This window comes from Deinococcus grandis (assembly GCF_001485435.1).
In the GTDB taxonomy this organism is placed as follows: domain Bacteria; phylum Deinococcota; class Deinococci; order Deinococcales; family Deinococcaceae; genus Deinococcus; species Deinococcus grandis.
Genome location: NZ_BCMS01000001.1, coordinates 257,501 through 315,171, shown reverse-complemented (window position 1 = coordinate 315,171; position 57,671 = coordinate 257,501). Strand labels below are relative to the sequence as shown.

General features: G+C 64.8%; 50 protein-coding genes, 1 tRNA gene and 1 pseudogene (2 of these 52 running past the window's edge). 25 read left to right on the top strand and 27 right to left on the bottom strand.

The genetic code is table 11. From position 1 onward, the window contains the following. The 4 genes from nth to DEIGR_RS01555 form a co-directional block, all read left to right on the top strand. Nucleotides 1–176, top strand: the end of a protein-coding gene (gene nth / locus DEIGR_RS01570; RefSeq protein WP_058974684.1) for an endonuclease III. 505 nt of this gene lie to the left of the window's left edge; the window shows 176 of its 681 coding nt (coding positions 506–681); the start codon falls outside the window, past its left edge; it ends in the stop codon at nt 174–176. After that, complete coding sequence (locus DEIGR_RS01565) at nt 173–1,426, top strand: MFS transporter (protein WP_058974682.1); 1,254 nt, start codon at nt 173–175, stop codon at nt 1,424–1,426. Before nth ends, DEIGR_RS01565 begins: the two co-directional genes overlap by 4 nt. A gap of 71 nt (nt 1,427–1,497) precedes the next feature. Beyond that, nucleotides 1,498–2,220, top strand: coding sequence for a zinc ribbon domain-containing protein (locus tag DEIGR_RS01560; RefSeq protein WP_058974680.1), 723 nt, complete (start codon nt 1,498–1,500; stop codon nt 2,218–2,220). 75 nt (nt 2,221–2,295) lie between these two features. Then, nucleotides 2,296–2,541, top strand: a complete 246-nt coding sequence (locus tag DEIGR_RS01555; RefSeq protein WP_058974678.1) for a hypothetical protein — start codon at nt 2,296–2,298, stop codon at nt 2,539–2,541. Here the strand turns inward: DEIGR_RS01555 and DEIGR_RS01550 are convergent. The 3 genes from DEIGR_RS01550 to hemC form a co-directional block, all read right to left on the bottom strand. Further along, nucleotides 2,538–3,524, bottom strand: coding sequence for an asparaginase (locus tag DEIGR_RS01550; protein WP_058974676.1), 987 nt, complete (start codon nt 3,522–3,524; stop codon nt 2,538–2,540). The genes DEIGR_RS01555 and DEIGR_RS01550 overlap by 4 nt on opposite strands. A 206-nt stretch (nt 3,525–3,730) precedes the next feature. Further along, nucleotides 3,731–3,913, bottom strand: a complete 183-nt coding sequence (locus tag DEIGR_RS01545; RefSeq protein WP_058974674.1) for a hypothetical protein — start codon at nt 3,911–3,913, stop codon at nt 3,731–3,733. A 2-nt stretch (nt 3,914–3,915) separates the two neighbouring features. Continuing rightward, entirely contained in the window at nt 3,916–4,845 is a 930-nt protein-coding gene (gene hemC / locus DEIGR_RS01540; RefSeq protein WP_058974672.1) for a hydroxymethylbilane synthase, read from the bottom strand. 75 nt (nt 4,846–4,920) lie between these two features. Here hemC and DEIGR_RS01535 point away from each other — a divergent pair, with 75 nt between their 5' ends. From DEIGR_RS01535 to DEIGR_RS01520, 5 genes and pseudogenes are all read left to right on the top strand, one after another. Beyond that, complete coding sequence (locus DEIGR_RS01535) at nt 4,921–6,240, top strand: GH1 family beta-glucosidase (RefSeq protein ID WP_058974671.1); 1,320 nt, start codon at nt 4,921–4,923, stop codon at nt 6,238–6,240. A gap of 53 nt (nt 6,241–6,293) precedes the next feature. Continuing rightward, nucleotides 6,294–6,500 (top strand): annotated as a pseudogene (locus tag DEIGR_RS21600) (hypothetical protein); the annotation flags it as partial. Between the two features lie 67 nt (nt 6,501–6,567). Next, nucleotides 6,568–7,398 carry an MFS transporter gene (locus DEIGR_RS01530; RefSeq protein ID WP_236704774.1) on the top strand — a complete coding sequence of 277 codons (831 nt, stop codon included), beginning with the start codon at nt 6,568–6,570 and terminating at the stop codon, nt 7,396–7,398. 211 nt (nt 7,399–7,609) lie between these two features. After that, nucleotides 7,610–9,412, top strand: coding sequence for an ABC transporter ATP-binding protein (locus DEIGR_RS01525; protein WP_058974667.1), 1,803 nt, complete (start codon nt 7,610–7,612; stop codon nt 9,410–9,412). A gap of 100 nt (nt 9,413–9,512) precedes the next feature. Continuing rightward, the gene (locus tag DEIGR_RS01520; RefSeq protein WP_058974666.1) at nt 9,513–11,324 is read left to right on the top strand and encodes an ATP-binding cassette domain-containing protein; all 1,812 of its coding nucleotides are present in this window, start codon (nt 9,513–9,515) and stop codon (nt 11,322–11,324) included. A 58-nt stretch (nt 11,325–11,382) separates the two neighbouring features. Here DEIGR_RS01520 and DEIGR_RS01515 read toward each other — a convergent pair whose 3' ends face one another. From DEIGR_RS01515 to DEIGR_RS01505, 3 genes are all read right to left on the bottom strand, one after another. Next, the gene (locus DEIGR_RS01515; protein ID WP_236704626.1) at nt 11,383–12,477 is read right to left on the bottom strand and encodes a ComEC/Rec2 family competence protein; all 1,095 of its coding nucleotides are present in this window, start codon (nt 12,475–12,477) and stop codon (nt 11,383–11,385) included. Then, nucleotides 12,474–12,797, bottom strand: coding sequence for a DUF3006 domain-containing protein (locus DEIGR_RS21165; protein ID WP_058974664.1), 324 nt, complete (start codon nt 12,795–12,797; stop codon nt 12,474–12,476). The genes DEIGR_RS01515 and DEIGR_RS21165 overlap by 4 nt, the downstream gene beginning before the upstream one ends. A 143-nt stretch (nt 12,798–12,940) precedes the next feature. Continuing rightward, on the bottom strand, nt 12,941–13,951 hold the full coding sequence (locus tag DEIGR_RS01505; RefSeq protein WP_058974662.1) for a GGDEF domain-containing protein: 1,011 nt from the start codon (nt 13,949–13,951) through the stop codon (nt 12,941–12,943). A 136-nt stretch (nt 13,952–14,087) separates the two neighbouring features. Between DEIGR_RS01505 and mqnE the strand changes: the two genes are divergently transcribed. The 5 genes from mqnE (at nt 14,088) to DEIGR_RS01480 (ending at nt 19,121) form a co-directional block, all read left to right on the top strand. Further along, a complete protein-coding gene (gene mqnE / locus DEIGR_RS01500; protein WP_058974661.1) occupies nt 14,088–15,230 on the top strand; it encodes an aminofutalosine synthase MqnE in 1,143 nt (380 codons plus the stop codon). A 1-nt stretch (nt 15,231) separates the two neighbouring features. Beyond that, nucleotides 15,232–15,567 (top strand): nuclear transport factor 2 family protein, encoded by a 336-nt coding sequence (locus DEIGR_RS01495; protein WP_058974659.1) that lies wholly within the window; start codon nt 15,232–15,234, stop codon nt 15,565–15,567. Between the two features lie 29 nt (nt 15,568–15,596). After that, nucleotides 15,597–16,529, top strand: a complete 933-nt coding sequence (locus DEIGR_RS01490; protein WP_083524095.1) for a menaquinone biosynthetic enzyme MqnA/MqnD family protein — start codon at nt 15,597–15,599, stop codon at nt 16,527–16,529. A gap of 449 nt (nt 16,530–16,978) precedes the next feature. Beyond that, the gene (locus tag DEIGR_RS01485; RefSeq protein WP_058974657.1) at nt 16,979–18,109 is read left to right on the top strand and encodes a PfkB family carbohydrate kinase; all 1,131 of its coding nucleotides are present in this window, start codon (nt 16,979–16,981) and stop codon (nt 18,107–18,109) included. Nucleotides 18,110–18,182: 73 nt separating this feature from the next. Next, nucleotides 18,183–19,121, top strand: a complete 939-nt coding sequence (locus DEIGR_RS01480; protein WP_058974654.1) for a pseudouridine-5'-phosphate glycosidase — start codon at nt 18,183–18,185, stop codon at nt 19,119–19,121. 66 nt (nt 19,122–19,187) lie between these two features. On the opposite strand, the gene DEIGR_RS01475 is transcribed toward DEIGR_RS01480, so the two are convergent. Then, nucleotides 19,188–20,516 carry a dicarboxylate/amino acid:cation symporter gene (locus DEIGR_RS01475; RefSeq protein WP_058974652.1) on the bottom strand — a complete coding sequence of 443 codons (1,329 nt, stop codon included), beginning with the start codon at nt 20,514–20,516 and terminating at the stop codon, nt 19,188–19,190. Between the two features lie 306 nt (nt 20,517–20,822). Between DEIGR_RS01475 and DEIGR_RS01470 the strand changes: the two genes are divergently transcribed. The 4 genes from DEIGR_RS01470 to DEIGR_RS01455 all read left to right on the top strand — a co-directional run bounded on the left by DEIGR_RS01470 (nt 20,823) and on the right by DEIGR_RS01455 (nt 24,936). Further along, on the top strand, nt 20,823–22,442 hold the full coding sequence (locus DEIGR_RS01470; protein WP_236704625.1) for an ATP-binding protein: 1,620 nt from the start codon (nt 20,823–20,825) through the stop codon (nt 22,440–22,442). A gap of 5 nt (nt 22,443–22,447) precedes the next feature. Next, a complete protein-coding gene (locus DEIGR_RS01465) occupies nt 22,448–23,113 on the top strand; it encodes a response regulator (protein WP_236704624.1) in 666 nt (221 codons plus the stop codon). A gap of 157 nt (nt 23,114–23,270) precedes the next feature. Continuing rightward, nucleotides 23,271–24,677, top strand: a complete 1,407-nt coding sequence (gene lpdA, locus DEIGR_RS01460; protein ID WP_058974649.1) for a dihydrolipoyl dehydrogenase — start codon at nt 23,271–23,273, stop codon at nt 24,675–24,677. 184 nt (nt 24,678–24,861) lie between these two features. After that, nucleotides 24,862–24,936, top strand: a tRNA-Glu gene (locus tag DEIGR_RS01455). 118 nt (nt 24,937–25,054) lie between these two features. Here the strand turns inward: DEIGR_RS01455 and DEIGR_RS01450 are convergent. After that, complete coding sequence (locus tag DEIGR_RS01450) at nt 25,055–26,479, bottom strand: phosphoglucomutase/phosphomannomutase family protein (protein WP_083523892.1); 1,425 nt, start codon at nt 26,477–26,479, stop codon at nt 25,055–25,057. A 52-nt stretch (nt 26,480–26,531) separates the two neighbouring features. Here DEIGR_RS01450 and DEIGR_RS01445 point away from each other — a divergent pair, with 52 nt between their 5' ends. Further along, a complete protein-coding gene (locus tag DEIGR_RS01445) occupies nt 26,532–27,707 on the top strand; it encodes an O-antigen ligase family protein (RefSeq protein ID WP_083523891.1) in 1,176 nt (391 codons plus the stop codon). On the opposite strand, the gene DEIGR_RS20185 is transcribed toward DEIGR_RS01445, so the two are convergent. From DEIGR_RS20185 to DEIGR_RS01400, 14 genes are all read right to left on the bottom strand, one after another. Then, complete coding sequence (locus tag DEIGR_RS20185) at nt 27,643–28,560, bottom strand: hypothetical protein (RefSeq protein WP_153013586.1); 918 nt, start codon at nt 28,558–28,560, stop codon at nt 27,643–27,645. The two genes, DEIGR_RS01445 and DEIGR_RS20185, sit on opposite strands and share 65 nt — an antisense overlap. Further along, entirely contained in the window at nt 28,547–29,278 is a 732-nt protein-coding gene (locus DEIGR_RS01440; protein WP_058974644.1) for an SDR family oxidoreductase, read from the bottom strand. The genes DEIGR_RS20185 and DEIGR_RS01440 overlap by 14 nt, the downstream gene beginning before the upstream one ends. Beyond that, the gene (locus tag DEIGR_RS01435) at nt 29,275–29,823 is read right to left on the bottom strand and encodes a dTDP-4-dehydrorhamnose 3,5-epimerase family protein (protein ID WP_058974642.1); all 549 of its coding nucleotides are present in this window, start codon (nt 29,821–29,823) and stop codon (nt 29,275–29,277) included. The genes DEIGR_RS01440 and DEIGR_RS01435 overlap by 4 nt, the downstream gene beginning before the upstream one ends. After that, on the bottom strand, nt 29,816–30,715 hold the full coding sequence (gene rfbA, locus DEIGR_RS01430) for a glucose-1-phosphate thymidylyltransferase RfbA (RefSeq protein ID WP_058974640.1): 900 nt from the start codon (nt 30,713–30,715) through the stop codon (nt 29,816–29,818). The genes DEIGR_RS01435 and rfbA overlap by 8 nt, the downstream gene beginning before the upstream one ends. After that, complete coding sequence (gene rfbB, locus DEIGR_RS01425; RefSeq protein WP_058974638.1) at nt 30,712–31,740, bottom strand: dTDP-glucose 4,6-dehydratase; 1,029 nt, start codon at nt 31,738–31,740, stop codon at nt 30,712–30,714. Before rfbB ends, rfbA begins: the two co-directional genes overlap by 4 nt. Nucleotides 31,741–31,893: 153 nt before the next feature. Next, nucleotides 31,894–33,258, bottom strand: a complete 1,365-nt coding sequence (tnpC, locus tag DEIGR_RS01420; protein WP_058974636.1) for an IS66 family transposase — start codon at nt 33,256–33,258, stop codon at nt 31,894–31,896. A gap of 48 nt (nt 33,259–33,306) precedes the next feature. Next, entirely contained in the window at nt 33,307–34,335 is a 1,029-nt protein-coding gene (locus DEIGR_RS19550) for a glycosyltransferase (protein WP_083524094.1), read from the bottom strand. Further along, a complete protein-coding gene (locus tag DEIGR_RS20180) occupies nt 34,332–35,411 on the bottom strand; it encodes a hypothetical protein (protein ID WP_153013585.1) in 1,080 nt (359 codons plus the stop codon). Before DEIGR_RS20180 ends, DEIGR_RS19550 begins: the two co-directional genes overlap by 4 nt. A 176-nt stretch (nt 35,412–35,587) precedes the next feature. Beyond that, a complete protein-coding gene (locus DEIGR_RS19545; protein ID WP_160329901.1) occupies nt 35,588–36,466 on the bottom strand; it encodes a glycosyltransferase family 2 protein in 879 nt (292 codons plus the stop codon). Then, entirely contained in the window at nt 36,432–37,712 is a 1,281-nt protein-coding gene (locus DEIGR_RS20175; protein ID WP_153013584.1) for an O-antigen polymerase, read from the bottom strand. Before DEIGR_RS20175 ends, DEIGR_RS19545 begins: the two co-directional genes overlap by 35 nt. Nucleotides 37,713–37,734: 22 nt before the next feature. After that, a complete protein-coding gene (locus tag DEIGR_RS19540) occupies nt 37,735–38,949 on the bottom strand; it encodes an oligosaccharide flippase family protein (protein WP_153013583.1) in 1,215 nt (404 codons plus the stop codon). 38 nt (nt 38,950–38,987) lie between these two features. Then, nucleotides 38,988–40,421 carry an undecaprenyl-phosphate galactose phosphotransferase WbaP gene (wbaP, locus tag DEIGR_RS01410; RefSeq protein WP_058974631.1) on the bottom strand — a complete coding sequence of 478 codons (1,434 nt, stop codon included), beginning with the start codon at nt 40,419–40,421 and terminating at the stop codon, nt 38,988–38,990. 4 nt (nt 40,422–40,425) lie between these two features. Further along, complete coding sequence (locus DEIGR_RS01405) at nt 40,426–42,099, bottom strand: polysaccharide biosynthesis tyrosine autokinase (protein WP_083523887.1); 1,674 nt, start codon at nt 42,097–42,099, stop codon at nt 40,426–40,428. Continuing rightward, on the bottom strand, nt 42,096–43,196 hold the full coding sequence (locus tag DEIGR_RS01400) for a mannose-1-phosphate guanylyltransferase (RefSeq protein ID WP_058974630.1): 1,101 nt from the start codon (nt 43,194–43,196) through the stop codon (nt 42,096–42,098). The genes DEIGR_RS01405 and DEIGR_RS01400 overlap by 4 nt, the downstream gene beginning before the upstream one ends. 188 nt (nt 43,197–43,384) lie before the next feature. Here DEIGR_RS01400 and DEIGR_RS01395 point away from each other — a divergent pair, with 188 nt between their 5' ends. The 5 genes from DEIGR_RS01395 to tnpC (DEIGR_RS19535) all read left to right on the top strand — a co-directional run bounded on the left by DEIGR_RS01395 (nt 43,385) and on the right by tnpC (DEIGR_RS19535) (nt 49,109). After that, nucleotides 43,385–44,443, top strand: a complete 1,059-nt coding sequence (locus DEIGR_RS01395; protein ID WP_058974627.1) for a glucose-1-phosphate thymidylyltransferase — start codon at nt 43,385–43,387, stop codon at nt 44,441–44,443. A 74-nt stretch (nt 44,444–44,517) separates the two neighbouring features. Next, nucleotides 44,518–45,123: a YceD family protein gene (locus DEIGR_RS01390; RefSeq protein ID WP_058974625.1), complete on the top strand. Its 606-nt coding sequence runs from the start codon at nt 44,518–44,520 to the stop codon at nt 45,121–45,123. A 19-nt stretch (nt 45,124–45,142) separates the two neighbouring features. Next, complete coding sequence (moaC, locus tag DEIGR_RS01385) at nt 45,143–45,688, top strand: cyclic pyranopterin monophosphate synthase MoaC (protein ID WP_407638300.1); 546 nt, start codon at nt 45,143–45,145, stop codon at nt 45,686–45,688. 15 nt (nt 45,689–45,703) lie between these two features. Beyond that, nucleotides 45,704–47,383, top strand: coding sequence for a bactofilin family protein (locus DEIGR_RS21020; protein WP_058974623.1), 1,680 nt, complete (start codon nt 45,704–45,706; stop codon nt 47,381–47,383). Between the two features lie 331 nt (nt 47,384–47,714). Beyond that, on the top strand, nt 47,715–49,109 hold the full coding sequence (tnpC, locus tag DEIGR_RS19535; RefSeq protein ID WP_083523886.1) for an IS66 family transposase: 1,395 nt from the start codon (nt 47,715–47,717) through the stop codon (nt 49,107–49,109). 217 nt (nt 49,110–49,326) lie between these two features. Here tnpC (DEIGR_RS19535) and DEIGR_RS01370 read toward each other — a convergent pair whose 3' ends face one another. Next, complete coding sequence (locus DEIGR_RS01370) at nt 49,327–49,716, bottom strand: helix-turn-helix domain-containing protein (RefSeq protein ID WP_046843586.1); 390 nt, start codon at nt 49,714–49,716, stop codon at nt 49,327–49,329. Nucleotides 49,717–50,012: 296 nt separating this feature from the next. Here DEIGR_RS01370 and DEIGR_RS01365 point away from each other — a divergent pair, with 296 nt between their 5' ends. Next, nucleotides 50,013–50,264, top strand: coding sequence for a hypothetical protein (locus tag DEIGR_RS01365; RefSeq protein ID WP_046843587.1), 252 nt, complete (start codon nt 50,013–50,015; stop codon nt 50,262–50,264). A 60-nt stretch (nt 50,265–50,324) separates the two neighbouring features. On the opposite strand, the gene DEIGR_RS01360 is transcribed toward DEIGR_RS01365, so the two are convergent. The 4 genes from DEIGR_RS01360 to DEIGR_RS21425 all read right to left on the bottom strand — a co-directional run. Next, nucleotides 50,325–51,809, bottom strand: coding sequence for a carboxypeptidase M32 (locus tag DEIGR_RS01360; protein ID WP_058974619.1), 1,485 nt, complete (start codon nt 51,807–51,809; stop codon nt 50,325–50,327). A 183-nt stretch (nt 51,810–51,992) separates the two neighbouring features. Beyond that, entirely contained in the window at nt 51,993–53,264 is a 1,272-nt protein-coding gene (locus DEIGR_RS01355; protein ID WP_058974618.1) for a bifunctional folylpolyglutamate synthase/dihydrofolate synthase, read from the bottom strand. 75 nt (nt 53,265–53,339) lie between these two features. Next, entirely contained in the window at nt 53,340–54,284 is a 945-nt protein-coding gene (locus DEIGR_RS01350; protein ID WP_058974616.1) for a manganese-dependent inorganic pyrophosphatase, read from the bottom strand. Nucleotides 54,285–54,388: 104 nt separating this feature from the next. Next, nucleotides 54,389–57,671: the 3' portion of an S-layer homology domain-containing protein gene (locus tag DEIGR_RS21425; protein WP_058974614.1), read on the bottom strand. 11 nt of this gene lie beyond the right edge of the window; only the last 3,283 of its 3,294 coding nucleotides appear in the window; the start codon falls outside the window, past its right edge; its stop codon occupies nt 54,389–54,391.

The following is a 57,671-nucleotide window of genomic DNA, read 5'->3' as shown; positions in this document are numbered from 1 at the left end:
CCCAGACGAACCCTGACAGGGTCGAGGCGGACCTCCAGCGCCTGTTCCCGCGGGAACGGTGGGTGTTCCTGCACCACGCGCTGATCCTGCACGGCCGCCGGGTCTGCGCGGCCCGGAAGCCCGAGTGCGGCGCGTGCGTCATGGCGAGCTTCTGCCCGAAAGTGGGCGTGGCGTGACCGGTAACCCGGGGCCGCAGCGGGGGCAGACGTGGCGCTTCTCGCGGCAGGTGTGGCTGTTCCTGGCGTCGGTGTTCGCGTTCGGGCTGTCGCAGGCGTTCACGGCGCTGTTCCTGAACTTCTACCTGCGGGCGCTGGGCCTGGGCGCCGAGTGGCAGGGCGTCATGAACGCGCTGCCCGCCATCACCCTGGCGTGCCTGAGCCTCCCGGCGGTGGCGGTCGCGCGGCGCATCAGCAACGCGCACGCGCTGAAAGTCGGCGCGGCCCTGAACCTGCTGGGCCTGGGCCTGCTGGTCCTCGCGAACGGACCGGTGCTGGTCATCGTGGGCGCGGTCGTGCAGGGCGCGGGCGGCGCGCTGAGCATGGTCGCCGCGTCGCCGTTCATGGCGAACAACAGCGACGAACGCAGCCGCGTCACGCTGTTCAGCGTGCAGAACGCATTGATGACCGGCGCGGGCTTCCTGGGGAACCTGCTGGGCGGGCAGATTCCCACCCTGTACGCCCAGAGCACCGGCACCGCGCCGGACGCGCTGGGCGCGCTCCGGGCGGCGCTGCTGGTCGCCGCCGGACTGCAACTCCTGGGCGTGCTGCCCGTCCTGGGCCTGAAACCCACCGGGAAGACCAAACCCACCGGGCGCAGCTTCCACGTCCGGGACCGCGCCACCATGGCCCGGCTGGTCCTGCCGAACATCCTCGTGGGCCTGGGGGCGGGCGCGACCATCCCGTTCCTGAACGTGTTCATCGAGGGGAAATTCAACGTGTCCTACGCGGGCCTGGGCACCCTGTTCGCCTGGACCAGCCTGACGACCGCCGCCACGGCCCTGCTGCAACCCCTGCTGGTCCGCCGCATGGGGCAGCTGCAGGCAGTGCTGCTCGTGCAGGCGTGCAGCCTGCCGTTTCTGGCGGTGCTGGGCTTCGCGCCGCAGCTGTGGATGGTCACGGCGGCGCTGTTCACGCGCGGCGCGCTGATGAACGCCGCCGGGCCCGTGTACAGCGCCTACGCCATGACCGCCCTGCCCGAGGAGGACCGGCCCATGTACTCCGCCGTGAACCTCATCGCGTGGGACCTGGGCTGGGCGATCAGCAGCGTCCTGTCGGGCGTGGTGCGCGGCGCGCTGCCCTTCACCACCGCCTTCAACGCGCTGTTCGCGTGGACGCTGCTGATGTACGGCGCGAGCGTCCTGGCCATCTACCTGGGCCTGTACCGCCGCGCCGCACGCACCCAGACGCACGCCCCGGTCACGCCATGACCCGCGCGCCAGACCGGCAGATGAATACTCAGTTGACCTCCGAACTCATGAACGGGGGTAGACTGCCAGTGATGAGCGACACCTCCCCCCTTCGCCGCCTGCACCGCGTTCAGGAACTCGACCTGAACCTCGACCGCCTGCGCGACGAGGAAGGCAACATTTCCCCTGAACTGCGTGACGCCCGCGCCGAGCAGGAACGCCTGAACAACGCCCTCGAGGACACCGAGATCACCCTGGAAGGCGTCGAGAAGAACATCCGCCGCACCGAACTCGACCTGTCCAGCATCCGCGAGCAGGTCGGCCGCGCGCGCGAGGAGCAGGAGAAGAACGCCTTCGACGCCCGCGCGCAGTCGCAGTACGGCAGCCGCATCCAGATGCTCAGCGAACGCGCCGACGAACTCGAGGAGGACCTCGCCCCGCTGCGCGAGCAGCAGCAGGCCCTGACCGCCCGCGCGGCGGACCTGCGCGGCCAGCACCGCGCCCTGCGGCCCTCCCTGGGCACGCTGGAAGAGCAGGACGAGACCCGCGTGCAGGGCCTGCGCGACCAGGGCGAAGCGGACCGTCAGGAACGTGCCCAGCTCGCCGGTGACCTCGACGCGCGCACCATCCGCGAGTACGACATGATCCGCCGCGCCAAGAAGGGCCTGGGCGTCGTGGAGATCAAGGCCGGACGCTGCAGCGGCTGCAACGTGAACCTCCCCGTGAACGTCCAGCAGAAGGCCGCGCAGGGCAAACTGCCCCCCGTGAAGTGCCCCAGCTGCGGCCGTTTCCTGATCCGCCTCGACCTCGCGTAAACCGGAATTGTCGGAACCCCACCCCGCCCTGTGGCGACGGGTGGGGTTTTGTCATGAGTGATCTATGCTTCAGGCATGTCCATTGAACAGTTCCAGGGAATGAAGGCCCAGGGGGCCGATCCGCTGGAAGTAGCGCGGGCAGCTCAGGCTCAGGGGGCAGGGCCGATCGAGATCATCCGCCTTCTCCGGTCCCTGTTTGAGCTGCCCTTCGTGGAAGCAAAAGATCTGGCGACCAGGGCGGTGTATGGCCTGACGCTGGATCAGTACCAACAGGAGTTCATCGTGCCGTTCCTGGAGGAACTGGAGCGGGAAGGACTCTAGAACTCGTCCCGGTCGAACACGGTCTGGATCTGCTCGCGCGTGAGGCCCTGGCCGAGCAGGATCAGCAGCAGCAGCCGGGCCTTGTGGGCGTTCAGGAAACTGGCGGGAATCGCGCCCGCCTCGACCAGGGTGGCGCCGCCGCCCGCGTAGCCGTACACGGGCAGGACGGGCCCCGCGTGGGTGCGGGTGGCGATCACGACGGGTTTCTCCGTGCCCTGGATGAGGGGGAGGAGTTCGGCGGGGAGGTTCCCGGTGCCGAGCGCGGCGATGACCAGTCCGTCGGCCCGATTAGCGGCCTCGGCGTAGCCCTCGCCGGTCCACCCGGCGTAGGCGTAGAGGATCTCCACGCGGGCGTGCAGGTGCGCGGGGTGGTACGTGGCGCGCGGTTCGGGCATGGCGAAGTAGTGCAGGCGCGGCGTGTGGCCTTCGCGGTCGATGCGGCCGATGGGGCCGGGGTACCCGCCGAAGGCGTCCACGGCGGTCGTGTGGATCTTCGTGACGGTGCGCGCGTCGAAGATGTCCCCGCCGATCACGACCAGCGGCCCCCGCCCGGGGCTGTGGGGGTGCAGGGCGACGTGCGCGGCGTCCAGCAGGTTGGCGGGGCCGTCCCAGCTGATCTCCTCGGCGTGACGCATGCTGCCGGTCAGGACGACCGGGACCTTCACGTCCAGCATCAGGTGCAGCGCGAACGCGGTTTCTTCCAGGGTGTCGGTGCCGTGCGTGACGACCACGCCGTCGTGCGTGGGGGCCAGTTCGCGGATCAGGGCCGCCAGCTGTCCCATGTGCGCCGGGGTCATGTGCGGGCTGGGCAGGCTGAACGGCTGCGCTTCGGTGACCTGCACCTGTTCCAGGCCGGGCAGCGCGGGGGGCGTCTGGGGGGTCAGACCGCGCCCGTCGGGGCTGGGGCGGCTGGCGATCGTGCCGCCCGTGTGGATCAGTGCCAGTCGGGGCGCGCGGGCGGGCGGGGTGGCGTCGCTGGGCATCACTGGCATGGTAGTCGCGGCGGTGGGGGGGCCGCACCTGCGGGTCCAGGGTCGAAGGGCCTGAGGGCGAGGGTGGCCCGCTGGGCCGGACGGCCTCCACAGAGCGCCCCCGGAGGTCTTCAGCTCTTCGACCCTCAGACTGTTAGACCCCGCGAAACGACAGCGCCCGCCAGCACCGGGGGTCTGGCGGGTCGCGGGTGGGGCGTTCAGCGGCGGCGTAGACGCTGCCAGACGAACGTCACGGCGAACACGGCGGCGGTCAGGGGCAGTTCAGCCAGCAGCGCCGCCTGGATGGGCGTGCCCGCCTGGGTGCGCTGCCACAGGCCAATGCCCAGCCACAGCAGCGCGGCGGCCAAGGCGATCAGCAGTGTGCGCGCCAGGGGGTTCACGGTCAGGCTCGCGCCGCGTCGATCAGGGCCTGCGCGCCGCGGTCGAGCATGTCGGCGGCGAGTTCCGCGCCCAGGTCGGCGCATTCGCTGGGGTCGCCCTGCGTTGTGGCGCGGATGACGTGCCCGCCGTCCAGCGCGCCCACCCAGCCTTCCAGGGTCAGCAGGCCGCCCTTGACGGTGGCGTGCGCGCCGACCGGAGCCATGCAGCCCGCACCCAGGCCCGCGAGGAATTCGCGTTCGGCGGTGATGCGATCGTCGGTGGTGTGGTCGTGGATGGCGTACGCGACCTCGATGGTCAGGTCGTCGTCCGCGCGGGTTTCCAGCGCCAGGGCGCCCTGGCCGGGGGCAGGGAGCAGGATGTCGGGTTCGACGAACTCGTCGATGCGGTGGCGCATCTCGGTGCGGATCAGTCCGGCGGCGGCCAGGATGATCGCGTCGTACTCGTTCCCGGCCAGCGCGGCGAGGCGCGTGTCGATGTTGCCGCGCAGGTCGATGACCTGCAGGTCCGGGCGGTAGGCGCGCAGGAACGCCTTGCGGCGCACGCTGCTCGTGCCCACGCGGGCGCCCTGCGGGAGGTCCGCGAGGCGTTTCATGCCTTCCTTGCCGATCAGCACGTCCCGCGCGTCCACGCGGCGCGGAATGGAGCTGACCTCCAGGCCCTCGGGCTGCTCGGTGGGCAGGTCCTTGAGGGAATGCACCGCGATGTCGATCCGCTTGGCGAGCAGGGCGTCCTCGATCTCCTTGACCCAGAAGCCCTTGTCGCCCTTCTGCGCCATGGCCTCCAGGCTGCCGCGGTTGCGGTCGCCCTTCGTGCTGATGGTCTGAATGCGGAAGTCCGTGTCCGGCCATTCCTCTTTCAGGCGAGCCACCACCCACTGGGTCTGTGCAAGCGCAAGAGTGCTGCCGCGCGTTCCTACCGTCACCATCCGCATAACCCGCGCATTATACGCGCCGCACCCGGGGCGCGCACGCGCGCGCTCGGAACGCGGGGCAGAATGTGAAGGATCATGACAGGCTTTCCGGACGGGTTCGTGTGGGGTGTGGCGACATCGGCCTACCAGATCGAGGGCGCCACGCAGGCAGGCGGGCGCGGCGTGAGCGTGTGGGACACGTTCAGCCATGCGCCGGGACGGGTGCGGGGCGGCGCGACCGGCGACGTGACCTGCGACCACTACCACCGCTGGTCGGCGGACGTGGCGCTGCTGCGCGAACTGGGGGTGGGCGCGTACCACTTCAGCGTGGCGTGGCCGCGCGTGCAGCCCGGCGGGCGCGGCCGGGCGAACGCGGCGGGACTGGCGTTCTACGACCGGCTGGTGGACGAACTGCTGGGCGCGGGCGTGCAACCGTGGGTGACGCTGCACCACTGGGACCTGCCGCAGGAGCTGGAGGACGCAGGCGGGTGGCTCAGCCGCGACACGGCGTACCGCTTCGAGGAGTACGCGTTCCTGGTCGGGGAGCGGCTCGCGGACCGCGCGGCGGCGTTTATGACCCTGAATGCGCCGTCCGTGGTGATGCTGCGCGGCTACGCGCACGGCACGCACGCGCCGGGGCGGACGCTGGGCCTGGGGGCGTTCCCGGCCGCGCACCACCAGCTGCTGGGGCACGGGCTGGCGGCGCGGGCGCTGCGGGAGGCGGGCGCTCGGCAGGTGGGCATCGCGAACACGTACGCCCCGGCGTGGCCTGCCACGGACCGTGACGCGGACGTGCAGGCGGCGGCCCTGATGGACGCGCTGCACAATCACCTGTTCACCGATCCCCTGCTGCGCGCCGAGTACCCCGCGCCGGTGCTGGACCTGCTGCGCGAGCACGCCCCGCAGCTGCTGGAGGTCGTGCGCCCCGGCGACCTGGACGTGATCGCCGCGCCGCTGGATGTCCTGGGCGTGAACGACGCCCCGCCGGACCGGGTGCGGGCCGATCCGCGCCGTCCCTTCGGCGTGGCGCCGGAACCCGTGCCGACGGGGGTGGCCGGACCTGAGGCCCTCACGCAGACGCTGCTGGACCTGAAAGGCCGCTACGGGGACGCCTGCCCGCCGCTGGTCGTCACGGGCCGCGGGTGCGCCCTGCCGGACACGCCGGACGCGGACGGGCGGGTGCGGGACGCGGCGCGCATCCGCTCCCTGGAGGCGCACATCAAGGCCACCCGACTGGCAGTCCAGAAAGGTGCTCCAGTGAGCGGCTATCTTGCCTGGACTCTCATGGACAGTTTCGAGTGGGCGGACGGCTTCGACCAGCGTTTCGGGCTGGTGCACGTGGATTTCGGGACGCAGGTGCGGACCCGCAAGGACAGCTTTTCCTGGTATCAGGCGTGGCTGCGGGAGCAGGCGTGAGTGCCGCCGCCCCCGCACCCCTGGCGCCCAGCACGCCCGTGTCGTGGCGGTTCATGCTGCCGTACACGCTGGCGACCCTGGCGATGTGGATGGCCTTCAACGCGCCCGGGCAGGTGCTGATCGGGCAGCAGCTCATCACGCTGGACGAGGCGCACAAGGAGGCGAACCTCGCCCTGATCCTCAGCGTGGGAGCGCTGGTCAGCCTGCTCGCCAACCCCATCTTCGGCGCCCTGAGTGACCGCGCCCGCAGACCCCTGGGCCGTCGCCGCCCGTACCTGATCGGCGGGGCCGTCGCCGCGACCGCCGGACTGCCGCTGCTTGCTGGGCGTGGGCGGCAGCGTGCCCGTGCTGGTCGCCGGGTGGGGCCTGACGCAGCTGGCCCTGAACGCCTATCAGGCCGCGCTGACCGCCGTCATCCCCGACCGCGTGCCACCCAGCCAGCGCGCCACCGTCAGCGGCCTCGCGGGCCTGTCCCAGGTGCTCGGCACGATCCTCGGCGTGGGCCTCACCGGCCTGCTGCCCATCATGCTCGCCAGGTACGCGCTGCTGGGCGCCCTGCTGCTCCTCGCCATGCTGGGCTTCGTCCTGACCAGCCGCGACCCGCAGGCCCCCACCACCCCACCCGCGCCGCTGTCCCTGGCGGGGTTCCTCAGCCCGCTGCGGCACCGGGACTTCGCGCTGGCGTGGCTCACGCGCGGCCTCGTGACGCTGGGGTACGCGCTGGGCACCACGTACCTGCTGTACTTCCTGCGCGACCGGGTCGGCCTGAAGGACCCCGCGGCCGGGGTGTTCCAGGCGAACCTCGCCGCCGGGGGCGCGCTGCTGCTGACCGTCCTGCTGGGCGGCGTCCTGAGTGACCGCCTAGGGCGGCGCAAGGTGTTCGTGATCGGCTCCACCGTCGTCATCGCCGCCGGACTCCTGACCCTGGCGCTGCTGCCCACCTGGCCCGGCACGCTCGCCGCCGCCGCCCTGATGGGTGCGGGCTTCGGCGTGTCCCTCGCCGTGGACGTCGCCCTCATCACCGAGGTCCTGCCCAGCGCGCACGACAGCGCCCGCGACCTCGGCGTGATCAACGTCGCCCTCACCCTCCCGCAGACCTTCGCACCCGCCCTGTGCGCCCTGTTCGTCACCAGCCTCGAAGGGGGAAGTGGGGAGTAGGGAGTGGGAAGTGGGGTGACCTGCATCGGGCGGACACGCGCCCGGCAGGCCAGTGACCCCTGGCACCTCGCGCCCCGGACGTGACCGCACCCGGCAACCGACCCACTGGCCACTCCCTCCGCAACCCACACCCCACTTCCCACAACCCACTCCCCTCTCCATGCGCCACTCGGCGGATGCGCTTCCAGCGCCGGGTCGCTAGCCTGGGAGGATGTCGTCTTCTGCCGTTCCGTCTCCTGCCGTGCCACCTGACGCTCCGCCGCGGAGCGCGCTGGGGGTGCTGGGCACGTACCTGGGGCCGCTGCGGTGGCAGGTGGCGGCGCTGGCCGCGCTGCTGCTGACCGGCACGGGCCTGAACCTGCTGCTGCCGCAGCTATTGCAGCAGTTCGTGGATAACGCGAAGCGGGGCGCGGGCGCGGATGTGGCGGGGCTGGTGCGGCTGGCGGGCCTGTACATCCTGCTGGCGGTGGGCGTGCAGCTCATGACGGCCGGGGCGACGTACGTGGGCGCGCGGGTCGGCTGGACCGCCACGAACCGCCTGCGCGCCGACCTGATGGCGCACCTGCTGTCGCTGGACATGCGCGAGCACAAGGAGCGCACGCCGGGCGAGATGATCGAGCGGATCGACGGGGACGTGACGGCCCTGAGCAACTTCTTCTCGCAGTTCGCGGTGCGGGTGTTCGGCGCGGCGCTGCTGCTGACCGGCGCGCTGGTCATGTTCTTCCGCGAGGACTGGCGGATCGGGCTGGGCGTGACCGTGTTCACCGCCGTCACGCTGACCGCCATGAACCGCGTGCGGAAGCTGGGCGTGGAACCCACCCGCCTGGAGCGTGAGGCGAGCGCGCGGCTGTTCGGCTTCGTCGAGGAGCGCCTCGCGGGCCTGGAGGACGTTCGCAGCCTGGGCGCGGGTGGGCATCACCTGCGGCGCTTCCTGGACGTGCAGCGCAATTTCTTCACGCGGTCCATCAATTCGTGGCGGCGGCGCAGCGTCGTGTGGCAGCTGAGCATGGCGCTGTTCGCGGTCGGGTACGTGGGCGTGCTGGGCGCGGCGGTGGGCCTGTATGCCAGCGGCGCGATCACGCTGGGCACGGCATTCCTGCTGTACCAGTACATGACGCTGGTGGAGGAACCCATCGACCAGCTCACGCAGCAGCTTCAGGACCTGCAGAAGGCCGGGGCGAGCCTGGGGCGCGTGTCGGAACTGCTCGCGCTGCGCAGCGCCGTCCGCGGGGGCGAGACACCCCTCCCGGCGGGACCGCTGCCGCTCGCGTTCCGGGACGTGACGTTCAGCTACGCCCCCGAGGACCCACAGGCGCGCGGCGTGCTGCGCCGCGTGAGCTTCGAGCTGCCCGCCGGGCAGACCGTGGGCCTGCTGGGCCGCACGGGCAGCGGCAAGACCACCCTCACCCGCCTGATCTCGCGGCTGTACGACGCGACGCAGGGCGTGATCCTGCTGGGCGGCGTGAACGTGCAGGCCACGCCCCTGCACGAGCTGCGCTCCCGCGTGGCGGTCGTCACGCAGGACGTGCAGCTGTTCCAGGCGAGCGTGCGGGACAACCTCAGCTTCTTCGACCCGCAAGTCACCGACGCGCAGGTGGAGGCCGCGCTGCACGAGGTCGGCCTGAGCGCCTGGCTGGCCCGCCTGCCCGACGGCGTGCGCACGCCGCTGCCCACCGGGAGCCTGTCCGCCGGGGAGGCGCAACTCCTGGCGTTCGCGCGCGTCATGCTGCGCGACCCCAGCCTGATCATCCTGGATGAACCCAGCAGCCGCCTCGACCCCGCCACCGAGGCCCTGCTGACCGCCGCCATGACCCGCCTGCTGTCGGGCCGCACCGCGATCATCATCGCGCACCGCCTCGACACCGTCGCCCGCGCCGACCGAATCCTCGTGCTCGGCGACGGCGAGGTGCTCGAAGACGGCCGCCGCGACGACCTCGCCCGCGACCCCCGCAGTCACTACGCGGCCCTGCTGCGCGCCGGACAGCTGAACGAACACGACGGAGTGCTGGCATGAGGGGGTTGTGGGGTGTGGGCTGTCGGTTGTGGGCCCACACCCAGCGTCACCTGCCGTTCCCACACCCCACGTCCCACATCCCACACCCTGGAGTCCGATCATGACCACCTCTCCCCTCCCCCAGCCGCCCGTGCCCGTGAAGGAGCGGACGTTCGCGCTGTCGAAGGAACTGTTCCGGTACAAGCCGGGATTGTTCGCGTTCAACCTGTTCATGTGGAGCATGGTGCACGCCAGCCCGGCGCTGCTGACCCTGGCGGTCAGTGGCGTGTTCCGCGCTCTGGAGCAGGCGGACGGCCTGAAGACCGGCGGGCAGCCCATCAATCCGGCGATCGCCGCGGCGTGGGTGTCGGTCGCGTGGTTCGCGTTCGTGCGCCTGAGCCGCTTCGGGATCTTCTACGGCGCGTTCCGCGCGTGGATCGAGCTGTGGTACACCCTGGACGCCCTGGTGCGCCGCAACCTCCTGAGCTACCTGCTCACCGCCCGCCGCTCCCGCCGCCTGCCCGACACCCCCGCCGAGGCGGTCAGCCGCTTCCGGGACGACGTGGACGACGTCGCCGGGTACACGGAAGTATGGGTGGACGGCGCGGGCTTCGTGCTGTACTCCGTCGTGGCGATCACGCTGATGGCCCGCGTGGACCCGCTGATCACGGCGCTGGTGTGCACGCCGCTGCTGCTGATGGTGGTGTTCGTGCAGCGCCTGTCGCCCACCATCCGCGCGTACCGCCGCCGCATGCGCGAGGCGACCGCCCGCGTCACGGACTTCATCGGCGAGACCTTCGGGGCGGTCAGCGCCGTGAAGCTCGCCGCGCGTGAGGACGGCATGGTCGCGCACCTGCGCGCCTTAGGCGAGACGCGCCGCCACGCCGCCCTGCGGGACGTGCTGCTGACCGAACTGATCCGCGGCGTGAACACGAACATGGTGAACCTCGCCGTGGGCCTCGTGCTGCTGCTCGGCGCGAACAAGGTACGCGGCGGCACGCTGGACGTCGCCGACTTCGTGCTGTTCATCGGCCTGCTGCCCCGCCTGACCGGCAGTATGGGCTTCTTCGGGGACGCCATCGCCCGCCACCGCCGCACCGGCGTCAGCTACGACCGCATGACCCGCCTGCTGCAGGACGCGCCGGACACCACCATCGTCGAGCACCACGACGTGTACCTGAACCGCGAGGCGCCCGCCGCGCCCCCCGCCCCCACCGCCATCCCCCTGCGCGAGCTGCGCGTGGACGGCCTGACCGCCCTGCACCCCAGCGGCCTGGGCGTGCACGAGGCGAGCTTCAGCGTGGCACGCGGCGAGTTCGTGGTGGTCACCGGGCGCATCGGCAGCGGCAAGAGCACCCTGCTGCGCGCCGTGCTGGGCCTCATCCCCACCCAGTCCGGCACCGTCGCCTGGAACGGCGAGACCCAGGACGACCCCGCCTCGTTCCTCGTCCCGCCCCGCAGCGCGTACACGGCGCAACTCCCGAACCTCTTCAGCGACACCCTGCGCGAGAACATCACCAGCGGCGCCGACGAAGCCTACCTGAACCGCGCCGTGCAGCTCGCCGTGCTCGAACCCGACCTGCACGCCCTCAGCGGCGGCCTCGACACCCCCGTCGGCGCGCGCGGCGTGAAACTCAGCGGCGGGCAGATCCAGCGCGCCGCCGTCGCCCGCATGCTCGCCCGCCCCGCCGACCTCCTCGTGTTCGACGACGTCAGCAGTGCGCTGGACGCCCGCACCGAGGCGCAACTCTGGCAGGGCCTCGCCCAGACCGACGCCACCTGCCTCGTCGTCAGCCACCGCCGCGCCGCCCTCCTGCGCGCCGACCGCATCCTCCTGATGCAGGGCGGCCGCATCACCGACGAAGGCACCCTGCCCGACCTGCTCGAACGCAGTGGCGAGATGCGCGCCCTCTGGGCCGAACAGGACGGGTAAGGGCGGCACAGGAACAGGGGGCGTCGGGTCAGCCGACGCCCCCTGTTCCTGTACCCGCTCAGCGGTCGGTGGTGATGGTGTACGTGCCGTCCCCGCTGCCCTGCACGGTCACGGTGCCCTGGCGGTCGGTGCGGTACACACGCGCTCCGGCCTGCTTGTAGAGGTCCAGGGCCTTTTTCGTGGGGTGCCCGTAGGAGTTGGGCGTGCCGACGCTGATGACGACGTTCTCGGGGCGGACGTACGCGAGCCACGCGGCGCTGTCGCCGTTCGCGGCGCCGTGGTGGATGCTCTTGTACACCTGGAAGGGGCCCCTGAGGTCGTCGCGTTCCTGCGCGAGCCAGCCTTCGGTTTCCGGGGTTTCGCTGTCGCCGGTCATCAGGGCGCGGAAGGTGCCGAACTGCAGGGCGACGCCGACGCTGTTCTCGTTCTGCCCGTCGCCCATGCCGGGGGGTGGGGCGATCACGCGGAGTTTGACGCTGCCGAGGTTCACGGTCTGGTTGCTGGCTTTCGTGAAGGTGCTCCCGGCGTCCTGGAGGTTCTTCACGAGGCGCTCCCAGGTCTGGGTGGTGCCGCCCAGGCCGTTGTTGATGAACACGCGCGGCTTGAGGGTGGCGGCGGGGACGAGGCCCGCGATGTGGTCCGCGTCGGCGTGCGTGGCGATCATCAGGTCGAGCTTGTCGAGGTTCAGGTCGCGGATGTAGTCGCGCATGCGGTCGCTGCTGCGGCCCCCGTCGATCAGGGCGGTCTTGCCCTCGGGGCTCTGGATGAGGATGGCGTCCCCCTGCCCGATGTCGAGGAAACGGATGGTGACCTGCCCGGCGGGTCCGGTGGGTCTGGTGTCGCCGCCGTCCTGGCCGCCCTGTTTCATCCAGCCGCACGCGGCGAGACTGGCGGTGCCGATCAGCACGAGGACGCCCAGCAGATCCGAGGGACTGGGGCCCTTGCGGGCGGCGGGTTTCCCCTTGGCGCGGCTGCGGGGTGGGGGTTTCGCCCCGGCGTTCGCGGTGGCTTTGGGGGGGGCTTTCGGGGTGGCGGTCGCGGCGGGGTCGGTCCGCGTGTCGGCCTTCTTCGCGCCCGGCTTCTTCGGGCTGGGCTTTCCGGGGGCGGTCTTCTTCGCCCGGTCGGACGCGGCGGGTTTCTTCGGGCCGGTCACAGGTCGATCTCTCCCTGTTCGTTGGTGGGCGGGGCCTGGCGGGCGTTCAGGGCGTCCAGTTTCGCCTGCACCTGCGTGCGCCGCGCCCGGGTCTCGTCGGGCAGCGCCTGGAAGCGCACGCCGTCCGGGCCGTCCTGCACGGCGAGCAGGTCACCCTCGCGCACGCCGTCCGGCAGGTGGCGGGCGGGGACGTCCACGGTGCTGCCGTCCGGGCGTTCCAGCCGCGCCACGGGGCCGTGGGGGGTGTCCTCCAGCGCGTCCACCGTCCAGCGGTCCGGGGTGGGGGTCGGCGCGGGAGTCTGCGGCGCGGCGGGAGTCACTGGCGCAACGGGAGTCACTGGCGCGCTGGCCGTCTCTGGCGCGGCGGGGGCGTCCGGCCCGCCGGAGCGTTCTGTTCCGGAACGATGATCTTCTGCGCTCATGTCCTCAGCGTAACCCATGGGGGAGTGGTCGCGCCGGTCCGTCACGCGACGTCCTCCGGCGAGACGATCAGGTGCGCGCGGGCCCGTTTCGCGGCGTACATGTGCCGGTCGGCACGCCGCACCCACTCGGTCAGCGGCTCCCCGGCGCGGCGCGCGGCCAGCCCCACGTTCACGAACGGCGACGCGGGCAGCGCCCGGCCCGCCAGTCCATCCAGGCCCGCGCGCAGCAGCGCCGCCGCCCGCTCCGGCGTGCACGGCAGCAGCAGCGCGAACTCGTCCCCGCCCAGCCGGAACGCCTCGCCCCGCGCGGCAGTCAGGTCCAGCAGCGCCTCCCCGATCCCACGCAGGACCACGTCGCCCGCCGCGTGCCCCAGCTCGTCGTTGATGCGTTTGAATTCCTGCACGTCCATCACGGCCAGCGTCCACTCGCCCGCCGCGTGTCCCGCCGCCTCGCCCCGCAGCGCGAACTGACGGCGGTTGAACAGCCCGGTCAGCGGATCGGTGTTCGCCTCACGCTCCAGCTGCTCGTGCAGCGCCGCGTTCTCCATCACGATGCCCAGCTGCACGCCCAGCAACTCCAGGAATTCCAGGTCCTCGGGCGTGAAGGCGTCCAGGGCGTAACTCTGCACGGACAGCACGCCCAGCGTCTCCCCGCCGGCGCGCAGCGGCACGCCCATCCAGGACATGGTGTGCGGCAGGTCCGGTCGGTAGTGGACGCGCACGACCGTCAGGCCCTCACGGTCCAGGTACGCGGGCAGGTCGTTTTCCAGGCGCACGCGGTCCGTCACGACGCGTTCCAGCAGTCCGTCGCGGCGCGGCCCGAGCCACTGCTCGGCGATCACGTCCCCCTCCAGGGTCTGCACCGCCCAGCCGCCCTCCGGGGTGCGGCGCGCCAGGAGCGTGATGGGCGACGCGAACAGCGCCTGAACCTCGTGGTGCATGGTGAGCAGCAGGTCCTCGGTGCGGACGTGACGGGACAGCGCCGCGATCACCTGCACCAGGGATCGGTAGCGGGCGATCTGCCGCTGCGCGTCGGCGTGTTCCGTGGTCACCTTGCACCGGATTCTGCCATATCGAATCTTTCTGCCGCGTCACAGGTCGGCAGCCGCGCGGACGGTGACGGCCGCGTGAAGTGCGGATTGAGGATCGGGGACATTCCCGCGCGGGAGCCGGGCGTATCCTGCCCGTATGAACTGGCTCTCCGACCCGGCGCTCGCGCCCATCGCCCAGAAGGTCGAAGCGGGGCAGCGCCTGAACTTCGAAGAAGGCATGCAGCTGTTCAGAACCCGGGACCTGAACACCCTGATGCGCCTCGCGAACCTCCGCAAGACGGCGCTGCACGGCGACAAGGTGTACTTCGTGCACTCCATGCGCCTGGAGTTCACGAACATCTGCTACGTGGGCTGCACCTTCTGCGCGTTCGCCGCGCACAAGAACGAGGCCCGCGCCTGGGACTACAGCCCCGAGGAAGTCGTGGCGCAGGTGGGCCGCCGCTACCTGCCCGGCATCACGGAACTGCACATGAGCAGCGGGCACCACCCGAACCACAAGTGGGAGTACTACCCCGCCATGGTCCGCGCGCTGCGCGAATCGTACCCGGACCTGCAGGTCAAGGCCTTCACCGCCGCCGAGATCGAACACCTGAGCCGGATCAGCAAGAAACCCACCCTGGACGTCCTGCGCGAACTCCAGGCGGCGGGCCTGAGCGCCATGCCGGGCGGCGGCGCCGAGATCTTCGCCGACCGCGTGCGCAAGCAGGTCGCGAAGAACAAGGTCAAGGCCGAGAAGTGGCTGCAGATCCACAGCGAGGCCCACTCCCTGGGCATGCGCACGAACGCCACCATGCTGTACGGGCACATCGAGACGCTGGAAGAACGGCTGGATCACATGCACCGCCTGCGCGAACTGCAGGACGACTCCCTGGCCCGCCACGGCGGCGGCTTCCACGCGTTCATCCCGCTGGCGTTCCAGCCGCTGGGCAACACCCTGGCGCAGAACCTCGGGAAGACCGAGTACACCACCGGCCTGGACGACCTGCGCAACCTCGCCGTGGCGCGCATCTACCTCGATAACTTCCCGCACATCAAGGGCTACTGGGTGATGATCGGCAGCGAGTTGACGCAGGTGAGCCTCGACTGGGGCGTCTCCGACATCGACGGCACCATCCAGGAGGAACACATCGCGCACGCCGCCGGAGCGACCAGCCCCATGAAACTCAGCGAGCAGGGCATGATCCGCATGATCCAGCACGCCGGACGCCTCCCCGTACTGCGCGACGCGTACTACAACGAACTCGCCACGTTCCCCGCGCAGCACGAGGCCGCCGACTGACATGCCCGACCTGGACGCCCTGCTGGCCCTGGACGACCGCTGGAACGCCGCGTACCACCACGGCGACCCAGGTGCCCTGGACGGCGTCCTGGCCGCCGACTGGCTGGGCTTCCTCCCGGACGGCACGAGCATCAGCCGCGCGGACCTGATCACTCACTTCCCCGTGAGCCCGGCCCCCACCCTGATGATCGAACGGCACGCCGCCCGCATCCACGGCCACACGGGCATCACCCGCCTGACCCTCTACGAAGGCCCCCACCGCATCCAGTCCGTCCTGCGCGTCTACGCCCACGCAGACGGCCACTGGCAGGCGATCAGCGCACAGGTCGTCCCGTGAGCGGGCAGATGGCGGACGGCGGATGGCAGATGGCGCAGCCCGAGGCTGAGTCCTCTCCATCACCCATCACCCATCACCCGTCACCGCGCTCCCCCGGCGCGCCCTACCGGGCCGGTTGGATTCATTTCACGAATGTCGCCCCGATCCTGGATTCGCTGGTGCTCCCGGCGGGCGTGACGGCGATCACGGGCGTGCCGACGCAGATGAACGCGGCGCTGCTGTCGGGTCAGGTGGATATCGCGAACATCAGCGCGGTGGAGTTCATCCGGAACGCGGACGTGCTGGAGGCCCTGCCGGATTTCAGCGTGGCGGTGCTGGGGCCGGTGTACTCCGTGAACCTGTTCCACACGCGTCCGCTGGAGGAAGTGCGGCGGGTGGCGTTGACGGCGCAGTCCGCGATGAGCGTGGCGCTGCTGGAGGTGCTGCTGCGCGAGCGGGGCCTGAGCCCGGTGCTGGAACGCGCGGAAGGCGAGGCGGAAACCCTCCTGGCGCAGGGATTCGACGGGGTGCTGCGGATCGGGGACAGCGCGCTGCGCGAGTGGTACGGCGTGGTGGGCCCCCTGACGCCCGAGACGACCATGACCAGCCTCCCGCACGCCGCGCGCGGCATCACCGTCACGGACCTCGCGGAGGAGTGGTTCCGCCTGACCGGTCACCCGTTCACGTTCGCGGTGTGGGCGTACCGCAAGGACAACCCGCCGCCGCCCGAGCTGGTGCAGGCCATGCGCGAGGCGAGGCGGGACGGCATCGGGCATCTGGCGGACGTCGCACAGAGGCACGCGCGGAAACTGGGCCTGCCGGAACGCGTCGTGCAGCACTACCTGTGGAACTTCCGCTACCACCTCGAAGCGCCCGACCGCCTGGGCCTGCACGAATTCGCCGCGAAAGCCGTCCCCGGCCACGCGCCGCTGACCTTCGGCCCCCGCCCCGGCGAGGAACGCACGCGGAGCGCAGCGGACTGAAAGGGGAAGTGGGTTGTAGGAAGTGGGGAGTGGGGAGGGGCTCTGAGATCTGGACTGTGAGTGACGGGCGCGGACCGTCCACCCCCACCCGGCCTCCCCCCTCTGCTTCGCAGCTTTGCAAGGCAAGGGGGAGGAGTAAAAACAGTGAGGAAAAAGTCGATCAGCGGTGCGAAGCGTCCCCTCTACCAACCGACCGCTGACTGCCACCGGCCGTCGTGCGCGCAGCGCGCGGGCCTTGCGGGGGGCGGCAGGATGGCGTCGAAGCCGGACACCTCACCGCCCGACACAAACACGCCGCACGAGTCAAACCTCTTGCCCAGTGCAACGCTGGCTCCCCCTGCCCCCCTGGGGTAGGGGGCTGGGGGGTGGGGCCGCCCGCCGCAGGCGCAACCCTTCCAGCCGCACACACCTTGATTAACCGCAGAAAGCACCTTTATCATAGAAAGCAGATGCCCCTGACCGATACCGAATCCGCCCTCCTCGCCCTGATCCGCGAGACGCCCCTGGCGACCCCGGAGGAACTGGCGCGGCGCCTGGGGTCCACGCGGGCGTCCGTGAACGTGCACGTGAGCAATCTGGTCCGGAAGGGCGCGTTACTGGGCCGGGGCTACCTGCTGCCCGAGGCGGGCGGGCCGGGTCGCGTGGTGGTGGTGGGCGGCGCGAACGTGGACGTGAAGGCCCGCACGATTCAGGCGGCGGTGCCGGGGACGAGTAATCCGGGCGTGACGGCGCAGGCTCCGGGTGGCGTGGCGCGGAACGTCGCGGAGAACCTGGCGCGGCTGGGCGTGCCCGCCTCGCTGGTGAGTGTGGTGGGCCGGGACGCGCTGGGCGACTGGCTGCTGCGGGAGACGGAGGCGGCGGGCGTGGATGTGCGGCCGGTGCTGCGCGCGCCTGAGGTCTCGACGGGAACGTACACGGCGGTGCTGGATGCGAGTGGAGAGCTGCTGGTGGCGGTGGCGGCGATGGCGGCGGTGGAGGCCCTGACTCCGGCGGCGTTGCAGGAGCGGCGTGGGGTGCTGCGGGGCGCGGCGTGGGTGGTGGCGGACGGGAACCTGCCGGAGACGTCGCTGGCGCACCTGCTGTCCCTGGCGGCCGAGGCCGGGGTATCGGTGGTGTTCGAGCCGGTGAGCGTGCCGAAGGCGGCGCGGCTGCGCGCTGCGTTGGCGGCGGGGCTGGTGCCGCAGGCCGTGACGCCGAACGTGCCGGAAATGGGCGCCCTGCTGGGCCGCGCGGTGCCGGACGAGCCGGAGGCGTTGCGGGAGGCGGCGGACGAGTTGCACGCGCAGGGCGTGCGGCTGGTGTGGGTGCGGCGGGGCGCGGCGGGCAGCCTGCTGTCCGCGCCGGAGGGCGTCACCGAACTGGCCGCCCTGCCCGCCGAGGTGAGGGACGTGACGGGCGCGGGCGACGCGATGCTCGCGGCGTTCCTGGCGGCGCTCGCGTCGGGCCTGTCCCCGGCGGAGGCGGCGCGGCACGGGCACGCGGCGGCGGCGCTCACGGTGGAGAGCGACCACGCGGTCTCCCCCACCCTCACCCCGGCGGCCATCCAGGCGCGCCTGACGGGGGCCGCCACGACCGGTTAGCCGCATCATCCCGACTCCGTTTCACCCTCTCATCACTCATCATTCCGGGCTGACTGCCCTAGCGAGGTTTCCCATGACTCACGACATCAATCCGACCGTTGCCGCCTACCTGGACATTCACCCTGAAGTCGCCGCTGCCCTGGCGGAGGGGCGCGCGGTGGTGGCGCTGGAGAGCACGATCATCAGTCACGGCATGCCGTTCCCGCAGAACGTGGAGATGGCGCGCGGCGTGGAGGACGTCGTGCGCGCGCACGGCGCGGTGCCCGCGACCATCGCGGTGCTGGGCGGCCGCCTGAAGGTGGGCCTCACACCCGAGGAACTGCACCTCCTGGCGACCGACAAGGGCGTGGAGAAGATCAGCACCCGTGACCTGCCGGTGACCGTGGCACTCGGCAAGCACGGCGCGACGACGGTGGCGAGCACCATGCGCGTCGCGGCACTGGCGGGCATCCGCGTGTTCGCCACGGGCGGCACCGGGGGCGTGCACCGGGGCGCGGAGCGCAGCATGGACGTCAGCGCGGACCTGCTGGAACTGGCGCAGACGGACGTGTGCGTGGTCAGCGCGGGCGTGAAGAGCATCCTGGATATCGGCCTGACGCTGGAGGTGCTGGAAACGCACGGCATTCCGGCCCTGACGCTCGGCAGCGAGGAGTTCCCGGCGTTCTACTCCCGCCAGAGCGGCTTCAGGGCCCCCCTGACGGTCGCCACGCCCGACGAGGCGGCGCGGGTCCTGAAGGCCAAGTGGGATCTGGGCGTGTCGGGCGGCGTGATGCTCGCCAACCCCATCCCCGAGGACGCCGAGATTCCCGCCGGGGAGATCAACCCGCAGATCGAGCAGGCGCTGCGCGACATGGACGCCCTGGGCCTGACCGGCAAGGACACCACCCCGTACCTGCTGGGCCGCATGGTGGAGATCACCGGGGGCCGCAGCCTGCAGGCGAACATCGCCCTCGTACGCCACAACGCGATGGTGGCCGCGCAGGTGGCCGTCGCGTACGCAGAGTTGGGCTGATGGCTCAAGGTTGATGGCAGATGGCACCGCACTGGCCATCTGCCATCAACCATTTGCGTCCTTCCCTTACGCGGGTTGTGCGCTGCTCAGTTTGCGGCCCTCGCCGTGTTCCTCGGCCTGCACGTCGGCGTTCACGGGTGGGAGTTGCTCGCCGTTGAGGACGCGGGTGAGGCGGTTCATGTCGAGTGCCTTCTCGCTGCGGGCGACGACGAGGGTGGCGACGCCGTTGCCGATGATGTTGGTGATGGCGCGTCCTTCGCTCATGAAGCGGTCGATGCCGAGGATCAGGGCGAGGCCCGCGACGGGGACGGTGCCCAGGGCGGCGAGGGTGCCCGCGAGGACGACGAAGCCGCTGCCGGTGACGCCCGCGGCGCCCTTGCTGGTGAGCAGGAGGATGCCGAGCAGGGCGACTTCCTGCGCGAAAGACAGGTTGGTGTTGGTGGCCTGGGCGATGAACACGGCGGCCATGGTCAGGTAGATGCTGGTGCCGTCGAGGTTGAAGGAGTACCCGGTGGGGACGACGAGGCCGACGACGCTCTTGTTCGCTCCGGCGTGTTCGAGTTTGGCCATGAGGCGCGGCAGGGCGCTCTCGCTGCTGCTGGTGCCGAGCACGAGCAGCAGTTCTTCCTTGATGTAGCGCAGGAACTTCAGGAGGCTGAATCCGGCGAGTCTGGCGATGACGTTCAGGAGGACGAACACGAACAGGGCGCAGGTGACGTAGAAGGTGCCCATCAGGTACGCGAGTTGCTGGAGGCTGCCGACGCCGTACTTGCCGATGGTGAAGGCCATCGCGCCGAACGCACCGATCGGGGCGAGCTTCATGATGAAGCCCAGGATCTGGAACACCATGACGCTGACGGCGTCGATGCCTTTCAGGATGCGCGCTCCGAGGTCGCCCATGCGGATCAGGGCGAAGCCGCTGAGGAGCGCGATGAGCAGCACCTGCAGCAGGTCACCCTCGGTGAAGGCGCTGACGAAGGTGGTGGGGATGACGTGCAGGATGAAGTCCGCGACGGTCTGCTCGCCGGCGGCGTCGGTGTACTTGGTGATGGCGCTGGTGTCGAGGGTGGCGGGGTTGATGTTCATGCCGCGTCCGGGGCCGACGAGGTTCACGACGACCAGCCCGATCAGCAGGGCGGCGGTGGTGACGACCTCGAAGTACAGCAGGGCCTTGCCGCCGACGCGGCCGATCTTCTTGGTGTCGCGCATGCTGGCGACGCCGCTGACGACCGTGCAGAAGATGATGGGGCCGATGACGACCTTGATCAGTTTGATGAAGCCGTCCCCGAGGGGCTTGAGCCCTTCCCCGACGGTGGGGAAGAAGTGGCCGACGAGCACGCCGATGACGATGGCGATCAGCACCTGCACGTAGAGGCTGCGGAACATCTTGGGCATGGGGGGTCCTCCGGTGCGTCACGGGAACGCGGGTGGGGGCGCGCGGGCCGGGGCGCGCCGTGAGGTGGGGGGATGAGCCTGCGCGGGTGCAGGGCCGGGTGGGGGTTGTGGTGCCGCTCAGCATGCGCGTGGCGCGGGACGCCTGTCCCCGGCGGGGCGCGGCGGCGACCGGGTGGGGTGGGGCTGGAGGCCGTCCTGCCGGGCACGCAGGGCCTGAGTGGGCGGGGTGGGGATTCGTACACGCGGTGAACACAAGGGCCGCACGGTGGCCGCCCAGGGTCGGGGCGGGCCTACACTGCGGTCACCGTGCCCTCCCGCCTGCCTGCCCCGTCCCGCGTGCCGCCGCTGGCGCGCGAGGTGGCGCTGCCGCACACGCCCCGCCTGCTGCGGGTGGGCCCGAGGTTGTTCCTGACGACGCTGGGCGCGTTCCTGCTGCTGGGCCTGCCGGTGGCGGGTCTGGTCAGTCAGGGCGTGTACGACGGGATTCACCGGTCGTTCGCGGAGCGGTCGCTGCGCGAGTCGCGGCTGGTGGGGGCCCTCCCGCCGGTGGTGTCGGCCCTGTCGGGGAACGTGGCCGAGCGGGCGAACCTGAACGCCCTGATGAACCGCTACCGCGATCAATTGGGCGCGGATTACGTGGTGGTCACCGACCGGGACGCGCGGCGGCTGACACACCCGAACGCGGCGCAGGTGGGGCAGCGCATGCAGGGCGGGGACTTCACGGCGTTCCTGCAGGGCCGGAGCGTCACGGAGACGGTCGAGGGCACGCTGGGCCGCTCGGTGCGGTCGAAGGTGCCGGTCGTGGACGGCGCGGGGCGGGTGCTGGGCCTGGCGAGCGTGGGCTTCCTGCTGCCCCGGCTGCGGGACGTGTTCCTGGAGGTGCTGCGCGCGGGCCTGCCCTGGTACCTGCTGGCGCTGGCCCTGGCGCTGGCCCTGGCGCTGGGCGTGGCGCGGCGCGTGAAGACCGAGATGCTGGGCCTGGAACCCGAGCAGATCGCCGGGGGCCTGCGGCAGTACCGGGCGGTCCTGAACACCCTGGAAGAAGGCGTGCTGGTGGCCCGCGCGGGGCAGGTGTTCGTGATGAACCCCCAGGCCCGCGCGCTGCTGGGCACCCCGGACGCCGCGCTGCCGCTGCCGTGGCCGCCGGGCCTCCCGCTGCCCGTGCCAGGGGCGGGGCCGGTCACGGCGGAGGTAGCGGGCCGCCCGGTGCTGCTGGCCGCGCAGGAGGCCGGGGACGGCGCGGTGGTGGTCACGCTGCGGGACCTGGCGCGCGTGCGAGCCCTGGCGGACGAGCTGACCCAGTCCCAGCGTTACGCGGAGCTGTTGCGGGCGCAGACGCACGAGTTCACGAACCGCCTGCACACCCTGGCGGGCCTGCTGCACCTGGGCGAGACACGCGAGGCCCTGGCGCTCATCCACGCGCAGTCGGCGCGGCACGAGGCGCACCTGCAGGCGGTGGGGGCGCTGCGGCACGTGCGGCTGTCGGCGCTGCTGCTGGGCAAGTTCGACCGCGCGGCGGAACGGGGCGTGACCCTCGCCCTCGATCCGCTGTCGGCGCTGCCGGCCACGCTGCCGCCCGGCGTGCTGGATCTGCTGGAGCTCGCGGCCGGGAATCTCATCGAGAACGCCCTGGACGCCACGCAGGGCCAGCCGGACGCCGAGGTGCGCGTACTGATCGCCACCGACCCGGAGGGCCTGATCCTGGAGGTGCGCGACACGGGGGGTGGCGTGCCCGCGGCGCTGGCAGACACCCTGACCGCGCGCGGCGTGAGCAGCAAGGGTACGGGGCGGGGCGTGGGGCTGGCTCTGGTGTCAGACCGCGCGCAGGCGCTCGGCGCGACCCTCGCTCATGACCGCGTGAGTGCGCACGGGCGGGACTGGACGCGCTTCACGCTGGACGTGCCCCTCCCCCAGGCCGAAGAATGAGCGGCGTGTCCTCTCCCCCACCGCTGCGCGTGCTGATCGTCGAGGACGACCCGCAGATCGCGGCGCTGCACTGGCGGCTGCTGGAACGCGCCGGGGGGTTCACGGTGCTGGGGCAGGCGGAGTCGCTGCGGGTGGCGCGGGCCATGCTGCGCACCCTGCGCCCGGACCTGCTGCTGCTGGACGTGCACCTGCCCGACGGGCGCGGCCTGGACCTGCTGCGCGAGGCGCGCGTGAGTGGCGCGCGGGTGGACGCGATCCTGGTCACGGCCGCCAGCGACGCGCCCAGCGTGCAGGACGCGCTGCTGCACGGCGCGGCGGATTACCTCGTGAAGCCCGTGACGCCCGAGCGCTTCACGCTGGCCCTGGAGCGCGCCCGGGAGCGCGCGGCGCTGTGGGCGCAGGGGGACGTGCGCCAGGGGCACCTGGACGCCCTGTTCGCCCCGCCCGCCGCCCCGGACGCCGCGGGCCTGGACGGGGACACGCTGCGCCGCGTTCGGGCCGCCCTGCGCGACCTGGGCGAGGCGAGCGCCGCCGAGCTGGGCACCCGCGTGGGCCTCAGCCGCGTGACCGCGTGGCGGTACCTTGAACACCTCGTGGAGACCGGCGAGGCCAGCGTGGGCACCGACGCCCGCACCGGGGGCCGCCCCGCGAAACGCTACCGCCGGGTGTGAGGACAGGTGATGGTCAATCGTTGATAGACCAGCTTTCGCTCAGGCTCGTGCCGGAGCTTCCATCAACCATCAACCGTTCACCATCTCCCCCCTCTGTCCCTGAGCGGGGAACGTGTCACGCTGGGCGTTTCGGGGCGGTGGTACGCTCAGAGACGCTATGGATTCTTACGACGTTCTGGTGATTGGTGGCGGCCCCGCGGGGTACGTGGCAGCGATTCGCGCGGCGCAGCTGGGCTTCAAGACGGCCTGCGTGGACGCCTTCGAGCGGAATGGCAAGGCGTCCCTGGGCGGGACGTGCCTGAACGTGGGCTGCATTCCCAGCAAGGCGATGCTGGACAGCAGCGAGAAGTTCGAGATGCTCCAGCATGACTTCGCCGAGCACGGCATCAACGTGCAGGGCGCGTCCGTGGACGTCGCGCAGATGCTCAAGCGTCAGAGTGGCGTGGTGGACAAGCTGACGGGCGGCGTGGCGTTCCTGTTCCGCAAGAACAAGATCACCAGCATTCACGGCCTGGGCCGCCTCGTGCGCCAGGACGGCGAGGGGTGGATCGTGGACGCGGCGGGCACCGAGGTGAAGGCGAAACACGTGATCGTCGCGACCGGCAGCAGCCCCCGCGCGCTGCCCCTGGCGCCCTTCGGTGGGCATGTGGTGGAGAACAGCGGCGCGCTGAGCTTCACCGAAGTGCCCGGCAAGCTCGGCGTGATCGGCGCGGGCGTGATCGGCCTGGAGCTGGGCAGCGTGTGGCGCCGCCTGGGCGCGCAGGTGACCGTGCTGGAGGCCCTGCCGGGCTTCCTGATGGCCGCCGACGACGCGATCGCCAAGGAGGGCCTGAAGCTGTTCCAGAAGCAGGGCCTGGACTTCCACTTCGGCGTGAACATCAGCAAAGTCGAGCAGGACGAGACCGGCGTGAGCGTCACCTACACCGAGCAGGAGCAGGAGGTCACGGCGCGCTTCGACAAGCTGATCGTCTCTATTGGCCGCGTGCCCCACACCCAGGGCCTGGGTGCCGACGCGGTGGGCCTCGCACTGGATGAGCGCGGCTTCGTGAAGGTCGACCACCACTACCGCACGAACCTCCCCGGCGTGTACGCCATCGGCGACGTGATCGGCGGCGCCATGCTCGCCCACAAGGCCGAGGAGGAGGGCGTGGCCCTCGCGGAGATGCTGGCCGGGCAGGCCGGGCACGTGAACTACGACGTGATCCCCTGGGTGATCTACACCAGCCCCGAGATCGCCTGGGCCGGCCTGACCGAGAAGCAGGCCAAGGAGAAGGGCCTGAGCATCAAGACCGGGCAGTTCCCGTTCAGCGCGAACGGCCGCGCCCTGGGCCACGGCGACACGCGCGGCTTCGTGAAGATCATCGCCGACGCGCAGACCGACAAACTGCTGGGCGTGCACATGATCGGCGGCGGCGTCAGCGAACTGATCGGCGAGGTCGTGGCGATCATGGAGTTCGGCGGCAGCAGCGAGGACCTCGCCCGCACCGTCCACGCCCACCCCACTCTGTCTGAGGTCGTCAAGGAAGCCGCCCTGGCCACCGACAAACGCGCGCTGCACATGTAAAAACCGCACTTCAGGCGGGGCTTGACCGCGACGGTCCGCCCCGCCCCTCTCTTACCCTGCAGGGCACCCGCACACACCGCTTGACGAAATCACGGAAAGCCTGTATCTTTCTGTGCGTGCCGGAAACGGCGCCCCTTGAAAGGCAGGAAGCGAAGGCGCAAGCCGACGACAACTGAAGTGGTGTGGCCCCATCGTCTAACGGTTAGGACACTACCCTTTCAAGGTAGCGATACGGGTTCGAATCCCGTTGGGGTCACCACGAACGCTCGCCTCTGTACCCGCAGAGGCGAGTGCTTTTTGATCCCCCGCAGGCCCGGCGCATGAGCCAGCACTGGGAGGGGACAGCCCACGCCCCCTCCCAGTGCTGGCCGCCAGGATCAGTGCGCGCCGGGGTCAAGTGCCAGGACGCGCCGGGTGGCCTCCGCCAGAATGGTCTGGACGGCCTCCTCGCTCTGGGCCTCCACGTACACCCGTACCACCGGCTCCGTCCCGGACGCGCGGAACATGGCCGACGCCCCTCCGTCCAGCAGCAGCTTCACGCCGTCGCGGGTGTTCACGCCCTGCACGGCGTGCCCGGCCACCTCGGCGTACGCCGACGCGGCACTCAGCAGCGCGGCCTTGTCGAACGCGGCGCTCAGGTGCAGGTCGTTGCGGTCGTAGAAGTGCCGGAATCCCACCTCCTGCTCGATCTGGGCGAACAGGTCGTCCAGGCTCAGGCCACTGGCGGCCACCGCCTCGATCATCAGCAGACTGTTCAGCAGCCCGTCACGCTCGGGGATGTGCCCACGGGAGGACAGGCCGCCGGACTCCTCGCCGCCCATCAGCACGGCCAGCCGCTCGTCCGCCTGACCTTCCAGGAAGGCGTCCGTGATGTACTTGAAGCCCACCGGCGTCTCCAGCACGTCCAGACCCAGCCGCCCGGCCAGCAGCTCGATCACGCGGCTGCCCGACACGGTCTTCACCACGCGGCCCCTCAGGCCACGCCCGTACAGGTGCCGCAGCAGCACGGCGAAGATCTGATGGCTGTTGAAGAAACGGCCACCTGCCGTGACGGCCCCCACCCGGTCGGCGTCCCCGTCCGTGATGACGCCCAGGGCCGTCCCGGTCTCCCCGGCCAGTCGCGTGAGCAGGTCACCCAGGTTCTGCGGGATCGGCTCGGGGTTCACGCCATAGAACATCGGGTCCGGCCGGCCGTGCAGTTCCTCGAAGTGCAGCGGCAGCGCCCGGCTGCTCACGTAGTCGGCCAGCCACCCGCAGGCCGCGCCACCCATGGCGTCGTGCACCACCAGGCCCCGGTAGGACCGCAGCGTCTCCAGGTTCAGCTGCCGGTCCAGCTGCGCGTAGTAGGCCTCACGGATGTCCAGCGGCTGAACTGTCCCCCGCGCGCCCTCGTACCCGCTGGGGTGACTGAGCGCCCGCTCGATCTGCGCGACGGTCGAGGGTGTGGCGCTGCCGCCGTAGGCCCCCTTGATCTTGTAGCCGTTATAGGGCGGCGGGTTGTGCGAGGCCGTGATCATGACGCCGCCCGCCGCCCCGTGATGCACGACCGCGAACGACAGCGCAGGCGTGGGGAGGAACTCCGGCGCCAGCAGGACGTCCAGGCCCTGCTCGGCCATGACGTCCGCCACGACCCGCGCGAACCCGCTCCCCTGGAAGCGCGTATCGAACCCCACCACGACCAGCCGGCCACCCCCCTCCCGCAGCACCTGCGCGTGGGCGCGCGCCACGATCCGCACGTTGTCGTAGGTGAAATCCTCAGCGATGATGTCCCGCCAGCCATCCGTCCCGAACTTGATCGGCATATGGCCCACAGTGTACCGAGCCGCCACACACACGGCACTTATACTGCGCAGCATGACGGTTCACCAGCCAGAGGCGCCGGTCAGCCCCCCGCCCCGCTGGGTGAGCTGGCTGATCGCCCTGACCCCCATTTTCCCACCACTGTACCTGGCGGCCTTCGCCACCCTGGGCCACCTGCGCCGGCTGCCCCTCACCGCGCGGCGCGTGCTGTTCTTCTTCGCCGCCACCCAGCTCATCGCGGCGCTCTTCACGCCTGCCCCGCTGACGTCAGTGGGTCTGGCGGCTCTACGTACCGCCGAGGCGCTTGCGATGGTCGCGGCCGGGGCCTACCTCAAGGACAGCCGCTTCCTGCGCCCGCTGCTGTGGGGCCAGCTGGTCATCTTCGCCAGTGCCTGGGCGTACACGCTGGGCACGCAGGGCTGGGAGGGCGTGCAGGCGCGCCTGGGCCACCCGTACTACTACGTGGTCACGCTGGGTCTGGTCGCGGTGATCGCCCTGTGGCTGATCGTGTTCTGGCGTGGCGGAGGCTGGTGGCGCTGGCCCGCCGGTTTGTTCGCGCTGAGCACCCTGCTCGCCTCCGGCAGCCGCGGCCCGCTGCTGGCCCTGTTCACGGGTTCTGTGGCCGCCCTGGCATTCCAGAGAGACAAGCAGCGCCGCCCGTGGCTGCTGCTCCCGGCGGTAGGCCTGGTAATCGTCGCTATGGTGAGCTTCAAGGCCCAGATTCCATTCAAACCTGTCGAGCGGCTGCTAAACGATCAAACCAGCGGTCGAGAACTGGTCTGGAAGGATGCCGTTCAGGGCTGGCAGACGTCCCCTGTTGGTGGAGTCGGACCATATCAGGGGGGTCCTTACTTGACCTACCTATTTAAGGATGGTTGCCAGTTGACCCCGATTTTAGAGCGCAATGAAATACGTTGTCCAGAAGGAATCAGTCGCTGGGCCAGCGTTCTGCTTATCGCTCATAATGTCTGGTTACATTGGCTATTAGAAACGGGAGTGATTGGCACGGCAGGGCTTTTCGTAGTGACGCTTTATGGCCTCAGACTAGCCATACGGCAACGCATGCAGCTGGCACTGGCTATTCTGTTTGGTTTTGCGGCAATGAACATGGTTGATGTTGTATTGACACTTCCAAGTGTTCACTTCGCGGAACTGTGGTGGCTGCTCACGGGAACACTTTTTGCCGGTGTGGATACAACCAGTACCAAAACATCACGATCATTAGCATGACGATACATAGACTGACTACCCTGTCAGTCCAGTGAGTAGATGGGAAGGTCAACACTGTCACTTGAGGGAAATAAAGATAGGCACAATTTGTAGTTTTCGGATTATCCAGGCATTCAATTCGAAATGTAACCGATTGAAGACCAGCATGAGTCAGAGAAGCCTCGGATTTTATCCATTGCTTGGAGCTTCCTTCCTTAACTGAAACTTCTTGCCCGCCCAGCACAGTCGTGACACGGAAATCCTGATTTGCAGCGACGTAAATACTGGTATTTAGTGGCTTCCGGGCATTCCAAGAAAAACTGATCTCTTTATCAATGATTGGTCGAACATAATTAATTCCATCGAACTGAAGTCCCCCTACACCTTTGATAGTAAGGGGACTATTAGGAGCATCAAGGGACCAACGCTGGGCATAGACCCCAACCTGTTGCTGCCAAGCGGTTTTACTGTCCTCATGAATGCGCAAGGATGTCCAGTACTGTCTAATTGGTGCCTTGCAAGCATTTTTTGAGCAGGTGTAACGAATGGCGAGCGTGTGTCTCCCAGGTGGGACAAAGAAACCAGTGCTCTCCGGAATTTCAAATCTACCTGCCGCAAATTTTCTTTCGCTGACGCGATGTCCATCTACAAGCAATAGTGTGTTTATTCTCTCGACATCTGAGTATGTTTGATAATCAATTTGTATAAACTCTGATCGATCTGAATGCCATGTCAACGTACTCTGGGTATCTATGACTGCTCGATAAAAATTTACTCCGTCAAACTTTGGCTCGGACAGGCCAGTCAAAGTCCATCCTACCGGCACCTGCGTCCTGAGATCGACAGTGACGATGTTTGCTTCAGGCGCGGCCATCGCCCCAGGATGACATAAGTGCCTGCCAGCGGTCGGTGTTCAAGCTGACGTCATTGGGCAGGGTCACGCCGGCCTGTGTGCGAGTGCCTTCCTGCACATCTGCCTTGCGACGACGGGCGAGTTCGAAGACACTTTTGCGTTCAGTGACGATATGGAGCAGATCGTGCGGGATCTCGCGGGCATGCGTGATGACCTGCGCGATCTGTGGAGCGAGCACGTCCACGTAATCCTGGCCGGTGAAGACGTCACTGAAGGCAACGGGGTACGCGAACTCCCGTGGGCGGAAACTGGTACGGATGATCAGGTGATCATGCGCGGCTCGGGCCGCTTCCTCGGCGATCAGTTTGGTCAATGCGTAGTAGTTGACGACTGGGCCGGGTGTGTCGTCCTCACGGTAGCCGCCCGTATCGCCGCTGAACACGTAGTCGGTGCTGATGTGCACCAGTTTTGCATTCACGGCGTTGGCGGCGGCGGCCATATTCCGGGTGCCGATGACGTTGGCGTTCCAGCAAGCCTCGCGGTCACGCTCGGCGCCGCCCACGTTGGTGTAGGCAGCGGCATGCACGATCAGGTCAGGCTGTTCACGCTGTGCAGTGGTCAGCACCTGCCCGGCGTCGGTGATGTTCATCTCCCCGGAGGTAGGGGCCACGATACCGGGCAGCAGGGCACGGAGTTCCGTGCCCAGTCGGCCGCCGCCGCCCGTCAGGAGGATCTTCATCCCATGTCCTCGGCCCACAGGTCATCACCGAAGAAGTTCCAGGGCAGGCGGCCCTCATTGGGGTCCGTGATGTCGAACTGTGCGTCCATGGTGTACAGCAGCGTCGCACCCTGCTCACCGGCCTGGTAGCCGTGGGCGACACCACTGGGGATGTGCACCATCATGGGCTGCTCGCCACTGAAAACCAGTTTGCGTTTGACGCCCAGGGTGGGGCTGCCCTCGCGGCAGTCGACGAGCCAGATCATCAGCTGGCCCTGTAGCACGCACCAGATCTCGTTCTGCTCCTGCTTGACGTGGATGTGGAAGGCGTTGATGCGTTTCGGGGCTGCCCACGATACGCTGATCTGGCGGGGCGTCAGCTGGCCGGGCACGCCCTGCACGCCCTGTTCGTCCAGTCGGACGTACTCCATGAACGCGCCGTTCTCACTGCGGTTCTTCTTCAGGGCGTGAAACCACACCCCGTCAATCTGCGGGGCCGCCGGATACGTCTCGAAGTTCAGGGCCTGCGCGTACTCAGGGGCAAGACGGACGGTGTGTTCAGCCATGGCGTTTCTCCTTGCTCAGTTTCAGCAGGTACTTCCCGTACCCGTTCTTGGCGAGTTTCTGCGCCTGCTCCAGCAGCATCTCGGTGCTGATCCAGCCGTTGCGCCACGCGATCTCCTCAGGCGAGGCGATCTTCAGTCCCTGGCGGTGCTCGATGGCCTGCACGAACAGACTGGCCTCCAGCATGCTCTCGTGGGTGCCAGTATCCAGCCAGGCGAAGCCCCGCCGCATAAGCTGCACGTCCAGCAACCCGTCGTGCAGGTAGGTGCTGTTCACGTCCGTAATTTCCAGCTCACCGCGCGGCGACGGCTTGATGCTGCGGGCAATATCGACCACGCGCTCGTCGTAGAAGTACAGGCCCGTGACCGCGTAATCCGACTTGGGCTCGGCTGGCTTCTCCTCAATGGACAGCGCCTTCCCAGTGTCATCGAAATCCACCACGCCGTAGCGTTCCGGATCGCTCACCTGGTACGCGAAGACGGTGGCGCCCTCGGGGCGACTGTTGGCGTCCTGCATCAGATCCGACAGGTCATTGCCGTAGAAGATGTTGTCACCCAGCACCAGCGCACTGGGATGCCCCGCAATGAACTCCTCGCCGATCAGGAAGGCCTGAGCGAGGCCATCAGGCCTGGGCTGCACTGCGTACTGCAAGCGAATGCCCCACTGCGATCCATCGCCCAGCAGCTGCTTGAAGCGGGGGGTGTCCTCCGGCGTGCTGATGATCAGGATGTCCTGCATGCCGCCCAGCATCAGGGTGGTCAGCGGGTAATAGATCATCGGCTTGTCGTAGATGGGCAGCAGCTGCTTGCTGACTGCGATGGTCGCCGGGTACAGGCGGGTGCCTGACCCACCCGCCAGGATGATGCCCCGGCGGGAGGTGGTGAAGGCGGTCACTTGACCTCGGGGCCCGCGAGACGCTCGGCGTACTGACGGGCGTAATACTCACGGAATTCCCCGCTGCGGATCGGTTCCCACCACCAGCGGTTGTCCACGTACCAGCGCGCAGCCTCAGCAACCGCCTGCCGGGGGTCGTACTTCGGTTCCCAGCCCAGCATGCGCAGCTTGTCCACGTTCATGGAGTAACGGCGGTCATGGCCGGGGCGGTCCGTCACGTGCTTCACGAGGCCATGATCCTTCCCGAGGGTATCCAGCACGATGTCCACCATCTCCAGGTTGGTCATCTCACGGCCCGTGCCGACGTTGTAGACCTCACCGATCTCGCCTTTCAGGAGCACGGTCTCGATGCCGGTGCAGTGGTCATACACGTGCGCGTAGTCGCGCATCTGCAGGCCGTCCCCATAGACCGGGATGGGCTCACCCAGAATGGCGTTCGTGCTGAAGAGCGGTACGGCCTTCTCCGGGTACTGGTACGGCCCGACGTTGTTCGCGCCGCGCGTGATCGTCACGGGAATGCCGTACGTGATCGCGTACGCCTGCACCAGCTGATCCGCCGCTGCCTTGCTCGCCGCGTACGGGCTGCGCGGGGCCAGTTCATCAGTCTCCACGCTCTGGTGGTTGTCCTTAATGTGGCCGTACACCTCATCGGTGCTGATGTGGTGCAGGCGGATGCCCAGCTCCCGTGCCACCTCCAGCAGGACGTGCGTGCCACGCACGTTCGTGTCCGTGAACACCAGCGGCCCCAGGATGCTCTGATCCACGTGCGTCTCCGCCGCGAAGTTCACGATCAGATCAATGGACTCGTCCTGGCAGGTCCGGCGCACCAGATCCTGATCCCCGATATCCCCCACGACCAGCGACACGTTCGCCGTGTCCCACAGGTCATGCAGGTTCTCCTTCCGGCCCGCGTACGTCAACTTGTCGTACACCACTACCCGGCTGTCCGGGTGCTGCGCCAGCCAGTAGCGCACAAAGTTACTGCCGATAAAACCACAGCCGCCTGTTACGAGAAGGTTCCTCATAGGTTCTCCAATTCTAACTGTATTACAGCTGTTTCAGGGTCGTCGCCGCGGACATGGGCCTGCTCAGCGACCCTCACGATAGCGGCAAATTGGCGCTCGAAGCGTGCCGGAGCGAAGGATTCTGCATGTTTACGGATGGTTGAAGGTACGTGATTAGCGACGCAGGTTGATCAGGACATCGACGGGGTCCTGACCGCGCAACCGCGCGGTCTCCACCGTCGACTTGATCCGCATGTACGTCTGTGCACCCAGCGCGTTCTTGCTGCACTGCGAGACCTTGCGCGCGATCACCACCGACCGCAGGCTCCGTTCCGCCGCGTTGTTCGTCGGCGGGATATCCGGGTCTACTAGGAACCGCAGCAACCGGCCCTGCCGGTACTGCTTGAGCAACCCCAGTCGTAGCCGTTCGTTCCCCGGGGTCTTCAGTGGGCGCCGGTCGAGTAAGGCGTCCAGACGCAGGGTGAGTGCCTCACCCTGCTGTCGGTACTCATCCAGGCTGCATCCTCCACGACGGTGCTGGGCATGCAGCGCCATCAATGCTCGGCACACCTCGGCCAAGCGCTGCCCATACTCCCGGCCCCGTCCCCGCTTCCCCTGAGCCTGCTCACTCACCGTCTGGACGTTGCGCAGGACGTGAGCCAGACATTTTTGCTGCTGGACCCCTGCCAGGGTGTGACTGTCATAGACCTTGAAGCGGTCGCACACCAGGACTCCACCAAAGGCGTTGCCGAGCACTGCACGCAACTCGACGTTGGTGTGCTGGAGATTCGCTCGGAACAGCACCGTCTCGGCCGAGCGGAAGGTGCTCACCCAGGCCTGTGTCGCGTTCACTCGCCAGCCCGTGTCGTCGTGGTGGACATAGGGAGCTGCGCGCAGCTCCCGTTCCAGGGACTCGACATGTGTCGCCAGCGGACGTCCATCACGTGCCAGGCGCTGGGCGGCCTGGGTGATGGCCCCCTGGGACACCCGGATGCCGGTGGTCAGTCCCAGCACCCGTGGAATGCGGCGCTGTGGGAGACCAACCTCGTGGTGCAGCGCCTGAATGGTGGCCGCCAGTCGGGGACCACATCGGTGTCCCGTCGCCCCACGTTGGTCCGGTTGGAGGTCGGGATGCGCGCCACGTACAGTCTGCCCGCACTGCGGGCAGACCATCACCGGCACGTGGTAGGCCGTGATCTGCACGGTCTGAGCGGGCAGGTCACTGATCCAGGCGCGGTCGTTACGCTTGAAGATCAACTCGCCGACGTAGCCACAGGCCGTGCAGGTGTTGGGCGCCGGGACGTCGATCACGACGTCCTCCTGCTCGGGAGCAGGAGGACGCTTGTATGTGAAGACGCCTTCCCCAGCGCGACGACCTGCGGTTTTCGGGTGGGCTTTCCGACTTCCCCGGCTATGAGGGGCGGCATACTTGCGTTGCTGACGCTCCAACTGCTCGATGCGCTTCTGAAGCTGTTCGATCTGCTCCGCCTGCTTGCGGATGATCTCGTAGAGATCCTGTTCCGTCAGCGGGGTGGCCATGCGGCTCATCCTAGCGAATGTGACGATGCTGTCCGGCTCGCGGGGTCGCTAATCAGATACGGTTGAAGCATCAAACATATCAATATTTTCCTCAAATATACCGATTGCCCTTATTAAACTTTCAGCATTCTGCTGTCCAAAAAATACCCCAGTAACATTTGGAACGACCGTTTCCAGTATTCCGCCTTTGCCATATGCGATAACAGGGGCTCCAGCCGCCTGAGCTTCAACAGGGACAATGCCAAAGTCCTCATCTGCTGCAAATACGAAAGCTTTGCACCTAGCCATAAGCTCAGCAACTTGGCCATCATCGATCTTGCCTAATATTTCGACATTGGATCCAGCCATAGCTTTAATCCTATTAAAATCGGGGCCACCACCAATTACTTTAAGTGGATATCCTAATTTATTGAATGTCTCCACAATCAAATCTATTTTTTTATAGGGCACAAATCTTGACATAGCCAGATAAAATTCTTCTCTTGGTTGAGTGTGATCAAATCTTTCAACCTCGACTGGCGGATATAAAACTTTTGCCGGCCTCCTGTAAGTCCTTTGAATTCTTTTTGCAACATACTTACTGTTCGCTAAGAACACGTCTACTCGATTCGATGTAGAATGATCCCACAGTCTAATGTAATGCAAAATTATTTTTGCTACAAGTCCTTTTACACCACGCTTCAGTCCCGATTCATCCAAATATTGATGATACAGATCCCATGCATACCTCATGGGAGAATGGACATAGCTAATGTGCAGTTGATCTGAGTTGACCAAAACACCTTTGGCAACCGCGTGGCTACTTGATATGATTGTCTCATACTCTCTTAAATCAAATTGTTCAATCTGATATGGCATGATAGGAAGAAGATTTCTGTAAAATTTTGTAATAAAAGGCCATTTTTGAAGATTGCTTGTTATTACAGTCATTTTTGATATATTTACATCCTTAAAATCATCAAACTTATATACAGTCGTAAATATTGGAGCCTGGAAAACATTTATCATATGGGATAAAACTTTTTCAGCTCCTGCATTACCTCCCGAGAGCCAGTCATGGATATATACTCGTTTCATGCGTTCCCCTCATTAGATTCTTTATAAAGAGCGTATATAATCTGCGATGTATTAATCTTGTTGACTGAGTTATTGGTTAGCGAAACTATTTTTGAAACCCAGTTCATAGTAGATAGTGAGCGCGCAATCGACTTAACTGGCGCAGGAAGTCTAGATATCTGCTGACTAATCCTTCCCAGCCTGGGATCATAAGTAAATTCACATGATACTCTATTTTCAGGAGTAGATTGTATCAATCTATAGAATTCTTTTCTCGTTATTTTGGAAGCATCTATGCATTGTCCAGAATATACATTGTAATTTAAATATATCAGTCTATCCAGTTCTGATATCAGCTCACCATCGCCAAAATAGTTATAACTATTTTGGGATTTTCTCTGAGACTCTGTAATGCCATAGTTTTCCAGCAGTTTAGCTTTGTATCTTTCAAACAATATAGTTATATCAATTCCTAGATCATAATAGCTGCTATATCTAGTTGAATACTTTGATACAAGATTATTATTTAGCGATATCCCACTGAAGTGAAAGAAATAAAGCGGCCCCCCATTAGACTTAAACTCCCCATCTTCAAGTTCTATCTTCCTACCGTGAAGGTTCCAATATGCCACATTATATCCATTATCTTTTAAGATATAGACACCGTCAAAGAAGCCTGGAATCAAATCAATCCATTTTTGATCTGTGAACATTCCTTTTGAGAATGCATTAAATGCATTGTACCGCAGCCTACTCATCCACCAATCAATGAATAGCTTGGTCTTATCATTCCATCTAATAGCAATAAATCCCAAATTATATGATCCTGATCTCAAAAAACTTAAATCATCGGGTAATAATCCATCATAAATCGGCTCAGTAGAGTGTGGAGTAATAATTATATTTTGATTTTCTAAAAGATTGTCAATATTTTCGAGACTCTTATAAATAAATATATCTGGGTCTAGGTAAATTATCTTTTTAAATCCCAGTTCTCCTAAATACCTAAAGCAATTTGGTTTTATACTAGTACTCAATTCTGTAATTTCATAATAAAATGCACGGGATTTTAAATCATTTATCATTTCCTCATCCACGACTTTGACTATTGTTCTGGCGGAATCAGGAATATATGTTGGCTCTTCACCAAGATAGAACACATAAAATAGAGATTCGGGATTATTATCAAGGTAAGACTGCGCTAGGGTAAGCGCGTAATGATAATACGCTCCGTTGACTATGGTAAAAGAGACAAAACGAGAAGAAGTCATATTCATATTCCTATAGGACCCATTGAATTCTTGAACCCGTCCCTCAAACCTTTTGCAGTCATTCTAATTTTTTCTGCCTTATTCTCCTCATATAAGAGTATTTTTACGGTTTCAGTTATAAATCCTCGGAGGTCCATCAAGACCCAACGAATATCGAAAAGTGCATATTTCTTATACATAAAAACTCTATTGCGAGCGATATAATAGCGCCTAATGGCTGAATGATTGGATGGAAGGACACGCAAGTTGAAAAATAGCCTCTCAGTATTCTGCCCCACACTATGCTGAACCGCTACCCACTTGTGCTCAAGAATAACATAGCCAGCCTTCCTATACCTTAGACAAATTTCATTGTCTAGCTGGTCAATGAACATCTCACCCCTAAAAAGGCCGCCTTTCATGATAGCAAAGGGATTCATAATGCTACCAGAAGTCATTGTTGAACGCGTGAGGTTATACGAATCTAGTTGCAAGTTTTTATTTAGGGCACGAGAAGCAAACGCTTTTTTTACTCCTGTCGCCCTATCAATATATTGAGGTGATAGAATACCTATTTTTGATTTAGAATCGAATTTCAAATCTTTCATCATTTCAATAAAGTAATCCTCTGGGATCAGTGTATCCTGATCAAATGTAGCGATAGCATCGAAGTTTTTTTTCAGGGCGTACAAAATTCCAAGATTAAGAGCAAAGGCAAGACCAAGATTACTTTCGCACCTCAGTAAGGTGCAATTATTAGGCAGATCATTCATAAATTCAATGCCCGATGAATTATTATCTACTATGATTACCTCTTGAGATTGGCGAGACAGAGATTCAATATTTTCCCTGATGGAATGATCAGGATTATATGTTACGACTACTGATGCGATATTTAACACTATATCTCCCTCCTTGATTTTTGATCTGGATTCTCTCGATTAACATAAATGCTAGGCTAAAAATAATAATCCACGTTGTATCTGGCGAGCTTATCAAAACATTGAAAGCACCCCACCAAGTTATGATACTGATCCAAAACCAAGGATAAACATATATACCGAGCAGCTCCCCTTTACGATACAGATTCCAAAAAAAGCCAGAAAGTATCCCATAACCAAGAAACCAAATAGGCGATAACCAGCCTAAATCTGAGTATACTGAGCCATAAATCGTGAACCAATTGAAGTTTTCATCTAACTTGGCAACTTTAACACTATTAAAAGAGCTACTCCATACAGACTGTTCCCCAGGTGCCGTAAACCCAAGCCAGTTACCAAAATTGAGCAGCTCAATACGACTTGAAAATGGTGGATATAGAACGTTATAGAAAGCGTAGGCCTGCTCGCCCGCGCCTGGTAAACGAAGTTTACCATCTAAAATCAGGGCAAGTCGATTGAATTCAGAGATAAAGTACCCTACTAGTGTGTAAGACAGCCCTTGCCTGCCTGCCAGCATTCCTCCACGATTTACATCTATTACAACAAATGCAAAAACTGATACCAGTATTATCAATAGTAGATATGCGTAAAATTGATATACTTTTATTTTTTTGAAAGACAATTTCAAGTTTATTATTGTAATAAACATGATACCCACAAATAATATCATTTCTCCCCTTGTCTGAGAGATATAGGCATACATTAAATTTAGAAGTGAAGTAATTATAGGCATGGTATAATACTTACTACCCATGCGATACGCTTTAGAAACCAAATAGATTGACGCAATTAAAGAGAATGGTCGAATCCAAGATAAAATAGAAGAACTCATAATAGAATCAAACTTGATTCGATATTCTGTTATTGATAGACCCATTCCAGGCCGCAAAATATCGGACAAACTATCAATCCCCAGACCTCTAAACATAGTTATCGTCCTAATAACTAAAACTATTATCACAAAAATGGAAACTACGAAAAACATTTCTTTTGAATCACTTGAGTATAACGAATTTTTAGTAGTTATATTTATATACTTCTTCGAAAAAATAAACGTACCAATGATAAACATTATCAGACAACATAAAACGTACAAAATCAGCTTAGCATTTAAAAACATAAAATTCTTTTCATATAAAATTTCTTCATAAACATCGGGCGGGAAAAAGGTAAAAGCTAAGCCAACCAAAGAGATTACCAGCGCCACTACAGAAGGAGAGAAAAGTGTCCTAAGATTCCGCACGATTCCTCCTTAAAATCTTATAAACTTGAAAACCTAATGAGATTGATGCAAAAGCCTCAGGAATAATCACTGAATAGGCCATACCTACTATTCCCATATGAGGAATCAAAATTATCATAGCACCTAATGATAAAGCCGAAGCAATGGAATAAACAACTGTTACATAATTATCCTTCCCGAGTGGAATAAGAATAAAAGAAGACAATATTGTATTTAATGCGATAATAGGAAAAAGTAATCCCAATAATCTCAAAATATTGACGCTCTCTATGTATGAATCGCCAAATAATATAGTGATCGCCGGCTTAGCCAGCAAAATTATAAGGAAAAATATCAATACTGCAACCGGAAAATAAAATGCTGAAACTCGATAAATATATTTGACACCCTCCCTAAATCCTTGATGCATGAGACTATATATTCTTGGTACAATTATTTGATTAATTGGACCAAACATTGATAAACCTGCACGCGCCAACCTATCAGCATTTCCATAAACAGCAACTTGATGGCTTGGTACAAAAATCCCTAAGATAAATATACCCGCTGCTGTGTATATACTTGTGATAATAGTGAATATAGATATGCTCCAGCCGGATCTTAAAGCATTTATACCGTCCACAAGGGATACTTTGAAAATCTCCGGCCCTATATCAAGAGACATAATAACACATTGCACTATGGTTGAAATAAGTATGGTTAAAAATTGAAGCACGATGATTAAATAGTAGTCTTCCGGACTCCTTAAAAATATGAAAATAAGCAGTATATATAGTAATCTTGAAAATATATCCGTCAGAGCATAGATATGCAGCCTATCGATAGCTTGGAAATACCATACGGGCCCAAAAGATTGGGCAGCCGCCCAAAAAACTATAAATAGGCTTAGAACGGTGTAATTCTTAAGAGAACTAAAATAAACACCCAAAACTACAACTATAATCGATGGTATTAATAATACCAGCTTTGCTGTATATATTCCAGAAATAGCTGAGGAAATTGATAGTTTATTACTTAGTAAACTCACTAAATTTCTAGTTGCAGTAACGTTAAATCCATAATCCAGGATAAGAGTTACCCATAATCCTAAAGCTTGAGCTGAAAGGACCGCACCCCAATAATCTGGAGGAATTAACTTAGTTGCATACGGTGCAATTATTAAAAAGGAGAAGCCTCTCAGAAAAAAGGAGAGATATATCAAGAAAATTCTATAAATCTTACCAAATGATAACTTTGCTATCAATATGCTCCCTTCCCAAGCATGACCACGCGAACGGTCTGAATAAGAACAACTATATCCAACCAGGGAGTCCAGTTAGTTACATAGAAATTGTCCATACCAACCCTCTCATTATAACTAGTATCACTGCGACCGTTTGCTTGCCAGTAGCCAGTCATTCCAGGACGAACCTGCTTATACACAGCGTAGATATCACCGTATTTAGACACTTCACCCTGCACTATGGGTCTTGGACCAACTAGACTCATAGTTCCCAGGAGCACATTAGCCAGTTGGGGCAGCTCATCCAAACTCGTTTTCCGTAAAAACGCGCCAACCCTGGTGACCCGTGGATCATTCCTCAGCTTGTGTGTGGCCTCAAATTCAGCCCGCAGCGTAGGGTCGCTGTCCAGTACGCTCTTGAGCTTGGCTTCTGCGTCACGGTGCATACTGCGGAATTTGAAGCAGTCAAACGGCTCACCATTACGTCCAAGGCGGCGAGCACGGTATACAGCCGGGCCTGGACTATCGAGTCTAATGGCCAGAGCAATCAGCAGAAGGAGAGGCAACAGCAGCAAACCACCCAGACCCGATCCCAACAGATCAATGGTACGTTTTAACGTTCTAGCCTGGACACTCCTCAGGTTGTTTCGGACTTCCAAGCTAGCCACGCTGCCGATATTGTGGGGTTGTAGGGCTTGGTTTGGAATACCGAACAGGTCCGGGATGACCCAAGTATGTGGAAATGAGGCATACGTGGCATTGACAATACGCTGCTGTGTCTCAGCACGTGCGCCTGGAATGGAGACGAGTGCCTGCTCCGTTCGGGGCTCTGTGATGGCCTGCTCAATAGTGCCCAGGATGGGCACCCCGTGCAGCGTAGTGCCATGCAGTTCATGATTGTCGTCGTATGCCGCAACCGGGTTCAGGCCATATGCAGGATGGGCACGGAGATGATGAATGGCCATAGCAGCCGTTTGTCCTGCGCCAATCACGCTGATCGGCCGACCATACTTACCAGTTCGAATCAAGACCGAACGGATGCCATAGCGCACAAACAGACTAAGCAGCAGGAGTAGCGCCCAACTCAATACCGTACCAGACACACTTGGCGAGAAGCGTTGCAATGCGAGTCCTGCTGCCAGTTGCACTGCCACCACCTGCGCCGTACCCATGACATGTAATCGCAGCTCGGTTTGCGGAGAGCGTCCGTATCCGGGATACAGCCCCTGATAGGCTCGCCAGCATAGCCATACTGCTCCCCAGACTAGGGAAGAGTGTGGACTTTCGACTGCTAACCCCCATATTGGCAGTAGAAAATACGTCAGGCTATAGACACCTAGCAGGCTCAGCGCGTCTCCCAGCAGGAGGGCACCTGCTTGGGGAAAACTGCTTATGGCAGGCAACGCAGCCACAGGTTTCCTATGCAGCCCAGACGGGTTCAACACACCCATAGGTTCATCCCCCTCGTTTGCGGGGCGCATAGCCATACCCATAGCCATAACCCTGCGCCTCTTGCGAGCTGGCTGACACTTTGTTGAGGATGAATCCAAGAATAGGCACACTAGCATTGTGAGCGCGGCGTAAAGTCTGCTTCACTGCGTTTAAGCTAGTCTTCCCTTCTTCCACTACAATCAGAACTTGATCGACATGTCGCCCGAGGATCAGGCCATCTGCCAGAGCCAGCATGGGAGGGCTGTCGATGAGCACTAGATCATAGCTTGAACTCCAGCTCTCCAGAATTTGGCTCAGAGGGGCGCGGTTCAGCAGTCCCATACTGTCTTGCAGCCCTGGGCCTGCTGGCAAGACATGCACCCCGGGCTCAGCTTCAATTACCTGCACGTTCTCTGGAGCGCCTAGGGCCTCCTGAAGCGTACGAGCCCCACCTTCACCGCTGAGCTGAAGCCATTTGTGGCTGGATTCATACTTGTCCCAGACATCCTGCTGAGTACCACGGCGCATATCAGCATCGATGATCAGCACGCGTAGACCACTGTTAGCCATGGTGTCAGCCAGCGTCGCCGTCAGGCTGCTCTTGCCTTCACCGGGCGCAGTCGATGAGATCATAATGCGCTGCCCTTTAAGAGTTCCCAGCCGCGTCAGTAGGTTCACGCGCAGGAACCCCAGTGCCTCGTACAGCCCCGCCTGACGGGCTGCACGGACTATTCCACTGAAGACCACATCCCTTCGGCGTAGCTTGGGCACGCTGCCCAGCGTCGGCAGGCCAAAGCTGAGCAGATCATCTTCAGAACGAGCCGTGCGGTCTGTCACCGTACGTAAGGCGGCAAGACCACCGCCTAGCAGCAGGGTCAGCAATCCTGCCAGGATCGCATTGCGAGTAGGTTTTGGCGCTACCCGTTCCAGTGGCTCAACAGCCGGGGAGACAAGTTCCAGCGAACCAGTCGCACCCTTGGCCTGGATATCTACCTGCGCCAACGTGCGTTGCAGGCTTGCCCGTGAGGCAACCAGCGTCTGCCGTTCCAAGTCACTTGACGCTCCCTCGGCCAGCTGCCGATCTATTTCAGCCAACTGGGCCTGGAGGCTCTGTGACGCTCGTCCAAGGCCGTTTAGAGCGCGCCCACGGTCCCAGTCTAGCAACACCTGTGCACTCAGGTCCGCTAGGAACTTTGCGGCAACTGAGCTACCTGCACGGGCTGTCACGGAATAGATACCATTACCGTTGAAGTCGAGTTGATTTTGCAGTTGCAGGGTTTTGACCTCCCGCAATTGCAGTTCTCGTTGCAAGTCGTCAGCCAGTTCAGTCCGCAACTCCTGAGGGATACGGGTAGTCTCGCGCAGCCCAGTGATGATGCGTCCCAGCACAGTAGGTCCGTTGAGCGCCTCCTGGAGAGCGCCCTCAGGTAGGGGGGATGCTGTGACCACACTGTCCCGACCACTCCCAAGATTGCCGCTGTTGCCCGTCGTCACCAGACTAGCAGTCGCCTCAAATACGTCCGGCTGCCCCCGGGACAGAGCGTAAACACCAGCACCAATGATCCCAGTTGCCAGCAGGATGACGGGCAGGCGACGCCGCACCCCGTTCCAGAGCGTACCGAGTTCGATCTCCTGTTCCCGTGGTTCCGGCGATTCCTGAGCCGAGCGGCGCGGCTCCATCTGTGAGTAGTCGGTCATGCGAAGCGCTCCAGTTCAGGATGGGATTTCAGTTGTTGGACAACCTGCTTGATGTCCTGCGTGCGATCCTTCCGGACGACCAGCGTGACGTCGCCGGCACGCACGACCACCACGTCTTCCAAGCCGATCGTGGCGATCAGGTCATCGCCGCTCGTGGTGTACAGGATCGCCCCACCGGTATCGATGCCGATGTGCCGACCGACGGAGACATTGTCGCCCTCACCTTTGAGCAAACGTTCCATGGCATTCCAGTCACCCAGGTCGTCCCAGCCGAACTCTGCCGGGATGACCACCACGTTGTCGGCTTTTTCCAGGATGGCGTAGTCGATGCTGATCTTGGGAAGTTGCGGAAAGACCTCGGGCAGACGCGGCTGTAGAAGCGTATGGCGGGCCATCGCCTCCGACAGCTGGGCATACAGTGCGGGCTGATGCTGCTCGAAGGCCCTGAGGATGGCCTGGACATTCCAGATGAACATTCCACTGTTCCAACTGTACAGGCCAGTACGGAGAAAAGCGCGGGCCGTTTCACTGTCGGGCTTCTCGGTGAAGCGCGTTACCCGGTAAGCCGACAGTTCGTCATGGGCACCGAGGAGCTCACCTCGCTCGATGTACCCATACCCTGTGGCCGGGAAGGTCGGTTCGATCCCAATGGTCACAAGCTGGTCGGTCTCCCGGGCGACCTGTTCGGCACGCCGGACGACACGCTCAAACGCCGCCGCGTCCGTGATGCGGTGATCTGCTGGGAATACCCCCATCACAGCCTGCGGGTTCAGCTGGGCCACTTTCAGCGCCGCAAAGAGGATGGCGGCAGCCGTATCACGGGGGGTAGGCTCGACGAGCAGATTCTCGACCGGCATATCCGGCAACTGTTCCAGGACCTGCGCGCGATGATCACGCCCGGTCACCACCATGATCCGGGCGGCGTGGCCGGCCAAGGCCGTCAGGCGGTCTGCCGTGGCCTGCAGGAGACTGCGGCCGGAGTCATCCAGCGTCAGGAACTGCTTGGGCCGGTGCTTGCGGGAGAGTGGCCAGAAGCGCTCTCCGCTGCCGCCTGCCAGGATGACGGGGACGAATAAGGGCTGGGCATCTGCGTTCATCGCTCTCCTGAGAACTTGACTTCACCCTGACAGCGTGAAGTCTGACCTGTCTGTTGAATGACCGTATGCCGCTGCATCGGTTGATGATAACAGTGTCCGCATAGACTGATCGGCGTTTGGCAGCGGACCACCCGTGGCCTAAGGTCAGATCAGATAGATGAGAGGCATTACGGACATAAAGTAGAGGCGTGAAAGCGATCATTCCTGCGGCGGGGCTGGGCACACGCCTGCGGCCCCTGACCTACACCCGCCCCAAACCCGTCCTGCGCGTCGCTGGTCAGCCCATCATCGCTCACGCCATCCACACGCTCGTGCAGGCCGGCATCACCGAGATCGGCATTGTCGTTTCAGACATCACCCGCGCCGAGATTCAGCACGCCGTCGAGCACCTCTCCGGCGTGCACATCACCCTCATCGACCAGCACGAGCAGCTCGGCCTCGGGCACGCCGTCCTCACGGCCCGCGAGTGGGTGGGGCAGGACGACTTCTGCGTGTATCTGGGCGACAACCTCTTCGAGCATGGCGCGGCTCCCTTCGTCCACGCCTTCCAGCACGACCGGCCCGCGGCCCTCATCGCCCTGGTGGAGGTCCCCGACCCCACTGCCTTCGGTGTCGCGCAGCTCGACGGCACCCGCATCACCCGCCTCGTCGAGAAACCCAAGGATCCCCCCAGCAACCTCGCCGTGGCGGGCCTGTACTGCTTCACCCCGGAGATCTTCAGGATGCTCGACGGCATGCCGGCGTCGGCGCGGGGCGAATATGAGATCACCGACGGTATCCAGCGGCTCATCGATGCGGGGCTGACCGTGCAGGGTCAACCCGTTCAGGGGTGGTGGAAGGACACTGGGCGCCCCGCTGATCTGCTGGATGCCAACCGGCTGCTCTTGGAACAGCTGGAGGGCGACATTCAGGGTGAGGTCACCGATTCCCGGATCACGGGGCGGGTGGTCATTCCAGCGTCGACCCGCGTGATCCGCAGCAAGATCGTCGGCCCGGTCATGCTGGGTGAGGGCGTCGTGATCGAGGACGCGTACATCGGGCCTTTTACCAGTATCGGTTCGGGCACGGTGGTGCGCGGCGCGGAAGTGGAGCACAGCGTGGTGGATGAGGGCGCGCAGATCGAGCACGTCAGCAAGAGATTGCAGGACTGTCTGATCGGCGTGCGCGCCCAGGTCAGGGGGGGCCGCACGGTGCCCCGCACGCACAAGCTGACGATCAGTGACGCCAGCCTCGTCGAACTCGCCTGACCGCACCGCTCCGCGCCGGGTGTTTTGCGGTGCGGGGCAGGGTTCTGTCAGTCGCGCGGGCCTATGATGAGGGTATGACGGATTCACCTCGGATTCACCTGGGTGCGCTGATGCGGTCCACGCTGGACGACGCGCAGGCAGAAGGGCACCTTGATCACCTCCAGTACGAGCAGGGCGGGCAGCTGCACACCCTGCGCTTCGCGTCCCCGGCGCCCTTCGAGGTGTCGGTCAATACGCTGGGCGGCTCGGAGATGTACCTGCAGGGCTCGTTCGAGCCGGTGCTGATCATGGAGTGCGCCCGCTGCCTGCGCGACGTGGAGGTGCCCGTGGACGTGCAGCTGGGTACGCTGATGCGCTACGAGCCCTCGGCGGAGCAGCCGTACCTGGAGGAGGCCGACACCGGTGAGGAGGTGCTGGTGTTCGGCGATCCGGATCTGGACCTGGGTGCGTACCTCGCGGAGACGACGCTGCTGAGCGCGCCGCTGAGCGTGCTGCACGACGAGGCCTGCAAGGGGCTGTGTCAGGTGTGCGGGCACGACCTGAACGAGGGACCGTGCGAGCACATGGCGCAGGTGCCGGTCGAGGAGATCGACGACGAACTGGGCACCCCGTCGGGGTCGCTGCATGCCAAGCAGAATCCGTTCGCGGCGCTGGCGGACCTGAAGCTCCCAGAGGACTGAGGTGACCCAGAGGACGGAAGTGACACGGCGGACTGAGCTGGCCCAGGGGCAGGACGTGCCGGAACTGACGCATTTCCGGGACGGGCTGCCGCGCATGGTGGACGTCTCGGGGAAGGTCGCCACGGCGCGTGAGGCCACGGCGGAAGCGTGGGTGCGCCTGCCGCCCGAGGCGCGCGCTGCGCTGGAGGCAGGTACAAATCCGAAGGGGGACCCGCTGACGGTGGCGCGGCTGGCGGGGCTGGCGGGCTGCAAGCGCACGGCGGACCTGATCACGCTGTGTCATCCCATTCCGGTGTCGGGCGCGGACGTCCGCGTGACGCTGGAGGAGGCGGGGGTGTACGTGTGGGCGCGGGTCCGCACGACCGCCCCGACCGGCGTGGAGATGGAGGCCCTGACGGCGGTGACGGTCGCGGCGCTGAACGTGTACGACATGCTCAAGGCGGCGAGCAAGGCCATCGAGGTGACGGGCGTGCGGCTGCTGGGCAAGAGTGGCGGCAAGAGCGGCGATTACGCGGCCCCCCCTTCGGGTGGTGTGGCGGCGCCGGGAACTTCCGGCGAAGGTTGAACGTAGAGGCACCGTATGGGCGTGGAGACTCTTCGATCGGGGGATGGGCGGGCGTGGCTGGAGCTGCTGCACCGCGAGGCGGACGGTGACCTGACCCCCGCCGAGACGGCACTGCTGCGCGCCCTCCCGCCGGAGGTGCAGGCGCAGCGTGAGCGGCTGGCGCACGTGGCACCTGCGCTGCGGGCCGTGCCGGAGCTGCCGCGCAGCGTGGCGGCGGACGTCGCGCGCGAGGTACGGCTGTCGGCGCGGCTGGTCTCCCCTCCCCTGCCCCGGTCCCTGGCAGCTCAGGTCGCGGCGGAGGTGGCCCTGTCCGCAAGGATGGCTGACGTGCCAGCCCTGCCCCGCAGTGTGGCATCGGCCATCACGCGGGACGTGCGGCTGGAGCAGGCCCTGACCCGCACGCCCGCGATGCCCGGCAGCGTGGCGGCCAGCGTGGCCCGCAATGTCCGGCTCGGCTCGCAGCTGGCGACCCCGCCGCTGCCGCGTTCGGTCGCGGCCAGCGTCGTGCAGGACCTGCGGCTGGACCGGACGCTGGGGGCGCCGGTCCCCGCGCTGCCGGGCAGTGTCGCGGCCGCCGTGGCGCAGCAGGTGCGCCTCACCCCGCCAGAACAGTTGTCGCCCGCTCCGGCGGCAGCCGCCGCGTTGATCGGGAACCGGCCGCGCAACCCGGCGCCGCTGATCATGGTGGTGTCGCTGCTCGTGGCGCTGACGCTGCTGGCCGTCTCGACCGCGTGGCCAAACCTCGCGGCGGGCGCGCTGGTGCTGCAGACCCTGCTGGCGCAGGTGTCGCCGCTGGCCGGCGTGGGGCTGCTGCTGCTGCTCATGACGAGCGCCGCCGTGACGTGGCGGCCCGCACCCGCCACGCAGCGCTTCGGAGGGCTGGCCTTCGCCGTGAGTGCCGCGCTGACCCTCCCGGCGCTGTACGGGGTGGTCACGCACGGCACGGTCAGTTTCGGGCGGGACGTGGTCGTGCACGGACCCGTGAAGGGCAACGTGCTCGCGGCGGGCGGGAATATCGTGCTGGCCCCCGACGCCCAGGTGGACGGCGAGGTCGTGACCCTGCTCGGCGACATCCGCCGCGAGGCGGGCGCGCAGGTGGGCGGGACCGTCACGGCCCTGCTGGGGCAGGTGCCCGGTGACAGCGCCGCCCGCGAGATCCAGGCGCCGAGCGGGCTGGGCGCCGTGACGGCCGCCGCGTTCCGCCCGGTCCTGGGCTGGCTGGGCGGCGCGGCGTGGCCGCAGGTGTTCGTGGGTCTGACCGGCGGGGCCCTGCTGCTGCTGTTCGTGTCGGGTCTGGCGCCGCTGCTGGCGCGGCGGCAGCGGCACGCGCCGGTGCGGACGCTGGCGCTGGGCGTGCTGTCGCTGGCGGCACTGCTCGGCCCGGCCGGCGGGCTGGCGCTGGCGGGCCTGCTGGGCCCGGCCCTGCTGGCGGCGGCCCTGGCGGTGCTGCTGATCGCGGTGGGCCTGAGCGTCAGCGCGTACGACGCGGGCCGCGCGCTGGCATACCGCGCGGGGCTGCCCGTCCCGGACGCGGTGGGGGCCATGGTGGGCCTGAGTGCCGTGGCGGCCAGCCTGAGCGTGCCTCCAGTGGCGTTCGCGCTGGCGGTGGTGGGCGGCACCTGGGGCGCGGGCACGCTGCTCCTGAGCCGCACCGGCAATCCCCCTGAAGTCCCGCTGGAATCCCAGGCCGCCTGAAGGTCATCCGACGCCGATTGGAGGGCGTGCCGCACCCGTCGGGTTCGACCGGCGCAGGAGGCTCACGGGCGCGGTATGGGCAGCCCAGTGTAGAGGGCGAAACAAACGGCAGTCCGTTTCAGACGGGATGAAAGTGACTCGCCTCCAGCGTGATCGCGTGCTGTCCCCGCTCCCCCTGCTGGACTCGCGGAGTTGCGCAGCAGCGGAAGGGGGAGGGAACCACCGGGCGACGCTGAACGACGAGCAATCACCTGAAGTCCGTCTTATACGGACTCCGACTCGTAACTGCTCAGCAGGGTGATTTTCCGGAGTCGATTGGGTAAGGTGGACCATCAGCGAGGTCCCCTGCCCAAACTGCAAACGACTCGAGGCACGCGTCCGTGAACTCGAAGCCCAGCTCGCTGAGGTGCTGGCTGAACTTCGCACCATCAAAGCTCAACTGGCCCGAAACAGCACCACATCCAGTCAGCCTCCCAGTCAGGACAAGCCCTGGCAGCCCAAGAGTGAGCGCCAGAAGACCGGCCGGTCTTCTGGCGCTCAACCCGATCACCCCGGCAAGACCCTCAAGATGTCCGCGCATCCCGACGTCATCGTCGATCTCCCGGTGACGGGACACTGCACCTGCGGGCAGGCCTGGGATGACGTTCCAGTCGACACCCAGGTCGCTCGACAGGTTCATGACCTCCCCGACCTCCACCTTCAGGTCACCGAATACCGCGCCGACGTCAAGATCTGCCCTGGATGTCGTTCCCGGCAGCGAGCACCCTTCCCCACGCACGTCACGGCTCAGGTGCAATACGGTCCACGGGTCCACGCCTTGACGGTGTATCTGAACGTGGCGCACTTCGTGCCCCTCGAACGCACCAGTGAAATCCTGCACGCAATCTGCGGAGCACGCCCGAGTGATGGCACCATCGCGCTGAACCTGAATCTGGCAGCGGAGCGACTGCAGGACTTTGAAGGGCGACTCAGGACAGCCCTGACACATCAACCGGTGCTGCATGCAGATGAGACCGGCAGCCCGGTGAACGGGAAGCTGCACTGGATGCATGTCGTGAGCTGCGCGCAGCTCACGTTCTACGGCCAGCATGCCCGGCGCGGCCTCGCGGCACTGGAGCACATGAAGGTCCTGCCGAAGTACACCGGCATCCTGGTCCACGACGCCTGGAGCTCGTACTTCAAACTTCCGGCACAGCATGCCCTGTGCGGAGCTCATCTGTTGCGGGAGCTGCGGGGATTGGCCGAACACCATGGGCAGGTGTGGGCTGGCGCACTTCGGGAATCGCTGAGGACGGTGTATCACGACCTGAACGCCGGGACGCTGAGCCCAGAGGCCCGCACGGCGTTTGAACGGCGATTTGATGAACTGCTTGAGGAGGGCTTGCTGGCCAACCCAGCCGCGCCGCCCGTTCCAGGGCGACGCGGTCCGACGAAGCAGTCACATGGGCGGAATCTGGCGTTGCGGTGCCAGCAGCACCGCGCAGCGGTGCTGCTGTTCCTACATGACTGCCGAGTGCCGTTTGATAACAATCAGGCGGAGCGGGACGTGCGGGCATGGTGCGTGAAACGCAAGGTATCTGGAGGATTCCGGTCCGAGGAGGGTGGGTGCAATTTCGCTCGGATCAGGAGTTACATGTCCACGTTGCAGAAGCAAGGTCTCAGCGTCTGGGAGGGCTTGGTCAGCGTGTTCACGGGTGACGTGCTCATGCCTAACTTCAACCCCTGAGCTTGCCCTGCTGAGCAGTTACTCCGACTCATACGGACTCCGATTGAATGGCTTATAAAGCCGTTCAATCCGAGCGGATGCGAGGAGAAGAGAAACGGATTCCGGACGTGGAGTTGGCAGATCGGTGGCGTTCCGATCTGTCAACGAAATAAACGGAATCCGTATCAGACCACAGGAAGCCCCCACCCGTGCAGGTGGGGGTTATTGGCACTGAACGTCAGTTCAGGATGCGTTTGAGGTGCAGGTAGATCTCGTACCAGTCCTGCTTGTCGCGGGGACGTTTTCCGCGCAGTTCGATGCGGGACAGGGTGCGGACCCAGTCGGGCGTGATCTGCGGGCCCAGGGTGGGGTCGGCGACCAGGTCGGCGAGGCCCTTGGGCAGCGCGCCCTCGGTGGACGCACCGTAGAACTCGACCCCTTCGAGCAGGTCGTGAACGGTGATCGCGTACGCGCCGGCCAGGGTCTGGAGGGTTTCCAGGCTGGGGTTGGTGCGGCCGCGTTCGAGGTCGCTGAGGTACGGGACGCTGATCCCGGCGGTCTCGGCGACGTCCTTGAGCCGCAGCCCGCGTTCGCTGCGCAGTTCGCGGAGTCTTTCGTGCAGTTTCATGTTTCACCTCCTCGGCTGCGGCGTGGCCTCACGCCTGGACCGGCCCGCTGGGGGCTGGGGCGCGTGCCGCCTGGGGTTCCGATTGTCTGCCCCAGGGTTTGCCTGTGGGCAGAATACGGGAGCCTTGGTTGGAGTGTAACACCGCCCCCCGCTACGGTCAAGACAGAATAAGGATTAACCCTTCTTGCCCTTCACGATCCCCTCTGCTAATATCGTAATCACAAGAAGGATTCGCCCACAGCAGAATTTCACCCTGCTCGCCTCGCCGCCCCGCCCGGGCGGGAAGGAGTCCCCCCATGCGCGCCCTGGACACCATCGCTGAAAGCATCCGCGTCGGCTACGCCCACCCCACCACCCTCCTGAACACCCTGATTGAGGTCGAGAACGAGGGCGGCCTGGGCGCCGTCCGCCGCGTCGAACGCCAGCTGAACCTCAGCGTCCAGGCGCTACGCGAACGCCAGCACCCCCACAGCGACCTCGCCCAGACCTGGCTGAACTCCGCCCGCGCGTACCTCGTCACGAACGCCCAGCGCCGCCAGGCTGTGTAAGCCGACGAGACCACGAAGGGCGCCCCGACCAGCTGACGGTCGGGGCGTCCTCTTTGCCCCTCAGCTCAGGCTGTAGATCTCGCCGTACTTGCGGGTCAGGTACGCCACGTACGGATCGGCACTCAGGGGCCGCCCGGTGGCCTGCACGGTCAGCTCTGCGGGCGTCAGGCTGCGGCCGTGCTGGTGCACCTGCTCGACCAGCCACGCGCGCAGCGGGCCGTACTCGGCGCGGTTGATGCCCGCCGCGACCCCGGCGTCCTGACGCGCAGCCTCCAGCAGCTGCACGCTCAGGAGATTCCCCAGCGTGTACGTCGGGAAGTACCCGATCAGGCCCGCCGACCAGTGGATGTCCTGCAGCACACCCGACGCGTCGTCCGGCGGCGTGAGACCCAGGTACGCCTGCATCTTCGCGTTCCACGCCTCGGGCAGGTCGCGGACACTCAGGGAACCCTCCAGCAGCGCGAGTTCCAGTTCGAAGCGCAGCATCACGTGGAAGTTGTACGTGACCTCGTCCGCCTCCACGCGGATCAAGCTGGGCTGCACGCGGTTCACCGCGCGGTACAGCGCCGCCGCGTCCAGGCCCGCCGTGACCTGCGGCGCGGCGTCCTGCAACTGCGGGAAGTAGCGCTGCCAGAACGGCAGGCTGCGGCCCAGCAGGTTCTCGAACATCCGCGACTGGCTCTCGTGCACGCCCAGGCTCGCCCCGGCGGACACCGGGGTGCGCTCCCAGCGTTCGTGCACGCCACGTTCGTACATGGCGTGCCCGGTCTCGTGCCAGGTGCCGAACAGGCACGCGGGCCAGTACGCCTCGACGCGGGTCGTGATGCGGATGTCGCTGCGGCTGAAGTTCGACTGGAACGGGTGCGCACTCTCGTCCTGCCGCGCGAAGTCGCCGGTCAGGCCGAAGGCCTCACCCGCCACGCGCCACGCGAACGCCTTCTGCGCGTCGGCGGGGAACGGGCGGGTCAGGACGCGGTAGTCGGCGGCGTCCCTGGCGGCGCGGATCCGCTCCAGCAGCGGCAGCGTGCGGTCGCGCAGGTCCGCGAACACCTCTTTCACCTGCGCGGCGCGCATGCCGGGCTCGTAGTCGTCGATCAGGGCGTCGTAGGGGTGATCGTCGAAGCCCATCAGGTCCGCCTGACGGCGCGCGAGGTCCATCATGCGTTCCAGGTACGGCGCGAAGGACGCGAAGTCGCTGTGCTCGCGGGCGTGCACCCAGGCGTGGTGGGCCTCGTTCTGCGCGCGGGTGCGCTCCTCTACGAACGCCGTGGGGAGGCGCGTGGCCTTCGCGTAGTCGCGCCGCGCGACCCTCACGACCGCCGCCTGCGTGTCGCCGTCGGGCAGCGCGCCGTCCAGCAGCGCGCCGGTTTCGGGCGCGGTGAACAGTTCGTGCGACAGGCCCGCCAGGGTCGCGAGTTGCAGGCCGCGCACGCGGGCCGCCTCGGGCGGCATGGAGGTCTCCTGCTCCCAGGACAGCAGGCTCGCGGCGGCACCCAGGTCGCTCACCTGACCCAGGCGGCGGCTCAGTTCATCGAAGGTGGTCATCACCCCCCAGGGTAGCGCGCCGTGACACCCGGTCCAGCGGGAATGCGGTCATACGGACTCGGATTGAATGGCTTTGTCAGCCATTCAATCCGAGCGGAGCGAGCAGGAGAAAAACGGGTTCCGGGCGTGGAGTTGGCAACCCGGTGCGGTCCCGGGTTGCCAACGAAACAGACGGAATCCGTCTCACTGCCAGCGCTCGCGATCCTCGCTGGCCTCGCCCAGCAGCAGCGGGCGCACCTCGCCCAGCAGGTACAGGCTGCCGCACACCAGCGCCTGCGGGGCGCGCCGGGCGGCCAGGGCCTCCAGCGCCGCCTGCGGGTGGTCCGTGACGGTCAGCGGCACCTCCGGGAAGAGGTAGGCCAGACCGGCCGGGTCCGCCGCGCGGGGACTCAGCGCGGCCCGCGTGAGGATCACCTCTGAAGCCAGGGGCCGCAGGGCCGCCGCGACCCCCGCGAGATCCTTGTCGCCCGCCGCGCCGAACACCAGCGGCATCCGGTCCACGCCCAGGCTCCGCAGGGCCGCCGTGACCGCCTGCGCGCCGTCCGGGTTGTGCGCGCCGTCCAGCAGCACCCGCGTGCCGCGCCACGGGATGACCTCCAGGCGGCCCGGCCACCGGGTCGCCTGCGCGCCCGCCTGCACCTCCCCGGCACTCAGGCCCAGACGCAGTCCCGCCAGCGCCGCCAGTCCCGCGTTCGCCGCGCCGTGCGCGCCCAGCAGCGGCGTACGCAGCGTGACCGTGCCCACCGGGCTGTCCACCGTGACGTCCGAGCCGTCCCAGCCGTGCCCCTGCACGCTCAGGTGCGCCTCCTCGCCCAGCGCCCACAGGTCCGCGCCCTCCGCGCGCAGGATGGGCCGGAGGTCCGCCGCCACGCCCGTCACCGCGGGACGCCCCGCGCGCAGGATGCCCGCCTTCTCCCGCGCGATCGCCTCGCGGGTGTCACCCAGCACCTCGGTATGGTCCAGGCCCACATTCGTCAGGACACTCAGGATGGGGTCGAGGGCGTTCGTGGCGTCCAGCCGCCCGCCCAGGCCGACCTCCATCACCGCGACCTCCACGCCCGCCCCGCGGAACAGCTCTGCGCCCAGCGCCGTGATCACCTCGAAGAACGACGCGCCCACCTCCTCCGCGTGCGGCCGCAGCTCTGCGAGGGCCGCCGCGACCTGCGCCTCCGGGAGTTCCGCACCGTCCACCACGAACCGCTCGGTGAAACGCGTCAGGTGCGGACTGGTGAACAGCCCCGCCCGGACGCCCCCGGCGCGCAGCATGGCCGCCAGGGACGCCGCCGTGGACCCCTTCCCGTTCGTGCCGCCCACCAGCACCGTCCGGAAGCCCCGCTGCGGGTCACCCAGCCGCGACAGCAGCGCCTCGACCCGCCCCAGGCCGGGGTGCATCCCGAAGCGCTGCCGCGCGAACACCCACGCCAAGTCACCAGAGAGGTCACCAGAATCAGTCATCCGTCCAGCATAGGGCGCGTGAACAGCAGAGGGGCCCGCCCCCTGTGCGGGAAGCGGGCCACCGGGTCGGCGGGTTCAGCTCTGCGGCGCGAAGTACCCTTCCAGGGTCGGCACGATCTGCTTCTTGCGGCTGATCCGTCCCCCCAGGTCCGCCACCTGACCGTCCACGCTCGCGCCGAAGGCCTCGCGCAGCACCTTCTCCTCGGTGGCACTCAGGACCAGCGTGCGGTTCGTCTCGTTCAGGATATCCACGACGCTGAGCAGCACGCCGCTCAGGCCGTCCTGCGCCTTGGCCTGATCCATCGCGGCGAGCAGTTCCGCCTGCCGCCCGAACACGTACCCGGGGTTGGTCGTCTCGATCACGCCGATGCCCCAGCTGTGCGGCGCGGCCACCTCACCGAACGGGAACACCTTGTAGTCCATGCGCAGCAGCGTGTCCGCCGGGGTGTCCCCCAGGTCACTCTTCGCGGCGAACATCGCCAGCGCGTACGCCTCAACGTCCTCGACCCCCGCCACGGGCGCCAGGAACGCCACGGCGTCCCGGTCCTCCTGGGTGGTGGTGGGGCTGCGGAAGTGCAGCGTGTCGCTCAGGATCGCGCTGAGCATCAACCGGGCGTCCAGCGCCTCCACGGTCAGGCCCGCCTCGCGGTGCAGGTTCAGCAGGATCGTCCCGGTGCACCCCACCGGCTCGAAGCGAAGGTAGGGCGGCTGCGCGGTCGTCAGGTCACCCAGCTTGTGGTGATCCACAACCCGCGTGACGTTCAGTTCCGCGAGGTTGGGGGTGGACTGGGCACTCTCGTTGTGGTCCACGAGGGCCACGGGCGCCCCGGCGGGCAGTTCAGGCAACACAGCCGGCGCGTCCACTCCAGCTTCCTTCAGGACGAACGCCGTCTCGAAGTTCAGGTCGCCCAGGCGGTACGCGGTCGCGTCCACGCCCTGGCGGGTCAGGAGCCGCGCGTACACCAGCGCGGCGGTGATGGCGTCAGTATCGGGGTTCAGGTGACCAAACACGGCAAGCATGCGGCGATTCTACCGACTCCCGCTCCTGCCAGCGCGGCCCTGCCCGCACAACACCATAAGAAAACCCCCCGCACGGGGCGGGGAGTTCATTCAGCCGGTGAACTTTAGAAGTTGACCTTGTAGGTGATCTTGAAGACGGAGCCCTTGGTGTCAGCAGCGCCAGCGACGACAGCGCCGTTCGCGTCACGCATGCTGAGGGTGCCGTAACCGTAGCCGAAGCTGAGGTCGTAGTAGTTGGCTTCCACGTACAGCAGGCTCTGGTTGATGGTCGCGCCGGTGTTGGAGTCGCGGAAGGAACCTGCGGTCTGCGAGCCGGCAGCCAGGTCCGTCGCGGTGGGGTTGTTCCGGTAGATGCGGTTCTTGCCCTGGTAGCCGGCGTAGTACACGGCCAGCTTGGTGTTGGGGAGCAGGAACTCGTTCAGCTTGACGCCCACGACGTACTTCATGGCGTTGGCGGTGTAGTCGCGGCTGGTCGCACCTGCAGCGTCGTAGAAGTCGTAGCCGCGGTTGTAGTAACCGAACTGACCTTCGAAGCTGGGCTTGAACGCGACGTTCAGGGTGTCGGTGACGACCTTCACACCGAAGGCGGTGGCCAGGCTGTTGGCTGCGGCGGTATCGGTGGTCTGTTCAGCGTAGGTGTCGCTGCTCACGATGCCCTTCACGTCGACCTGGGCAGGACCGAACTTGTTGCTGTACAGCGCGTCGGCGTACACGAAGGTGTTGGTGTAATCCTCAGTGGCGTCCCGGTAGCGCTTCGCGTAGCCGGCACGGAAGCTCAGGCCCTTGACCAGTGCGTCGGCAGCTTTGCCGTCGTGGGCAAGCTCAACGCCGTAGGCGCTGTAGCACAGCACGTCGCTGAAGCTGTTCTGGCTGAAGGTCAGTGCGCGGGCAACCATGTCAACGTCCGTGCTGCGGATAGCGGGCTGCTGCTCACCGCAACCGGAGTTGTCGTTGAACTCGTTGTTGGTCAGGCCGAAGCTGCTGTTGTACTTACGGACGGTGTAGGTGAAGTCGTTGCCCGCGTTGCCGAACTCGCCGGCGTAGTAGGTCATGTAGCCGTCGTTCTGCACCTTGACGCCGTTGGCTTCAACGTTGCGGTAGTACGCGCCGACACTCAAGCCGCGGCCAGGAGTGACGTCTGCGCGGACGTTGGTGCGGATCAGGTTAATACCCTGGTAGTTGGCGTCAATTTCCGGGTCGTTGCTGAAGTCGACGGGCGCAGTGGTTCCGGTCAGCAGTTCGTAGTAGCCGCCGCGTACGGTGACCAGGTTGAACAGGTTCGCCTTGGCAGCGACGCCACGGTTGACAATCGCGGAGGTCTCGGTCGCCGTTTCCAGGGGGCTGGCGCCGTATTCGACGCTGTTGTCCCAGTAGCCGCCCACGTTGAGCAGGCCGAACAGGTCGACTTTGGCCTTGACGCCGAATCCGGTGCGGTTGGCCTCGAAGGGCGCGGTGCTGCCGTTGTCGGTGTCGCGGGGGCTGGCTTCCATGATGCCGGCGGTGGCGTCGTAGCCAGCGCTGACAGTGCGGTAGTTCAGTTCGTACACCTTGACCGGGCCCAGGGTACCGCTGGTCTTGGCGTAGAAGGCCTGCTCTTCACGCTTCACGTTGGTCTGAGCCAGGGTGTCGGCAGCCACGGTGGTGGTCACTACGGTGCTCTTGGCGTACTCGCTGTCCAGCTGCCAGCCAGCCACGGTGCCGTGCAGGTCGGCGCCGAAGGCCGTCACGTCGTTCGTGAAGCTGTTGGTCACGCCAGCGTATGCAGGGGTGGTGCCCGCAGCAGGACGATCGGTGGCGATGTAGTTCGCCGTAGCCACAGCCGCTGCATCAGCACCTTCCTGAAGAACGTGCACGCCAGCTTTCAGGGTACCGACGGGGGTGATGGTGGCGCGGATGCCACGGTAGTACAGGTTGTCGCCGTTCGCGCCGCCCTTACTGCCGTACACACCCTGGAGGGTGGGCTTCAGGCCGCCGATCAGGGGCAGGTTGCTGCCGTCCACATTGACGATGTAGCCGTCGCCGCGACCGTCGGTGTCGTTGTCGCCGAGGTAGTCAGCGAACTTGAACTTCAGGCTCTTGCCGAAGGTGATCGTGACGGGGGTGTTGCCGACGGTGAAGTCAGCGGTGCCCTGGTCGAAGTAGAAGAACAGGGGCTGATAGTTGTAGCCGGTATCCGGGCTGTAGATATCAGGCTGGGGGTACAGGACATCATCGGCGGTGCCGTACTCGCCGTCAGGGCCGGGGGCGGTCGCAGCGTCGTCGGGGAGGCCCGCACGGATGCCGAAGGCGATGTCGACCTTGTTGACGCTCAGGCCGCCGGCGCTCTTGACGTAGGCGCCAGTCGCGGCGCTGGTGTTGGCGGTCAGCTTGCTGCTGGTGCCGAAGTCGATGCTGAAGTCGAGGGTGGTTTCACCTTCGACATGGACGGGGCCAGCAGCGGTGCTGAAGCCGTAGAAGTTGGCGGCGCCGTTGCCCACGAGCACCTTGCTGCCGGTGAAGTCGGCGTAGTCGCGGGGCGCGTCGCTGGTGTCGTCGTCGTCATCCGTGCCGGTGCTGAACACGGTGCCGGGCAGCAGGCGGTCGATGTCCATGTCGCGGTTGGCGCGGGCCACGTAGTAGGTGGCGGTCAGGCTGGGCTTGATGCTGAAGGCGTACTTCTCGAGGGTCGCGACGCGGTTGCTGAGGTCGGTGACCTTGGTTTCCACGGTGGTGACGCGGCCGCCGAGGGCGTCGAAGTCGGCGCGGGCGACGAGGTCGGCCTGGGCGGCTTCGACGGCGCTGACGCGGTCCTGGAGGTTCAGGATGTCCTGGTTCAGGAGGACGGTCAGGTCGTTCAGGGCGGCGATCTGGCTGGCGTTGTCGTCGACGTCGGCACGGAGGGTGTCGTAGTCGTCGGCGCGGGCGGTCAGGTCGTCGATCTGGCTGGTGAGGCCGGCGAGGGCTTCGGCGTCGCCGTTGGCGGCGGCGAGCATCTCGACGCGCTCTTCGAGGCGGGCGAAGTCGTCGCGGCTGACGGCGTTCTCTTCGAGGTCGCTGACGCGCACGCCGAGGGCGGCGAGGTCGGCGGCGAGTTCCTGGATCGCGTTCTGCAGCGCGGTCAGGGTTTCCTCGTCCATCGTGGTGGTGGTCACTTCACCGGTCTTGATCTGGCCCAGGAGGCGGGCGATGATCACGGCGGCTTCGTAACGGGTCAGGTTCTGCGTGCCGCGGAAGGTGCCGTCGGGGTAGCCGAGGAGGATGCCCTTGCTGACGAGCAGGTCAATGGCGTCCTTGGCCCAGTGACCGGCGGGGACGTCGGTCAGTGCGGGCACCTGGGGTGCGCTGGCGGTCGCGGCCGTCTGGGCGGCGGCGGCGCCGAAGGACAGCGCGGCGGTGAGAACGAGCAGG

What these genes read in the sequence shown, in the direction of transcription:
- DEIGR_RS01560 (WP_058974680.1), top strand. Translation starts at nt 1,498, where the DNA reads ATGAGCGACACCTCCCCCCTTCGCCGCCTGCACCGCGTTCAGGAACTC.
- DEIGR_RS01555 (WP_058974678.1), top strand. Translation starts at nt 2,296, where the DNA reads ATGTCCATTGAACAGTTCCAGGGAATGAAGGCCCAGGGGGCCGATCCG.
- DEIGR_RS01550 (WP_058974676.1), bottom strand. Translation starts at nt 3,524, where the DNA reads ATGCCCAGCGACGCCACCCCGCCCGCCCGCGCGCCCCGACTGGCACTG.
- hemC (WP_058974672.1), bottom strand. Translation starts at nt 4,845, where the DNA reads ATGCGGATGGTGACGGTAGGAACGCGCGGCAGCACTCTTGCGCTTGCA.
- DEIGR_RS01535 (WP_058974671.1), top strand. Translation starts at nt 4,921, where the DNA reads ATGACAGGCTTTCCGGACGGGTTCGTGTGGGGTGTGGCGACATCGGCC.
- DEIGR_RS01525 (WP_058974667.1), top strand. Translation starts at nt 7,610, where the DNA reads ATGTCGTCTTCTGCCGTTCCGTCTCCTGCCGTGCCACCTGACGCTCCG.
- DEIGR_RS01520 (WP_058974666.1), top strand. Translation starts at nt 9,513, where the DNA reads ATGACCACCTCTCCCCTCCCCCAGCCGCCCGTGCCCGTGAAGGAGCGG.
- mqnE (WP_058974661.1), top strand. Translation starts at nt 14,088, where the DNA reads ATGAACTGGCTCTCCGACCCGGCGCTCGCGCCCATCGCCCAGAAGGTC.
- DEIGR_RS01495 (WP_058974659.1), top strand. Translation starts at nt 15,232, where the DNA reads ATGCCCGACCTGGACGCCCTGCTGGCCCTGGACGACCGCTGGAACGCC.
- DEIGR_RS01490 (WP_083524095.1), top strand. Translation starts at nt 15,597, where the DNA reads ATGGCGCAGCCCGAGGCTGAGTCCTCTCCATCACCCATCACCCATCAC.
- DEIGR_RS01485 (WP_058974657.1), top strand. Translation starts at nt 16,979, where the DNA reads ATGCCCCTGACCGATACCGAATCCGCCCTCCTCGCCCTGATCCGCGAG.
- DEIGR_RS01480 (WP_058974654.1), top strand. Translation starts at nt 18,183, where the DNA reads ATGACTCACGACATCAATCCGACCGTTGCCGCCTACCTGGACATTCAC.
- DEIGR_RS01475 (WP_058974652.1), bottom strand. Translation starts at nt 20,516, where the DNA reads ATGCCCAAGATGTTCCGCAGCCTCTACGTGCAGGTGCTGATCGCCATC.
- lpdA (WP_058974649.1), top strand. Translation starts at nt 23,271, where the DNA reads ATGGATTCTTACGACGTTCTGGTGATTGGTGGCGGCCCCGCGGGGTAC.
- DEIGR_RS01450 (WP_083523892.1), bottom strand. Translation starts at nt 26,479, where the DNA reads ATGCCGATCAAGTTCGGGACGGATGGCTGGCGGGACATCATCGCTGAG.
- DEIGR_RS01445 (WP_083523891.1), top strand. Translation starts at nt 26,532, where the DNA reads ATGACGGTTCACCAGCCAGAGGCGCCGGTCAGCCCCCCGCCCCGCTGG.
- DEIGR_RS20185 (WP_153013586.1), bottom strand. Translation starts at nt 28,560, where the DNA reads ATGGCCGCGCCTGAAGCAAACATCGTCACTGTCGATCTCAGGACGCAG.
- DEIGR_RS01440 (WP_058974644.1), bottom strand. Translation starts at nt 29,278, where the DNA reads ATGAAGATCCTCCTGACGGGCGGCGGCGGCCGACTGGGCACGGAACTC.
- DEIGR_RS01435 (WP_058974642.1), bottom strand. Translation starts at nt 29,823, where the DNA reads ATGGCTGAACACACCGTCCGTCTTGCCCCTGAGTACGCGCAGGCCCTG.
- rfbB (WP_058974638.1), bottom strand. Translation starts at nt 31,740, where the DNA reads ATGAGGAACCTTCTCGTAACAGGCGGCTGTGGTTTTATCGGCAGTAAC.
- tnpC (WP_058974636.1), bottom strand. Translation starts at nt 33,258, where the DNA reads ATGGCCACCCCGCTGACGGAACAGGATCTCTACGAGATCATCCGCAAG.
- DEIGR_RS19550 (WP_083524094.1), bottom strand. Translation starts at nt 34,335, where the DNA reads ATGAAACGAGTATATATCCATGACTGGCTCTCGGGAGGTAATGCAGGA.
- wbaP (WP_058974631.1), bottom strand. Translation starts at nt 40,421, where the DNA reads ATGGGTGTGTTGAACCCGTCTGGGCTGCATAGGAAACCTGTGGCTGCG.
- DEIGR_RS01405 (WP_083523887.1), bottom strand. Translation starts at nt 42,099, where the DNA reads ATGACCGACTACTCACAGATGGAGCCGCGCCGCTCGGCTCAGGAATCG.
- DEIGR_RS01400 (WP_058974630.1), bottom strand. Translation starts at nt 43,196, where the DNA reads ATGAACGCAGATGCCCAGCCCTTATTCGTCCCCGTCATCCTGGCAGGC.
- DEIGR_RS01390 (WP_058974625.1), top strand. Translation starts at nt 44,518, where the DNA reads ATGACGGATTCACCTCGGATTCACCTGGGTGCGCTGATGCGGTCCACG.
- DEIGR_RS21020 (WP_058974623.1), top strand. Translation starts at nt 45,704, where the DNA reads ATGGGCGTGGAGACTCTTCGATCGGGGGATGGGCGGGCGTGGCTGGAG.
- DEIGR_RS01370 (WP_046843586.1), bottom strand. Translation starts at nt 49,716, where the DNA reads ATGAAACTGCACGAAAGACTCCGCGAACTGCGCAGCGAACGCGGGCTG.
- DEIGR_RS01365 (WP_046843587.1), top strand. Translation starts at nt 50,013, where the DNA reads ATGCGCGCCCTGGACACCATCGCTGAAAGCATCCGCGTCGGCTACGCC.
- DEIGR_RS01360 (WP_058974619.1), bottom strand. Translation starts at nt 51,809, where the DNA reads ATGACCACCTTCGATGAACTGAGCCGCCGCCTGGGTCAGGTGAGCGAC.
- DEIGR_RS01355 (WP_058974618.1), bottom strand. Translation starts at nt 53,264, where the DNA reads ATGACTGATTCTGGTGACCTCTCTGGTGACTTGGCGTGGGTGTTCGCG.
- DEIGR_RS01350 (WP_058974616.1), bottom strand. Translation starts at nt 54,284, where the DNA reads ATGCTTGCCGTGTTTGGTCACCTGAACCCCGATACTGACGCCATCACC.